Raw genomic sequence first — 46480 nt, 5'->3', positions numbered from 1 at the left:
GGAAATACTCGGTAAAAGCATAGACGATGATCTGAGGGAAGGTTTTTGATATTTTATAAGAATAAAAATGGAGGATGCAATGCCGGAGATGAAATTTCACCTGCCGACTGTCGTAGATGTAGACAGTGAGAAGTGCGTTCAATGTCACGTTTGCATTCAGGTGTGCCCGGTCAAGTATTGCAACGACGCTTCCGACCTGGAGAAAGGCATCACCGTAAATCACGATCTCTGCATTGGCTGTGGGAACTGTGTCAGAGCATGTACTCACGATGCGAGAATCATAGTTGATGACACGGAAAGATTCATAGAAGACCTGAAAAAAGGCGAGAACATTGCCGCTCTCGTAGCGCCAGCTGTAGACGTAAATTTCCCGGGACAGCTCAAGAATCTTTTGGGCTGGCTCAAATCGATTGGTGTCAAGATGAACTTCGACGTCTCTTTCGGCGCCGAAATAACAACGTATCAGTATTTGAAAGCCATACAGGCGGGAGCTAAAACACCTGTCATAGCTCAACCCTGCCCTGCCGTGGTGAGTTTTATAGAGATATACAAACCGGAACTTTTACCCTATTTAGCCCCGACAGGCAGTCCTGTTATGGACATTTCAGCATGGGTCCACAAAAAACACCCTGGAATGAAACATGCCTTCATAAGCCCCTGCATAGCAAAAAGCCGCGAATTTCAGGACCCGAACACGAAGGGCCAGATAACATACAATGTCACAATAACCAATCTTAAAAAATATCTGGAGAAAAACGGAATCGATCTTTCAAAATTTCCCGCGACGGATTTTGACGGACCGATGGAAGCGGAGAGAGGTATTCTGTATTCACAGCCCGGAGGCCTTTTTGAGACATTCAAAAGATATAACGTGCCGCTTAAAATGCATCAGGTGAGAAGGACGGAAGGCAAGGAAATTTACGAGGAATTTTTCGAGGAGCTCGAAAAAGAAATAAAAGATAAAAAATGCGACGTAATTCTCGTCGACATACTGAACTGTCTTCACGGCTGCAACAGAGGCACGGGGACGAATTACGACGAAAGGACGACAGACGAGATACTGAAACTGCAGAGTGAAAGGCTCGAAAAACAGCAAAAAGAGAATTATCCTGACCCGGACGCTCTTTCAAAACTCCAGAAAATACTCGAAGACATGAATGACGTAGATTTTTCGAGAAAATACACGGACAAATCCGAGAATTACAAAACACTAGAAGACCCGGACGAAGACGGGATAAAGGCTCTGTACGAGGAAATGGAAAAATTCACCGAAGAAGACATAAAAAACTGCGCCGCGTGCGGTTACATGTCGTGCGAACACATGGCAAAGGCAATTATGAACGGGCTTTACAGGCCTCAGCAATGCCATCATTTTCTCGAGGTTTTCTACAGAAAGCATTCAAAGGACACACAATAGGCGAGACTGAAGAATAAGAGTATAAAAATCTGCCGACATTTAATTATCTGAGAATCGTGGTCTTGTGAAGCCGGTCAATTAATTGCTTGACTGTGGATTTGTTTTAAAATATTCTAATTTTATATGTCGAAAACAATAGGCGTTTTATTGCTGTTCCTTTTTTTGTTGTCGTCGGCAGTTTCATTTTTTGTTTCAAAAATAATCGTTCCAGCTCAACGGGAAACTGCTGTTTCAGCTTCTCAGGAGGCGCGGGAAGAAGAGGAAACTGACGGGATCACTGAAATCCCTTTTTATGACGACACACTTTGTTTGAGGAATTTTCCTTCAGTAATCAAGATAGAAACCGCGAAGTTTTCTTCGGAACAAAGCGGCACTTTCAGGTTTGAGATATCATACGGGATATTCGGTTTGGACAGCACGGGAATTTACACAGAACTTCCCCCAGTGAAAGACGGCAGAAGAGAATGGATCTATCCCGACAGTGTCATGCTTTTTAAAGTGTGCGGAAATGACACGGTTTCTTTAAAGATGGATTCGTCTCTTTACGCAGACGAAGACATTCTCGAAGGAAAAAAATACAGTTATTTTGCTATTGCTTGTTTTGACGGACACCATAACCTGACTTCTGCCGAATCTGAAAAAATGAGCTATTACAAACCGTGGTTTTCCAAGTCGAGCATTTCGATGTTTGCTGGAAGCCTTATATTTACTTTTTTTCTCATTTTTTTCATAAGAAGCGCCGGCAGAGGAAAGAAGTATTTCATAAGAAAACTGAGCGGAATTGATGCCGTCGACGAAGCCATCGGCAGAGCCACCGAGATGGGTAAGGATGTGTTGTTCATCCCAGGTATAATGGACATGGATGATGTTCAAACCATTGCGGGAATGATAATTCTCGGCAGAGTCGCAAGAAGAGTGGCTAATTATGAGAGCAAATTGTCTGTTCCTTCCATCGCCCCTGTAGCTTACAACACGGCAAAAGAAATAGTCAGACAGGCATACATTCAGGAAGGTAGACCGGACTCCTACGATGAAAATTCGGTTTTCTATCTTACCGGTGATCAATTCGGATACGCGGCCGCGGTTGACGGAATAATGGTCAGAGAGAAACCGGCCACTGTTTTTCTTATGGGTCATTTTTATGCCGAATCCCTGATATTGGCTGAAACCGGACATTCAATTGGAGCCATACAGATATCGGGGACCGCCGACCCTTCACAACTGCCCTTTTTTGTTGCGGCTTGCGACTACACTTTAATCGGCGAAGAATTTTTCGCCGCCAGCGCCTACATGTCGAACGATCCTCACTTGATCGGAAGTCTGAAGGCGCAGGATTTCGGAAAAGCCGCCGCAATAGCGGCTATCGTCGCAGGCAGTATTCTCGCTTCGTTCGGGGTAAATATTATTAAAAATATTTTTTTTACGGGATAACAAAGGCGGTTTTTTAACATGAAAAGATACGTACCGCTCGCAATAACATTCGTCAGCGGGATGATTATAATCGCGTCGTTTTTCGTTCCTCGTTACCCGGTTGGAGAGGCGGCCAACACTCTCAAGAATTGGTACATGGTCGTCGCGGTCTTTGCAATGATATTGGGGATTTTGAACCTTCTGAAAGTGAATTTCCTGAAGATGATGAAAAAGAGGAGGGGTTGGTTTTATTCCGCCGTCATTATTTTCACGCTTCTAGTCACCGTATTTGCAGGATGGGGAGGAGGTATGGAGGAAGGCTCGGCGTTTGATTTTATTTTCAGGCATTTTTACACTCCGTTGAATGCGACGATGTTCTCTCTTCTTGCTTTTTTTGTCGCATCGGCGTCTTTTCGCGCATTCAGAGCGAGGAATCTCGAAGCAGGCCTCCTGCTGACAGCAGCGATAATAGTTATGCTCGGAAGGGTACCCATAGGAAAAATAATTTTTTCGTATCTTCCGGCGGCGCAGGCCTGGATAATGGAAATTCCAAACACTGCTGGGCAGAGAGCAATAATGATCGGCGCCGCTCTGGGCGTTATAGCTACGTCACTGAGGATAATATTCGGCATTGAAAGGTCATACCTGAATTGAAGAAAATATTCGAACTTGACAGAAGGATAATATTTCTTTTCATAGCGCTCGCTGTAGTTGTTCCGCTTCTCTTTCCTCTCCGGATACCGATAATTGTCGACAAGGAGGATTCCAAGGCGGTTTATTCTTCCTTCGCTTTCATAGACAGCCTGCCCGAAAATTCTATCATACTTGTTTCCTTCGATTTTGATCCTGCCGCAGCGCCTGAATTATATCCTATGGGTAAATCGATTATTGAGCATGCATTTTCAAAAAACGTTAACGTCATAACGGTCGCCCTGTGGCCCCAGGGAGTGAGATTCGCGGAAAACGCGCTCAATGAAGCGGCGCTAAAATACGACAAGGAACGGTGGATAAATTTCGTCAACCTGGGATATAAGTCGGGGGGAGTTGTCGCGATTGACAATATTGCTGGAGACATAAAAAAAACGTGTCCCAGAGATTTGACGGGCAGAAGCACAAAAGACATTGAGGTCCTTAAAGAAGTCAATTTCAATCTCGACAAAATCGCCGTGATAGTTACATTGTCGGCCGGAGATCCCGGTGTGATTGGTTGGGTTCAGATAGGCAAGGATAAATACGGAAAAAATATTATAGCCGGTTGCACAGCGGTCAGCGCGCCGGCGTATTCTCCGTATTTCAATTCGGGTCAACTTATCGGTCTAATCGGAGGGATGGCAGGAGCGGCGGATTACGAACAGCTTCTCGATAGTCCCGGCATGGCGTCGAGCGGAATGGACGCGCAGTCGATAGCGCATATATGCATAATAGCTTTTATTTTATTCGGCAACGTAATTTATTTCATACAGAAGAGAGGGAAAAAAATTGACTGAGACGGTTGGGATCTGGATCGCGGGTTTTCTGACTCTCGCGATATTCAGTTTTTTGTACAAAGACAACGTTTTTTACAAAATTGCCGAATCGATCTACGTCGGAGTATCAGCGGGCTACTTGCTGGTTCAGGGCTGGCACGACGTCGTGGTTCCAAATCTGATAATGCCTCTCAGGGGAGGAAATCTTCTTTACGTATTTCCCGCAGCCCTTTCTCTGTTCATTATCCTTCAGCTTTTTGATAAAACAAGGTGGTTTTCTCACATCTCAATTGCTTTTGTTGTCGGAATAGGAGCCGGCTACGGCTTCGTTACGTTTCTGAAATCGAATCTTTACGAACAGGTTTATTCAGCCATTGTCCCGCTGTGGAACGGAAACTTATTTTCTTCCGCAGGCGAGATACTTCTTCTCGTCGGTACGGCCACAGGTCTTTTCTATTTCTTTTTCTCCATAGAGCATAAATGGCTTTTCAGAGCGGGAGCGAGAACAGGTATGATTTTTCTTATGATCACATTCGGTGCGTCATTCGGATACACTGTGATGGCAAGAATATCCCTGTTGATAGGAAGGTTTTATTTTTTGATGCACGACTGGCTCCGCATTTTGAAATAAAGTCATGGACGATCGAGACGGATTGCCTCGTTCCAGGCATGGATTTAAAGCCAAAATCAGGAATATTTTTATTACGGGAGTGGTGACTCTTCTTCCGATAGGTCTGACTGTTTTCGTGTTCAAGTTCATCATCGAGATTGGCGGGACTGTATTGGAACCTTTCGCAAGGTATCTTCCTTTTCCCAGATTGGTCGAGGACCTGATGGGTTTTATATTACTGGTCGCATTTATATTTATAACCGGAGTCGTCGCGAGAACATTCATAGGCAAGATTTTAATCAGATGGACTAATGCCCTCATGACAAAACTGCCGCTCATAAAGATTATTTACAACGGAGTGAAAGAGCTTACCGAAACATTTTTTCTCGACAAAAGAGCTTTTCAGAAAGTTGTCATGATAGAATATCCCAGAACGGGATGCTGGTCGTTAGGATTTTTGACCAACACTAAATCGTGGGTTGAAAAATGTTCCGAAGACGGAAAAAAAACAAATCTCGGGTCGGTGTTTGTGCCCACGACGCCGAATCCGACTTCAGGTTTTTATCTCCTGCTTCCCGAGGAGGAAATAAAGATGACAGAACTGACTATTGAGGAGGGGATCAGAGTGGTTGTTTCAGGGGGCATAATCACGCCCAGAAAAAACATAAAAATAAGAGAGGATGAAAAAGGGACCGAGACATGAACGGAGAATCAAATAAACGAAAAAAAATAATTGAATTTATTAGAGAACTGATAAAGAACAGAAAAGAAAACAAGGAAAAAGAAGCCGAAACCGTAATAAACAAAGGGAAAGAATCAGGTATCATATCGGAAGCCGAGGCCGACATTCTGAAGGGCGTAATGTATCTGACGAGCACAAGAGTCGAGGAAATCATGGTGCCGAGAGTTGAAACTGTTTTTCTGCCTGCGACGGCAGGAATAGACGAAATAATAGAAGCGTACACACTTCACCGTTTCGGCAAAATACCCCTTTACGGGGACACCATTGACGACGTAGTGGGCATATTGAAAATAAAAGATGTCATACCTTTTCTGCACGAAATTCTTGAAACTCCTTACAAAGCGATAGATTTTGCATGTCTGCCTCATTTTATTCCGGAAAGTAAAACGGTTCTGGAAACAATAAAAGACCTTCAGGAAAGGCATCTTTCAATTGCCATGGTGGTCGATGAATACGGCGGGGTCTGCGGAATTGTGACCCTTGAAGACCTTGTTGAAGAGATAATTGGGGAGATAGAAGACACGAGGGAACAGGAAGAGGAAGATTTCTCTGTGGAGGAGGACGGTTCTTATCTTGTGAACGCGCGGATGGAATTCTCCGATTTCAATGATCTGCTGAACTTAAATCTCGAATCAGAAGATTACAACACAGTAGGGGGATTCGTTCTCGACAAACAGGAAAAAATACCCAAAAAAGGTGAAAAATTTTCCGACGGCAATCTCGAATTCGAAGTTATTGATGCTACAAGACAAAAGATAATCAAATTGAGAGTGAAAAAGAAAGAACAATAAATGGCAAAAGACTTTGTTCATCTTCATGTTCATTCAGATTACAGTTTTCTCGACGGAGCTATTTCAATAAAAAAACTGGTGAAGAAGGCGTCTGCTTTGAAAATGAAAGCGATAGCCATAACGGATCACGGCAACATGTCCGGAGCCGTGGAATTCTACAAGACGTGCAAGAAGGAAGGAATAAAGCCCATAATTGGAATGGAATCCTACGTTGACCCCGGAGGCGTGTCCGCTAAGAGCAGAATTTCCGAATTCAGACACCTGACTCTTTTGTGCAGAAACGAACAGGGATACAGAAACCTCGTCAAACTTTCTTCCATAGGCTTCCTCGACGGATATTACTGGGGCAGAGCGAGAATTGATACTGAAATTCTCGAAAAGTATTCGGAAGGTCTGATAGCTCTCGGAGGATGCATGAGCGGAGAAATTCCGAGAAGAATTCTGGCCGGCGACGAGACCGGGGCGATGAAATTCGCTGGAATCTATTCTGAGATTTTCAAAGGTGATTTTTTTCTTGAATTAATGGACATAGGGATTTCTGAAAACGAATTCCTGAACAGATCGCAAGTCGAACTGGCTAAAAAAACCGGTGTCGGTATAGTGGCGACGAACGATATACACTTCCTGGATAAGGAAGATCATCTTGCTCACGAAGCTCTTCTTTGCGTTAACACAAAAAAGACATTTGAGGACAAAGACAGACTGACGAGTCCCAAGGGCATATATTTCAGGACACAGGAAGAAATGTACGAATTGTTCAAAGAGTATCCTGAAGCGCTTGAAAACACGGTAAAAATAGCGGAAAAATGTCACTTTGAGATGAAACTGTATCCTGACTCACCGAGACTGCCTGACTTTAAAATTCCCGAAGGGTTTGACACCCCGATGGAATTTCTGAAACACCTGACTTGGGAAGGCGCTAAAAAAAGATTTCTATCCGGAGTTCCCGATGAAGCAGGAAAAAGAATAACAGCTGAGCTCGATGTGATTTCACAAACAGGGTATGCAGGATATTTCCTCATAATTGCCGATATTGTAAGAGAAGCTAAAAAAATGAAAATCAGCGTCGGCCCCGGAAGGGGATCAGCCGTCGGAAGCATGGTCCTTTACTGCCTCGATATAGTGACGATAAATCCGATGAATTACGGTCTTCTGTTCGAAAGGTTTTTAAACCCGGAAAGGATAACGGCCCCCGACATAGATCTGGATTTTGCCGACGACAAACGTAACATGGTTATAGAATATATGGTCAGGAGATTCGGGGAGGACGCTGTCTGTTACATTGGCACTGCCGCGAGCCTTGGCGCGAGACAGGTGGTAAGAGACGTTGCGAAAGTCCTGGGTTTGACTCCCAAGGAGATTGATGAGCTTTCATCGAAAATGCCGGAGACGTATTTCATAGACAAACCTTCGGATGATCCTCGTTCCGATGTCGAGTGGATTTATTCAGGCAATCAGAGCGGCTTCAAGGACAAAGTGGATTCAGACAAAAGGCTTGAAAGACTCATTCAGATTGCCTCTAAACTTGAAGGGTTGAAAAGACAACCTGGAATTCACGCGGCCGGTTTTATAATAGCTCCAGGCAACCTTACAGATTTTGTTCCTCTCAGGAAAGACAAGTTCGGACAGATCGTCTGCCAGTTCGACATGGATTCGATAACCGATGTCGGCCTTATTAAAGTCGACATACTCGGCTTGACCGCTCTCACTGCCATTGAGAGAACGGTTGAGCTCGTCAGCGAAACGAGGGGAGAAACCGTCGACGTCGAAACACTCCCTCTCGACGATAAAAGAACGTTTCAACTTCTTTCTTCGGGTGAGACAAAAGGCATTTTCCAGCTTGAATCAAGGGGAATGAAAAATCTGTGCGTTCAGCTGAAGCCGAAATCACTTCAGGAAATAATAGCAATTATATCTCTATACAGGCCGGGTCCGATGGATCACATAGACAAATTCATTGCAAGGAAAAACAAAAAGGAAAAATCGGACTATTTACACGAATCCCTCAAAGACATTCTGGAAGAAACTTACGGAATACCTATCTACCAGGAACAGGTCATGCAGATCACAAGTGCTGTGGCCGGTTACAATCTTGGAAAAGCAGACATCCTCCGAAGAGCCATGGGTAAAAAAAAGAGAGAAGTGATGGAAAGCGAAAAAGAGAACTTTTTGAAAGGAGCGCAGGAAAGATCTATCAACGCTAAGACAGCTCAGGGTATATGGGAAATGATAGAACCATTCGCCGGTTATGGTTTCAACAAATCGCACGGAGCCGGTTACGCTTTTCTCGCGTATTATACTGCTTATATGAAAACGCATTTTCCAGTTGAATTTCTTGCGGCTACACTGACCACTGAAATTTCAAACACCGATAAAATAGCCGAATTCATTGATGAAGCGAGGCGATTAAAGATAAAAATATTTCCTCCTTCCGTAAATCATTCGGGGGTAAATTTTCTGGTCGAGAAAAAAGGAGTGCGATACGCTCTCGGAGCGATAAAAAACGTCGGTGAAAAAGCTGCTCACGAAATTGTCTCTGAAAGGGAAAAAAGCGGATCGTTTAAAAGCTTCGATGATTTCCTCGGCAGAATAAGTTTCAACTCGGCGACAAAAAGAACCGTCGAGTTTCTCGTGAAAGCAGGAGCTTTCGACGAGATAAATCTTGACAGAAAGAAACTGCTCGACTCAATAGAGGAGGGTTTTGAAAGAGCTTCTTCGAAAAAAAAACAGATCCTCATGGGTCAGATGGCGCTTTTCAGCGAAAATGAGCTCATTGACATTGACAAAGACAAAATGACAGGAAGCGCCTGGACTTATAAAGAAAAACTTGAGGCGGAGAACGAAGCATTCGGTTTCAGTTTCGATGTTCATCCCTTGGACGAATACAAAAAATTCATAAGTTTCCGGGGATTATACGGATTGGGGGATTTCATCAGAAACGGCAACAACGGGTGTTTCGTTGCCGGATTGTTGATGAAAGCCGAAAATGTAAAGGAAGGTGTCAATCTGACTCTCGAAGAAAAAAACACTAAACTCGATGTATTCTTAAGCGATAAAATGAGCAAAGAACCTAAAAACTGGATTAACAAACATGTAGGTAAACTTTTGGCCGTCAAAGGCGAATTGAAGAACGTCGATGGAAACAGAATTCTTTACGCCGACGAAATAAGGGTTGTCGACGAGGCTTTGTCGGAATGTATAAAAAGCCTGGAAATAGAACTGAAGGAAGGCGAAGTAAGAGACCAGGTGCTGAAAGACATAAAAGATGCGATAGATCTTCATTCGGGAGAATACAAAGTGTTTTTTCTGATTAAAGAAAGGAACAGGAGAATCAAACTAAAAAGCGACTTGGGCGTCTGTTTCGACAAATCTCTTGTTAGCGAGATAGAGAGTATTATCGAATACGGAGGCAAAGTCAAATATGTGGCTGAAATCAGCTATTAGGGGGTTGCTATGAAGAAAACACTGACCGCGGTTATATTGTTGACTGTTTCAAAGATATTTTATGCCGATTTCCAGCCTTTGAAAGTAATAGAAATCCCGACGGCCGGCGTGCCGCCGCACGGAGGATATGTATTCGATCTCAGGCAAGATCCGGGAGGAAGGCTGACAGGATACACCGGTGTATCTTTTATCAACAGATTTTATGTGCTTCTCGGCTACGGCGGAGGTAATATAATAGGAGAAGGAGATCCCGATTGGAACCCTTACCCCTTCATAGAAGCACGTTTCAGAATGATAGAGGAGAACATATTTTTTCCTGCGATAGCAATAGGTTACAGCTCTTACGGATACGGTTCCTATGACAGGTCTTACAGCAGATTTTACAGAAAGCCGCTCGAATTTTATCTGGTAGGAAGCAAGGCTTTTGACGTTTTTGACTACGCCGGACTTCACGCCGGATTCTCTTTTGAACCAGATGCCGACAGCACAGAGAACCCTGTCGATGTCTTCCTTGGCGGACAGGTATGTTTTGAAAACATTGTTGAAGTGCTGGCAGATTACAGATTCGCGCTGAACGACATGGAAAAAGACGGAATATTCGGGGAAGGAAGGGGATACCTGAATGCCGGTGCCAAAGTCTGGGCGTCAATGGATTTAAGCGTGGCTTTTTACTTTATAAACATTACCGAAAATGGTGCGTCCGGAACCAGATGGTCGGAAATATCCCGATGCATGGAAATAACCTACGAAGGACTTTTTTGATTATTTGACGGCAACATACATTCGAGGAGAGAAAAGATGTACAGAGTGTTGGTAATAAATCCGGGATCCACCAGCGACGAACTCAGTTATTTTGAGGGTGATAAAGAAACATTTCACGCGGTGACAAGGTATTCAGCGGAACATATGAAACCTTACGAATCCAAAACCGTAATATCACAATTCGAGATGAGGATGGATCTGATACTCAAAACTCTCGATGAAAAGAAAATCGACTTAAGCACAATTGACGCTGTCATCGGAAGGGGAGGTCTTTTGAGACCGATACAGGGAGGGACATATCTTGTCAACGATAAGATGATAGAAGACCTTAAAAACGGCCTCAACGGAGAGCACCCGTCAAATCTAGGTGGTATCCTCTCCAAAGCTTTGGCAGATAAGGTTTTTGAAACTTCTAAAAAAAAAATTGACGCTTTCATAGCCGATCCGGTCGTTGTCGACGAGATGTGGAAATGGGCGAGGTATTCCGGAATGCCCGAGAATCCACGCCTTTCTATTTTTCACGCACTGAATCAGAGGAGAGTGGGGAGGATTGTTGCCGATAAAATCGGAAAACCCTACGAAGAACTCGATTTGATAATAGTTCATGGCGGTGGCGGTCTGTCCATAGGACTTCACAGAAAAGGAAAAGTCGTGGACGTAAACAACGCACTGGACGGAGACGGACCATTCACTCCTCAGAGGAGCGGAGGAGTTCCTTCCGGGGGACTTGCTAAAATGTGCTTTTCTGGAAAATACAGCCATCAGGAAATCAAACTGAAAATCAAGGGAAGAGGCGGACTTGTAGCCTATCTCGGAACTTCGGATCTTATTATTCTCGAAAAATTTGTTGATGGAAAAACATTGACTGCTTCGGAAAGAGCTCAGATAAACTATGACATAACAGAAGAAAAAGCAAGGGAAGTCATAGAAGCCATGGCTTATCAGATATGCAAAGAGGTCGGCTCTCTTTGCGGGGTTCTCTGTAAAAAGCCGGACGCGATTATTTTTACCGGAGGAATTGCCTACTGCGGGTTCATAGTCGATTTTATAAGAGAAAGGATAGAATGGATGGCTCCGTTCTATTGCATTCCTGGGGGAGACGAGATGAAAGCCTTGAAGGACGCTGCAAATCTTGCGTTGAATGGAATTTCTCCTGCGCAAACCTACTAAATTAAAGTAAAGCTTTAATGTATTTTTCTAAAAATCGCAACAGCGGGCTTTATAGCCTAAGAAAAAAAATAGAAATATTTTATACAATCCCTTGACAAAATCTATTTGATACCACAAAATATAGCTTCTGGATCAATTCACAGGAGGCAATATGAGGTGTCCGTTTTGTGGTAGTGAAGACAATAAAGTTGTCGATTCGAGGCCCAGCAAAGAAGGACACTCCGTGCGGAGAAGACGGGAATGCACGATTTGTTCTAAAAGATTTACCACCTATGAATACGTTGAGAAAGTTCCACTCATGATAGTAAAAAAAGACGACAGAAGGGAACCGTTCAGCAGAGAAAAGCTCCTTGAAGGGATTGAACTGGCTTGTAAAAAGAGACCGATATCGAGAGAGCAGATAGAAAAAATTGTCGACGACATTGAGACTGACGTGTACACACTTTCCAAAGTCGAGGTACCCTCGAAAGAAATCGGAGAAAAAGTCATCAGAGCTCTGAAAAACCTCGATGAAGTTTCCTACGTCAGATTTGCATCAGTGTACAGACAATTCAAAGATAAAGAAGAGTTCCTGAAAGAGCTCAAAAAGATGTTCGACGACGGAGGTAAGAAGTAGATGAGAGAAATGAGCTGTATGAAAAAAAGAGACGGCAGAATAGTACCGTTCGACATCCAGAGAATCGAAGATGCGGTTAGAAAAGCTCTCGATGCGGTTGGAACCCAAAACGAAGAAAAAGTCCGGAAAATCGCCTTCGAGACATTTGAAATCCTGCGAACATCTGAAAACCTGTACTATCCTGAAGTCGAAGAAACTCAAGACATAGTAGAAAGAAAGCTTTTCGAGCACAATGAATACGATGCGGCAAAAGCATACATTCTGTACAGAGAACAGCATAAAAGTATAAGAGACGTGAGAAAATCCCTTCTGGACGTGGTTGAAACTTTGGACAGTTATGTTTTGCAAAGCGACTGGAGAGTCAAGGAAAATTCAAACTCTGATTATTCTTTCTCCGGCCTTCTTTTGCACGCAGCCGGAAGTGTCGTTGCCAATTATTCATTGAACAAAATCTATCCCCCTGAGATAGCTTACGCCCACCGACACGGCGACTTACACATTCATGATCTTTCTATGGGTATAGCCGGCTACTGTGCCGGATGGTCTATAAGGAGCCTTTTGACAAACGGATTCGGAGGAGTTCCCGCCAAAGTTTCTGCAGAACCTCCTAAGCATCTGCTCTCTGCGCTTGGCCAGATAGTCAATTTTTTGGGTACGGCTCAAAATGAATGGGCGGGAGCGCAGGCTTTTAATTCTTTCGACACCTATCTCGCCCCCTATGTGCGTATAGACAATCTCGATTACAGACAGGTCAAACAGGCAATTCAGTCTTTTGTCTTCAACCTCAATGTCGCTTCAAGATGGGGAGGACAGACTCCTTTCACTAATCTGACTTTTGACTGGGTGGTTCCTCCCGATCTGAAAAATCAACCGGTTCAAATAGGGACTGAATTTACAGATTTCGTCTACGGCGATTTTCAGAAAGAAATGGACATGATAAACAAAGCCTTCATTGAAGTCATGATGGAAGGAGACTCGACGGGAAGAATTTTTACATTTCCAATACCTACTTACAACATAACAAAAGATTTCAACTGGGAAGGCGAAAACGTGGAGCTTCTTTTTGAACTGACCGCGAAGTACGGCATTCCTTATTTTCAGAATTTTGTTAACAGTTCTCTGAAACCCTCCGACGTCAGATCGATGTGCTGCCGTCTTCAGCTCGACATCAGAGAACTGAAAAATAAAACAGGAGGTCTTTTCGGAAGCGGTGAGCAGACTGGATCCATAGGAGTCGTCACCATAAACATGCCGAGAATCGGATATCTCTCTTCAGACGAAAACGAATTTTTCAGAAGGCTTTCGGCAGTAATGGACATTGCAAGAGACAGCTTGGAAATTAAGAGGAAAATTGTTCAGAAAAACATGGATATGGGATTGTTTCCTTACAGTAAGATATATCTTGGATCTCTGGCAAATCATTTCTCAACAATCGGCCTGGTCGGAGTAAACGAATCCGTAATAAACTTTTTCGGTCCTGACGAAGATATTTCGACACCTAAAGGAAAAGCGTTTGCCAAGAAGACGCTTGATTTCATGAGAGAAAAACTAATAAAATATCAGCAGGAAACCGGACACCTTTACAACCTGGAAGCCACTCCAGCGGAAGGCGCTTCGTACAGGCTCTCAAAAATGGACAAAAAGCTGTTCAGAAACATAATAGCCTGCGGAGAAAACAATCCGTATTACACAAACTCCAGCCTTCTTCCCGTCGGTTACTCGGACGACGTATTCAAAGTCCTCGAGCATCAGGAAGAGTTACAGGCAAAGTACACGGGAGGAACCGTACTTCACATATTCCTAGGCGAAAGCGCAGAGAGCACTTGCATAAAAAATGTTGTCAAAAGAGTCGCGTACGGATACACCCTTCCGTATTTCACGATTTCCCCGACTTTTTCGGTGTGTCCCGACGATGGATATATCAAAGGAAGCGTTGCAACCTGTCCTAAATGCGGCAGAGAGACTGAAATATACAGCAGAGTGGTGGGATATTACAGGCCTGTCAAAAACTGGAACAAAGGCAAGAAAGAAGAATTTGCTCAGAGAAAAACCTACATTATTCAAAAAGATACTCATCGCCAAAACGATCAGATTTTCCAGAGAGAAGCAGTGAAGTTTGCGGCCGCAGTCGTCTGATTAAATTGAAGCTCGCAGATGATAATAGGAGGTTTTCTTCCGTTTTCTTCCATTGATTATCCCGGCAGGATAAGTTCGGTCTTATTCACGCAGGGCTGCAACTGCAGGTGCCCTTTTTGTCACAATTCTGAGCTTGTCGCTATAAAAAAAGAAGGCGTCGAGACGGTCGATGAAATCATAGAGACACTCAAAAAAAGAAAAAAACTAATAGATTCGGTTGTCGTCTCCGGCGGTGAACCGACAATTCATGATGATTTAATTGATTTCATGGTGCTTCTCAAACGAAATCATTTCGCTGTCAAACTGGACACCAATGGTTCAAATCCAGGTATGATTGCCGGAATAGCTGAGATGAAGTGCGTTGATTTTGTGTCTATTGACGTAAAAAGCTCGCCCGAAAAATATTTTAAGGCAGTTAATGCCGGCTTCAATTTCGACGGCATATTAGAAATAGTTAAGACTCTCGACGCCGCCGGTATCTGTTATGAATTGAGAACAACTGTAGTGCCGGGTCTGGTCGAGGAAGAAGACATGAACAAAATCAGTTCAATCCTCGGCGGCGACAGGGATTTGGTTTTGCAGCAATTTGTCCCTGACAAGACACTCGATCCCGAATTTAAAAACTTGAAACCCCACGATTATGAAATCGTCGAAAAAATGATAAAAATTGCAAGGTCGCGGTTTGCGCGAGTCAATTCGAGAGGATTTATATGAAAGTAAAAAAAAGATCCGGACAAATAGTCGATTTCGATAAATCTAAAATTGAAAAAGCGGTTTCCAAAGCCTTTTCAGCCAAGGGATTGGATCCTGTTCCGGTCAAAATTGTCACGGATAATGTCATTAAGGAAATCGAAAAAAGAGAAGAAACAGAAATTGACATAGAAAAAGTTCAGGACATTGTCGAAAACGAACTGATGAAACAGGATTATTTCGAAGTCGCTAAAGCGTACATTCTCTACAGACAGGAGCACGCTGCACTGAGAACGGCTAAAAAGGTGATTTTCGGTGTAGAAAAAGACGAGGCCAAACTTCCTCTAAATGCGTTGGAAGTTCTCAGATCGCGTTATTTGCTGAAGGATATAGAGGGGAACGTCATTGAATCTCCAAAAGAGATGTTCGAAAGAGTTTCGGAATGTGTCTCTTCTGCCGAAAAATTTTTTTCTGATAAAAAGGCTGATTACTGGAAAGAAGAATTTTTTAGAAATATGAACGAAGGCTTTTTTCTTCCGAATTCGCCGACATTGATGAATGCCGGAACAGATTTCCCTCAGCTTGCGGCTTGTTTCGTCATACCGGTAGAAGATTCCATAGAAGGTATTTTTGATGCAGTAAAATATGCCGCCTTGATACACAAGACAGGCGGCGGAACCGGTTTTTCGTTTTCGAGGCTCAGACCCGCAAACGATGAAGTCAGGTCTACTGGCGGTATAGCTTCCGGTCCCGTTTCCTTCATGAGGGTTTTCGACATCGCTACTGAAGTTATAAAACAGGGAGGAAAAAGAAGGGGAGCGAACATGGGTGTTCTCAAAGTTGACCATCCAGATATAGCTTCGTTCATCACATCAAAAGTAAGCGAAGGTCAATTTACAAACTTCAACATTTCAGTTGCGTTGACAGACAATTTCCTCAAAGCAGTGCGCCAGAAAAAAAGTTATTCTCAGATAAATCCCAAAAATGGCAGAGAGACGGCTAAAGCGGATGCCAATGAGATTTTTCAGCTTATCGTTTCAAAAGCCTGGGAAAGCGGAGATCCCGGAGTCATTTTCATAGACAGGATTAATTCACTTCATACAATGAAAAATCTTGGTTTGATCGAAGCGACAAATCCATGCGGAGAACAACCGCTTCTTCCCAACGAGGCATGCAATCTCGGTTCCATTAACCTTTCTAAATTCGTAAAAAACAATCAGGTGGACTGGGATTCATTAAAAGAAACTGTCGCAACGTCCGTGAGGTTTCTTGACAACGTTATAGACGTGTCCCGATATCCTCTGCCTCTGATAGAAGAAACTGTCAAAAAAAACAGAAAAATCGGTCTTGGTGTGATGGGTTTTGCCGATTTTCTGATTTTGCTCGGAGTACCGTACGACTCTTTGGCCGCAGAGAAAAAAGCGGAAGAAGTCATGAAATTCATCCAAACTGAAGCGGACCTGGCTTCTAAGGATATTGCAGCAGAAAAAGGAACTTTTCCCAATTACAGCCTAAGTGTAATGGCTGAAAGAAATGAAAAACCGAGACGAAACGCCACATTGACGACGATAGCCCCCACAGGATCAATAAGCATAATTGCCGCAACTGCGAGCGGCATCGAACCGTGTTTTGATCTCGTTTTTATAAGAAACGTTTTGGACGGAACGCATTTTTTGGAAGTAAATGGATTGCTCAACGACGCGCTTGACAGAGAAGGAATTGACAAAAGGGCTGTCATATCAGCTATTGGAGAAGGGATAAAGCTTAAAGAAATGAAAAATATCCCCGAAAAATTAAAAAATGTTTTTAAAACGGCGCATGATATTGAACCCATTTGGCACGTCAGAATACAGGCAGCATTTCAGAAATATACGGACAATGCCGTCAGTAAAACGGTTAATTTTCCGAGCACCGCGACACATAAACAAGTGGAGGAAGTTTACCTGAACGCTTACGAATTTGGTTGCAAAGGAATAACAATATACAGAGACGGCAGTAAAAACAATCAGGTTCTCATGAAGCCTAAAGACAAATCATGCAGACTCAAAACAGTCGATTCGGAATACGCCGGCGGATGCGAGGAGTGCGGAGGATAAATGAAAGGTTCAAGACAAAAAGAATACAGGAGTGTCATCAGCGTTCTGGCCGCTTCGTCACTTTTAGCCGCGACTCTGCTATTATCCGCTTCCCTGTTTTTCGGATATTTCCGGCTTGGATCGTTATATGTTTACGCGGCTTCTGTTTTTCTGTCTTTTCTGATTCTATTTTCAAATTTTAAGAAAATCAATTTGCCTAAACACTCTTTTCTCGTTTGTTTTTTGGGCATTGTCTTCTCTTTCCTGTTCGCAGGCATGATATCCGGAACTGTTGTTTTGGAAGGGGCTGCTCTGTCTTTGATCCCGACCCTGGTAATCCATCTCGCTTTCGTCTTTCCGGAAGAAAAGCCTTTTTACAGAAAATCGGGTTATATATTGCTGAGACTGCTGTATTTATTTCCTCCCCTCTCTTTTTTGTCTTTTTTGCTGACAGTCTGGATTGCTGAAAATACAACCGTTTCATCTCTCAAGACGGCATTAATATTCCTTTCTTCGGTTTCAGTGATTTTTCTTGTTTTTTCGGCGGCAGATTCCGTTCGAAAAAGCGAAAGTGTCGGGATCAGAAGAAAGGGCGAGCATTTTCTTGTCGGAGCGTTTTTATCCTTAATCGGGCTGTTTCTTTCAGTGCTGCTTTTTCCCGAAGCGACCTTTTTAGCCGCGACTGCACCAATGGCTCTTTTTTTGTATGAGGATTTTTTTCCTGTTTTGAAAGAAACCCCTTCAAGAAAGATAGCTGTTATACTTCTGTCTTTATTGTCGTCTTCTGCAGTTTTTTGTTTTTTTGCCGTTCTACCCGTTTGTTTTACTTTTACGGGCAAGGCAAGGTTTTTCATATTCGGTATGCTTGGCGCTCTGATCTTTTCATGGAGTTTCAGGTATTTTTACGCACTTTTTTTCTCTGCGCTATACAAAAATCCTAAAAAGAGACTGAAACATTTACTGGATTTTGAAAGAAGCATAAACGGCAGTGAAAGTACAAATGAATTTGCTGAAAAATTGTCAGAAAACCTGAAGAAAGCATTGAACTGTTCAGAATGCAGCGTATACGTTCGAAAAGACAAATCATTCTTCGTGAATGCATCCGATAGTGGTGAACGAGTTTATCCGGACGGCTTTGATGGAAACAGAAAAGACGGATTAGTGAATTTCATCGAAAGCTCAGGAAAATTGATAGTCTTTGATGAGGAAACAAGCTTCGGATTCAAGAACGTGTGCGTTGAAGACATGCTCAATATATCAAGAAAAAAAGGTTTTTGGATGCTGCCGTTTTTCTCGGGCTGGGACCTCGCTGCAATGGCGATAGGCAATAAACCGGCAGGGCCTCTGGAAAAAAGTTTTACAGAAGAACTTGTCGGATTTTCAAAAAGGATTTCAGGACTCATTGCTTCTTTTGTCAGAATTGAAGGAATTGAAAAATCAGTCAGGTCTGAAGAGTACAAAAATTCAAAAAGAGAAGTTATCGCCAGTTTGAAAAAATGCAGTGACAAGAACATCAGGATTAAAAGTATTACTGGAGACAACACAGGAAACAACACGGTTTTTTGCCTCAACAGAAATGGGCGGATATTTGCCGGTTTCGCCGATTGGAAAAACGACGCAAGAGACTGGCTGAAACTTGTCAATCTTCTGACTTTTCACTTCGTTTATGAAAAACAAAACGGATCGGACCTGAATGTCGCTGTTTCTGGGATGACAGGTTTGAACGTAACCGAGTCATTTGTCGTGATGTTTGATTCCGAAAAAACCGAAATATACGCAGGTAATTGCAGAGCAGTTTATTTAATTGACAAAAAGGGAGTGGAAAAATATTCGGAAGAAAAGCGGACAGAGGGCAAATTGCTTTTTGCATGCACTTCTGAAATCATGGAATTGAGAAACATAAGGTACGAAAAACTCGGCGAAGCCAGATTGGTTGAAATACTTGGCGGGGCTTCGTCTTTTTCGCTCGAAGTTTTCAGCGAAGATGTTTTCTCGGCTCTGAATTCTTGGTCTAAGGATTCGGCAGGTCTTTCGGACATAGAAATGCTGTTTGTAGATTTGACACGATGAAGAGAATTGTCGCTTATTATATTTCGGCTCACGGTTTCGGACACATGACCCGAAGTTTTGAAATAATCAGAAATTTTAGCGGATTTGAAACTCATATAGTCAGTGGTCATTCACCGGAAACAGCGGAATTTCTGGGGTTTGGCGGAATAAAAGCCGCATCTTACAGAACCTGTATAATTGACTCCGGAGTGGCGCAGAAAAATGCACTCGAGATTGATATTGGAAAGACTTTAGATGAAAACGCTGATTTTATAGAAAAATACTCCGATCTTGTTGAAAGAGAGGCTGAATTCCTTTCTGAAAAAAAAGTTTCTGCAGTTTTTTCTGATGTTTCTCCCCTTCCCGTGACGACGGCGAGGAGATTGAATATACCCGTCTGGGTAGTGGGAAATTTCACTTGGGATTGGATAATGGAAGGTTTTGAGAATTACGACACTCGTTTTGAAAAATTGAATTATTTTTTTAAAAATCAGTACATTCTGGCTGACGGAGCTTATCTTTTGCCATTCTCGGGCGGTTTTGAAATGTTTGGAAAAATTTATAAAACCGGCCTTGTCTGCAGAAAACCGTCTTTCTCCAGCGAGAGGGAAGCGAGAGCTGTTCTCGGTTTAAATGAGGGGCAAAAAGCAGTCGTTTTCACTTTTGGCGGATTTGACGCCATCAAAAGCTTGGATTTTTTTAGAAAGACGTTTCGGTTTTTGTACCAGGCTTTGAAGACAGGAGAATTTCTGAAAATGTTTATATTGTATCCACGGCGAGAATTCCTTTTCCCGATATTCTTCTTTCAGCTGACTGCGTTATTACAAAGCCGGGCTACGGAATAGTCTCGGAGTTGTATTATCTGAAGAAAATGGGATTTTCTAAAAAAATTATATATTGCGACAGAGGACCCTTCAGAGAATACGGTATACTGAAAAAATTCATAGACAGTAATTTTCCCGAATCGTTGTTCATTGATTCCGAAAAAATCAGAACGGGAGAATGGATAAAATCTGTTTAATCAGGTCAAGAAAAGGCGGGATGGAATCCCGCCTTTTCAATCAGCCGTTTTCAGAAAGAAGATAAAATATCTTCCAGTATGTTTTCGCCGGATCCGTTGACTATAAAAATTCCGGTCGAAGTAGTCTCCTCGACTTTACTCGCCGAAGCAATTGTTCCCACGAATGAAAATTTCTGTCCTATCTCAGGCGAAAACATTCTGAGCATGGGGAGAATTTTTTGCGCGTCAACGTATATAATGACCGGATACTGATCGGGATTCTCTATTCCCGACTCTTCAAGTTTTTCCCTGAGCGAGACGCCCGTTCCGGAGAAAGACTGCATGTTCATGAGAGCGACGACTTCAGACTCGCTGATGTTAATGTCTATTTTGTTCTCGCCCTGAGTGTAAGTGTAGGAATCGTTCTGGCCTTTTAAAGCACCGCCGGCTCCGGCAACAGCTATTGTCATGACTTTTATAAGTGCTTCTTTATTGTTGAGGCCTACGATCGCTCCCGCTTCGGGTGCGGTCATGTTAAGATTGCCGATCATTAACTGAATGTCGCCTCTCAGCATTCCCCAGAATTCGTCTTCAGTCATTCCGATCTGGGAGAAATCAATCTCGTCTCCCATGTAGGGAGAAATAAACTGCTTGAGAGACATAAAGTTCATGACGAGCCTCATGTAAAGAGTTATTTCTCCGTTGATATCGTTCAGGGAGCTGACTCCCTGAGGCAGATCTGAAAGATACAACGAGACCATGGGATGGTTCGTAATGTCTTCTCCGTATTTTGCGTAAGATTTAAGAACTATTCTTTTCTGCTCAATGTCGCCGCCTACTACCGCGTATTCAATTTCGGGCATGTCGAACAGAGCTCTTGTGTTTTCATCAAGAGTGTCCATGCTTTCTTTGATGCTCTTCTCAAGTACTTCGTAAAAGCTTCCGCCTATGTAAGCGTACAAAGCGGGGGAGGACATTCCGATTGAAGTGTATGATTCCAGGAAATTTGGGCTCGTGGCGAGAGAATTTTCGGGTTTAGTCTCTTTGACCTGTTTCATGAGGTCTTTTATTTTTTCACCCATGCCTATGACTACGAAGCTCTGGTAAACGGAAAAATAAACTTCGTCGTCTTCGTCTTTAACAATAGTGAAATCGCCGTCTTCCGTAATTGTCGGTTCGCCGTCCTTTTTCGCCATGTCAATTATATATTTGAGAAGACCTTCCGGATTTGAGGAAGGGACAAATACGGCAAACGTGGGAACCGAACCGTTTTCCTGAGGAGTGATGGAAACATCGAGCATTATCATACCGATTTTTCCGTTCGGATCGAAGCCGTTTTGCTTGAATTCCTCGTAATCGAAATCTTCCGTTTTGTCTTTGAATACTTTTGTAAAAATTGCGTCCGCGTTTATTTTTTGCAGATCGGCGTAAATAAACATCGGAATGTCTGAAGGGACAAGAGTCGCAAGTTCAATCTGTCCCATCTGAGGTTTTTTTGTGCATCCCGTGTGAAGGATTAAAACACCCGCCAGCAATACTGCGATTAGCAAAACCTTTCTCATCTTTCCTCCTGAGTGAAATTATCTTCTTATCTGATATCGCAAAGAAGCGCCTATCTGAAGGTATCTTCCTCCCGCATCGTTGGGATTCCAGCGCTTGAGGTCTTCAACGGCGACTCCTAATCTTCTGGCTATTCTCGAAAGAGTGTCACCCGATCTGACCGTGTATGATCTCCAGACAACCGTCGGGGTGACAGGTGCGGTTTGAACCGTTATCTGAGTGTTTGAAAGATATTTGAGAGAATCAGGAAGCACATCGAAACTAGTCCTGAAAACTTCTCTCGTGCCTGAAGGAATTTTGAGGACGAACGGATATTCTCCGGGCGGCGTGAAGGATTGAAGAATGTGAGGGTTGAGTTCCTTTATTTTTTCCTTTGTTGAAGCAGTCGAGTTGGCTATGACCGAAAGATCGACAGGGCCGTTGAGATGAACGGTGTCATATTCCATCGGGTCTTCGTAATTGATGGACATGCCGTATAACTCGGGTTCTCGTGCAACGAGCATGACGGCGAGAGCCCAGGGAACGTATGTCATTGTCTCGTTGGGGAGGGACAGTTTCCAGAAATCGTTTGTTCCCGCGTTGTTGATGGCTCTTTCGACTGTTCCTTCTCCGCAGTTGTAAGCGGCGAAAGCGAGTTTCCAGTCTCCGAATCTCTCGTACAGAGATGAAAGGTATCTCGCTGCGGCTATCGATGATTTGTAAGGGTCCCTTCTTTCGTCCACGTAATTGTTTATAGAAAGGCCGAAATTGCGGGCTGTTCCCGGGATGAACTGCCAAATACCGACAGCAGAAGCCGGAGAAACAGCTCCCGGGCTGTATCCGCTTTCGATAATCGGGAGAAAAGCGATGTCGTGCGGGAGATTGTAGTCTTCAAGAACCTCTTCTATCAGAGGAAGATATTTCCCGCTTTTTCTCAGACATGCTATCAAAGTGTTTCTGCCTGCGCTTGTGTTAGTCCAGTAGTTTAGAGCCTGTTTGAGTCTGTCGGACGCGTCTATGTCAATGGGAATCAACAAGTGGTCTGTTGTCTCAATTACCGGGTAACCCCAAAGTGAGTTTGCCGCCCTGATCTGAGCGGAAGAAAGCCTTCGGAGGTTGATGTTATATCTGCTCACAAGAAACGGGTCCTGAACGTCTTCTATTGGTATGTCGAGAAGGTATCTCATACCGTCGTTTGCTATCTGGTGTGCGAGTATGTAGTTCGAGCTTTTGAGAGCCTCGTTAGCCTGCGTGAACTGCTCTTCGGCTATAGTCAGCATTATTGAAGCGAGAGTGTCAGCTGAAACCGATTCTACGTATAGGACGTTATCCTCGGTAGCAGTGTATTGGCTGGTATCAGATGTCTGTCGGTAAGTAGTACAGCATGTCGCCGTTAAAACAGCGCACAACAATGCTCTCGAAAATATTTTGCGCATTGAAGCCCCTTTTGCGTTATTTAAAAGCTTTATCAACAATGTTTATTTAATCACGAAGAAAGAAATTTGTAAACGTTTTCAAAGTATTTGTTCAGTTTTATAATATTTCTAAATCGCGGTTTTCGGCAATCCGGAAAATATGGAAGTTAAATCTTAGATTGACAAACATCTGACTGTCGTTATAGATACATGCATGGTCAAGGATAAAATCAGAAATTTTTGCATCATTGCGCACATAGATCACGGTAAATCAACACTGGCAGACAGGCTTCTGGAGCAAACGGAAACCATCCCGAAGAGAATAAAATTGGAACAGTATCTGGATAAAATGGACCTCGAAAAAGAAAGAGGGATAACAATAAAATCTCACAACGTCAGAATGAAATATAAAGCTTTGGACGGGCACGAGTATCAGCTGAATCTCATAGACACTCCCGGGCACGTAGATTTTTCTTACGAAGTCTCAAGATCCATATCCGCCTGCGAGGGAGCCCTTCTCGTCGTCGACGCGACCCAGGGAGTTCAGGCTCAGACCGTGAGCAACGCGTATCTTGCACTTGATCAGGGTCTGGAAATAATTCCGGTTATAAACAAGATTGACCTGCCGTCGGCTGATACAGAAAAAGCCAGGTTTGAAATAGAAGAATATCTCGGGCTTGACACAGAAAATGCTGTCGCAGTAAGCGCTAAGACGGGTCTTGGAATACCTGAACTCATTGAATCCATAATAAAACTCGTCCCGCCTCCAAAGAAAAATATTAAATCACTATTGACTTCTCTCGTTTACGACAGTTATTACGACGAATTCTGGGGAGCGGTGCTTTTCGTCAAAATCGTTTCCGGAGAATTGAAGGCGGGTGACAGGATAAAACTCGTCGGCGCAGGTAAGGAATACGACGTTCAGCATTTGGGGTATTTTTCCCCCGGAATCCACGAAACAAAAAAACTCGCGTGCGGTGAAGTAGGTTTCGTTTCCGCTGGAATACGCTCTCTTCAGGACGTCAACATAGGCGACACAATGACATTATCGGGATGCGAGGTTGGACTTCTTCCGGGTTTCAGGAAATCGAAACCAATGGTCTATGCGGGACTTTACCCTTCGACCAACGACAAATACAGAGAGCTCAAAGAAAGCCTGGAAAGGCTTTCGATAAACGATTCGGCAATAGTCTTTTCTCCGGAAAAATCGTTCGCGCTTGGCATGGGCTTCAGAGCTGGTTTTCTCGGTCTCCTGCACATGGATATAGTGCAGGAAAGACTGGAAAGGGAATTCGATATGGAATTGGTCGTGACGGCTCCTACAGTTCCCTACAGAGTGACTCTGAAAAACGGTGAAGTTTCGGAAGTGAATTCTCCTTCAGATCTTCCGCCTCCTTCAGAAATTGAATTGATTGAAGAGCCCATTGCCAAAGTGTCTGTTCATGCGCCATCACAGTACCTCGGCAACATCATTAAGATCTGTCACGAGAAAAGAGGGACTCAGCGCAAAATTGAATATCTCACGCAGAACCACGTCAGAATAGATTATGAAATGCCATTGTCAAGCGTGATAGTCGATTTTCATGATCTTTTGAAATCTTCAACGAAGGGATACGCCTCTCTCGATTACGAATGGACCGGATTTTCAACGGCGAAAATGACGAAGTTGGATTTTTTGATAAACAATGATCCGATAGACGCGCTTTCGGTCATCGTTCAAAGCGACGAAGCATATCAGACAGCGAGAAGGATTTGCATCAGGCTTAAGAAGGCCATTCCGAGACAACTTTACGAAATAGCCATACAGGGAGCAGTGAACGGAAAAGTGATTGCTCGTGAGACTTTAAAACCAATGAGAAAAGATGTAACTGCTAAATGCTACGGAGGTGATATAACCAGAAAACGAAAACTGCTCGAAAAGCAAAAAGAGGGAAAACGAAGAATGAAAAAATTCGGAAAAATCGAAATACCTCAGGAAGCCTTCATGAGCGTTCTTTCTCTGGAAAGCGAGGACTGATATGACAGGGAGAAAAGTCGCCATAATAGGCAAAGGCGCAAGAGAACACGCCATCGCCGAAGCTCTCAAAGCTGATCGAGACGTATCGGCGGTTTTTTGCCTGCCGGGCAATCCCGGTACGGAGAAGAGTTGCGTCAATGTCGCGTCCGACATAAAAGACTTCAAAAGTATTCTTTCCGCCGCTGCTCTGGTTAATCCGGATCTGATAGTCGTAGGCCCGGAAGACCCGCTTGCAGAAGGAGTTTCAGATTTTCTTAGGAATTCAGGTTATTGCGTTTTCGGCCCCGGTAAAAATGGCGCCGGTATTGAATCGGACAAATCTTTCGCGAAAAGAATCATGAAAGAAACCGGAATACCAACGGCAAAATGGTATGAAGTCACTTCTGAATACGAGCTGGAAAAGCGGCTAAACGAGATGAAACCTCCTTACGTTGTAAAAGCGAGTGGACTTGCTCAGGGTAAAGGGGTGTTTATTTGCAGGGAATATTCCGAAGCTCTTTCGGCAGGCAAAGAAATGATCTCCGGAAAATTACTCGGCGACGCCGGAAAGAAACTTGTGATCGAAGAGTTTATTCAGGGATTTGAAGTTTCGTATTTTTTTGCAACGGACGGGGAAAAATCAGTATGCCTGCCTCCTGCGCATGATTATAAAAAAGCATTTGACGGCAACTTCGGACCAAATACCGGCGGAATGGGTTCGGTTTCACCTGTTGGTTCATTTTATGAAGAAAAAGCCAAACAGACCATTGCCGAGCCGCTTCTTGATTATTTGAGAAACTCGGGAATAGAATACAGAGGTTTGATTTTTGCCGGTGCTATCATATCGCAGGAAAAGATTTATGTGCTCGAGTTTAACTGCAGATTCGGAGACCCCGAAACTCAGTCGTCTCTGGGAACAGTCGAGGAAGGACTTTTTGAAATGCTATACTCGTGCGCAAGAGGAAGCGCCGAAAATTCTTTGAGTGTATCCGGAAAAAAAGCGGTCTCAGTTGTTTTGGCTTCGCGGGGTTATCCTGAAAATCCGGAAACAGGAAAGAAAATCGGAGGACTCGAGGATGTATTACACCGTGATTCTTCAGTATTTTTCGCCGGAGTTCAAAAAAGAGAAAACGGTCTTTTCACGTCAGGCGGGCGTGTATTCACGGTTCGAGGGAAAGGCGAAACAGTTGACGAAGCTAAAAACATAGCGTATGACCAAGCCGGGAAGATCGAATTCGATGGGAAGTGGATGAGAAATGATATTGGAGAGGACGTATCAGAATACCTGATCTGAGGAATCCTGAAAGTTTGTTTCAGGTATAACAGAATCCCTGAATTTCTTCAAATTGTTAAAATGCCAAAGTGTGTTGTCCAGGCTGTCTTCAAGAACGGTTATTCTTACGAGCAGAGAGTGCAAGGTGTCACCGTATTGCTCGGGTGTTTTATTTTTCGAATAAAATATTTTTCCTGAAAAAAAACCGAAAATTAAAGCCGCCGCGCAGATTATAAAAAGAATTGTAATTGACACGCATGGTTGTTTCGGGCTTCGATAGATCATAAATATATGGTATATTGAATGCCGGAAAATGTAAACGCGCTGTTCAATAAACATTTGACGATTCAAAATTTGCGGAAGAAGGAAGCACTTGACAATTAAGAAAAATATCTCAGCTTTTCCTTTGTATGTCCTGCTTCTCATTATTCTTGTGCCCGTGTCATTTTTGATGTTCTGGTTTTCCATGATGCTTATGGAAAACGGCGAAAAAGCCATTCTTTCGATGACAGAGAAGGAACTGCTTGCTCTTTCAGAAGCATACAATCAAAGCATTCAACAGTTGTATTCTTCGGGCCAGCTTCAGGAGAAGCTTTTGAAACTGTCCGCTCTATCTTCGGCTCACATGATCGCTCGATATCCGGAAATTACAGGAGGTCAGTTGAAAAGCCTGGCTCTCGAAAACCACTTTGCAAGGATAGATGTTCTAGACAGCTCCGGCAGGGTAATAGCATCATCTTCAGAGAATTTGGAAATACCTTATTATCCCGGATTGAAATTCCTGACGAGTGCCAGAAGAAATGAAATAATAATCTGGTCGACCGAAAGATCCGATTCAATCATCGGAATTCCTTTCAGAAGCTATAAGCTGGCGGCAGTGAGAACAGAAAACAACGGAGCCGTAGTTGTTTATCTTGATGAATCTTTCGTGGCTTCGGTTATGACATACGCTTCGGTGTCAAAGCTGGTAAAGGACGTCGGGACTTCTCCCGGATTTGCATACGTCGCAGTGCAGGGTTTCGAAGGAATAATTTCAGCGTCGGGGAGAATATCGCAATTGTCGAAAATCGAAGATGACTCTACTTTGCTTTCCGTCGTTCGAATACAAAGAGCAAAAGTCCGCGAGATGGATTTCAGAGGAAAAAACATTTATGAAGTCGTTTCCCCGCTGAGTTACGAGGGAGTTCCTAAAGGCGTTATCAGAATAGGGATTTATCTTGACGACTACAAAAAAATAATATCGGAATACCGACAGCGGATTTTGCTCATGTTTGTGTTTTTATGGCTCACGGTGTTTTTTTCGATAATTGCTTCTGTTTTCGGCTTAAGATATTTTTCCGTTAGAAAGGAGCTTCATTCAGCCGAAAGTGTCACAAGCAAACTTGTGGATTCGGCCAACTACGGTATATTCATCGTTAATAGAGACCGAAAATTCATCAGGGTCAATGAATACGGACGGAATTTATTCGGGTTCGGCAATAAAGACGTAAGAAAAATCAAATACGGGGATTACTTCAAGGAAGACGAGCTTTTTATTGGCAGAACTTCAGAAACAGAGAGAGAAATAAAAGACCTTCTCGTCAACATAACTCTGCCTTCCGGAAAAAGAGATGAATTTTTACTTGACACAGTTATATTGAGAAATCGGGACGAAATAATAGGAACCGTGTCCCTGCTCAAAGATTTCAGATATTTTAAAATTGAAAAAGAACTGGAAACAGAAAAGGAAAAATTAAAAGACATTTCTCAAATGACCTCGACGATAGCACACGAGCTCAGGAATCCTCTCAACGCTGTATCAATTGCTGCCCAAAGGCTTGAAATGGAACTCGAACTCGGCGAGGATGACGAAAGAAAATCAGTTCTGTCCATGCTTTCATCTGCAGTCGGCACACTCGAAAGAAAACTGGGAAATCTCCTGATGTTCGCAAAAACCGCGAAATCTTCTGGTATGCCTGTCGATGTCCTGCAAGTATTGTCAGATTTGAAAAAAATACACGGTCTTGTATCGATAGAAGTATCGAGCGATTCGGATGAAATAATTATTTACGGTGATAAAACCGACTTTTACAGACTGTTCGACAACATGATAGATAATTCGGTAAAAGCCGGAGCGAGAAATATTTTTGTGTCTTTACAAGACAGAGGAAAATTCCTCGATGTAGAATTTAAAGACGACGGACAGGGGATAAAGGAGATACATTCGGGAAGTGTATTCGAACCCTATTTTACAACTTCTCCATCCGGTACCGGCCTCGGTCTTTACATAGTTAAAAAGATAGTCGAAGAATACGAAGGAAATATCTGTTTGGAATCTTTTGCGGATAATGGAGCCGTGTTCAAGTTCACTCTGTCTAAAAATGAGAAGAGCACCGGTGAAAAAAACATTTAAACTGCTCGTCGTTGACGATGAAAAAGATCAAAGAGATCTTCTCGCAGGTGCTCTCACCAAGGAAGGATACGAAGCTCTGGCCGCTGCTGGATTCGACGAAGCGAAAGCGCTTTTCGATGGCTCTCTCGTAGACATGGTAATTACGGATCAAAAACTCGGGGGCGGCAAAGATGGTCTTTCCATTCTCGAACACTGCCGTAGGACAAACCCTGAAATACCTGTAGTTCTTATAACTGCTTACGGGAACATAGACAGTGCTGTCACGGCGATGAAATACGGCGCGTATTATTATATGACAAAACCTATAAAACTTGGAGAATTAACCGAACTGGTTAAGAAAGCACTGAAAGAGCTTGAGATTATAAGGGAAAGCAGAATTCTACAGGACATGTATGTGGAAGAATTTTCCGAACACCCTATAGTTGCGCAAAGCAGAGAGATGAAGGAAGTACTTTCCCTGGTATCGCGTGTGGCTAACTATAACATATCAGTCCTCCTGACCGGCGAAAGCGGCGTGGGAAAAGAGGTCGTAGCGAGAGCCATACACAAAACTTCTTCGAGAAAGGAGAATCCTTTCATTGCGGTTAATTGTTCGGCAATTCCGGAAACGCTTCTCGAGGCGGAATTGTTCGGAGCAGAGAAAGGAGCATACACCGGTGCCGTAACTTCGAGAAAAGGCAGATTGGAACTTGCCGAAGGAGGATCTCTTTTTTTGGATGAAATCGGGGACATCACGCCCACGATACAGGTCAAGCTGCTGAGGTTCTTGTCGGAAAAGACATACGAAAAACTGGGAGGGGAGAAGACCATTGAAGCTGATGTAAGAATAATAGCCGCGACGAATAAAGATCTGATTTCAGAAATGAAAAACGGCAGGTTCAGAGAAGATTTGTTTTACAGGCTCAACGTAGTCAACATAGAAATACCTCCGCTCAGAGACAGGAGAGAAGACATTATTCCTCTTGCAAAGAGAATTATGAAAAATCTCTCGGAAAAAATTCCCGAAAAAAAAGGATTGCAACTTTCGTGGGAAGCTGAAAAAAAACTGATAACCTGTCAATGGCAGGGAAACATCAGAGAGCTGGAAAACACCATTCAAAGAGCTTTTGTTTTAGCGAGAGAAAACGTCATAAATGTTTCGGATTTTTCGTTTGCAAAAGAAACGGAAGATTTATCGCTCGAGGCTGTTGAAAAAAAACACATAGAGAGAATTCTCGCTGTCACATCCGGAAACTTTCAGAAAGCAGCAGACATCTTAAAAATTCACAGGAACACACTCAGAGAGAAAATGAAGGGACACGGATTGAAGTGATCGCGGTTATTCTGCTGTTTTTCGGGCTTTCAGGCCAAGCAACAATCGTCAACTATTCCTGCGGAAAAATGCTGTACGACTGGCTTTCGAAAAAAGTCATTCTTTGTGATTCAGCTTACGTGGAATACGGAGACATAAAGCTTTACGGAGACACAATTATTTTTTACCCGGAAGAGAAAATCGTTGAAGTCATTGGCAGCATGAGGATTATACAAAAAGATCAGGAACTATCCGGAGAACACATGATTTTCAACATAGATACCAAATACGGTATAGTAGACGCTGGAAGAACAGCCATAACGGAAGGTTTTTTCACGGGGGACACTGTTTGGCAGGTAAAAGGGGACCTGTGGTTCGTTTCAAGGGGGACATTCACCACATGCGACGAAGAAGAACCGCATTATCACTTTTGGGGAAGAGCGATGGTCGTGGAGCAAAACGGAATGCTCATCGCTGAACCCGTCGTTCTTTTCATAGGCGACGTTCCCGTTTTTGCACTGCCCTGGTGGTTTTTCCCCATAAAAAGAGGAAGGTACAGCGGATTCCTTTTTCCAAACGTCGGGAACAGTTCCACGGAAGGACGGTACGTAAAAAACATTGCGTACTTCTGGGCAATCAACGACTATTCTGACGCTACTTTTTCAGTAGACATAATGGAAAAAAAAGGTGCGAGATTCAATGTCTCCGGAATATATCTTGTCAATCCTTATCTCTCCGGAAATTTTGGTTTTGCATACATCAGGGAAACGGACACAGGAATCGAAAGGTGGAGAATTGAAGGAAATCATTTTCATAAATGGAATTCAACCACCCAGATACTTGCCAGAGCTGACTGGCAAAGCGACAAGAGGTATAGAATCGATTACGGCACGGATGTTCTGGTAGATCTCAACAAACAAACTTCGTCTTATCTGTCCGTTTCAAAAAACTGGAAATTGCTGACAGGTCAGATGTTGTTGCTCAGAACAGAGGATTTGCTTGCGGACAAGGTGTTTTACAGAATGCCTGAAATGACATACACCGTTTTTTCAAAAAGAATATTTTCAGGTATAGACCCTGTGAATCTGTATTTTTCGAATTCCGGAAGATACTTGAGAACCGTGGAAAGCGACACCGCGGGTTCATTCAGGACTGATGAAGTAAGCATGAGCGCCGGTTTGCAGAATCCCGTGAAAATTTTCGGCTTTTTCAACTTAAATCCGAGTGTAAACGGAAACGCCTGGGTCCGAAAATCAGACACCAGCAGTTCATATTTGTACACAAGAGCCTGGTCTTCTACCGTGTCCGTTTCGACTTTTATTTACGGTTTGACTGACTGGAGCGCTGGATCGCTCAAAAGGATAAGACATGTATTGAATCCAGCCGTCTCATACACATATTCTCCGCCAGCCGTTTCGGGAACCTTCGGAGATACAACGTATCAGTTTTCCGTAGGGAATACAGTGTCGAGAATGAATTTTTCTCTTCAGCAGTCTTTTCAGATGAAATGGCAGAGCGGAGAAGTGCCCAGAAAATACGAATTATTTTCGCTGGGAACTTCCATAAACTACGATTTTGAAAAAGACGAAAAGCAATTTTCCGATCTTTCGCTTTCTCTCAACAGCAGATTTTCAGAAAAATTTACTATATCTTGTAGGTGGTTATATGATCCTTACACATTCGAAAGGTTGTTTTCGTCTTACTATCTGACGGCGTATTTTTCGGGAGATATCGCGAGCAGTTATTATTTTGACGACAAAAGCCATCCGTGGAACTTTATCGCTTCGTATTCATACTCGAAGGACAGATTTTCGAAAAACCAGCAGGTCTGGTTCACAGCCGGTTTCGATCCTACTGACAACTGGAAGGTTACTTACAGCGCGAGATGGGATATAGAAAAAAACAGCATGGTCAATCAATCACTTAGTGTTTACAGGGATCTCCATTGCTGGGAAGCCTTTTTTACCTGGCAGAAGTTTGGTGATGCATGGAATTATTCGTTCACTGTCAGAATAAAATCGATTCAGGACGTCAAAATTATGAGAAGCATGGTCAGCTTTTTTGTACCCCGTATATAGTATTAATTCCAAAAATTTATTAAATAGTGTATAAAAAACATTGACAAATACAATGTTTTGTGGTTCTGTGATTATTGATAAACAGTCAACAAACCTTAAAGGGAGGTTGGTAGAATGAACAAAGGCGAATTGATAGATAGAATTGCTGCCGAAACAAAATTGACAAAAACGCAGTCTCAGAAAGCTCTTGAAAGTTTTATCGGCGCCGTTCAAGACTCTCTGAAAAAAGGCAAGAAAGTGACATTGGTGGGATTCGGCACTTTTGGAGTGAAAAACAGAAAAGCGCGTAAAGGAAGAAATCCCCAGACTCAGCAAGTAATTAAAATCAAAGCGAAAAAAGTTCCTCATTTCTCTCCTTCTTCATCACTGAAGACAATGGTTGACAAGACGAAAAAATAAAAGGATCGGTGCGGGAGAAAATATGTTTAGCCTCCGCCTCAAGCAGGCGGAGTTTTTTTCTTAAAGCTATAAATGCTGATTTTTCTGAATTAATCCCCAATGTAGACGAGACTCCGTTTAAAAACGAAAATCCGGAAAGATACGCGCGCCGGATATCTGAAACAAAGTTTAATGATGCCGTTAATAAATGCGGGAAAGATGTGTTTATTGTCAGCGCAGATACTGTCGTTTCTCTGAATGATGAAATCCTGGTAAAACCTGAAAACCGGACCCTGGCGAAAAGCCATCTCGAAAGACTTTCCGGAATCTTTCACACCGTAACAACAGCTGTAACTTGCGGATACGAAAACGATTACACAACTGAAGTGTCGGTTACCTGGGTTCATTTCAAACAGTTGACTGAAAAAGACATTAGATTGTATCTTGATAGCGGAGAATGGTACGGAAAAGCAGGAGGTTACGCGATACAGGGGCTTGGCAGTTTCATGATTGACTGTGTAAAAGGATTTGTCGATAACGTAGTAGGATTTCCGCTTGCTTTGTTTATTTCTATGGCTGAAAAGTATGGAATCACTGTCTAAGGATGAACTGGCTCTACTTTGCTGCCTTTTGATCGTTTTTTCAATAGGGATATTCGGCTTGATGATAAGGGAAAAAAGAAAAAGCCGGCTAGAATTCATAAGCGAACACGAAAATGGGAGTTCTGCTTTTATTTTTCTGCAGGAGAAAACAGCTTTTTTACAGGAGATCTGTTTTAGAGACACGATTGTCGATTCATCTTGTTTGCCTGTAGACACTGTTTTAACGTCTGTCATGTCCGGAGAACAAGAGAGCATTCCGGAAGCTCGTGAAAATCAGAGCGCTCCTCTTGCAACAGTGAACATAAACTCCTCTGACGCCAGAATGCTCGAAACACTTCCCGGAATAGGTCCGGTTATTGCACAAAGAATAATTGATTACAGAAACGAGCACGGTCCGTTCTCGAGAAAACAGGACATACAGAACGTCAGGGGTATTGGACCCGCGAAGTATTCAAAAATTGAAAGTTTAATAACTCTTTGAACTTTTTAAAGCCAATGTGTAAAAGACAAAAAATGTCTGATCACGATCAATTTAATTGACAAAACAAGAACAGCATTTAATAATTTTTTATCGGTAAAAGATATTTATGAAAATTGGCGAAATTCTTGTAACTGAAAAGCTGATTACAAAAGATCAGCTTGATAAGGCCCTCGTGGAACAGCAGCGAAGGGGCACTGGCAGATTGGGTAGTATTCTTATACACCTCGGTTATATTAAAGAAGCACAACTTGTGCAGACTCTCGGAAAAAAACTTCACGTACCGGGTATCGAGATAGGCATTCTCAATCTGGACAGGAACATTATTAAACTGGTCCCCGCGAACATGGCTTTGAAACATCAGATGATACCAATTTCCAGGGTGGGGAAAACACTGAGGATAGCAATGGTCAATCCGTTCGATCAAGGTGCTATTGAAGCCGTCAGGTTTGGACTCGGATATGAGATAGAACCTGTCGTCGCGGCTGAAATAGCCGTTTTGAATGCGTTGAGCAAATATTATAAGGTTCAGGGAGCCCTCGACGTGGTTACTTCGACAGTAGAAGTTGTCGACGACGCGGACATACTTCAAGGTGCAGATTCGGTGGAAATCGGCAAAGGCATAATGGATCTCGACAGGCTCGAAAGCGAATCAAAAGCGCCCGCCCAGCAGTTTGTTTCAAAAATGCTGAAAATGGCTGTTGACAAAAAATGTTCAGACTTTCACATAGAACCGTATGAAAAAGAACTGCGTGTCCGTTTCAGAATTGACGGACTTCTTCACGAGATTGCATCCCCCAACTTTGCCCTGGGGCAGAGCATAACAACGTACATAAAACTTTTAGGAGGCATGAAACCGGACGAGAGAAGAAGACCACAGGACGGAAGATTGACAATGAAATCAGGGAGCAGGCTGGTCGATTTCAGGATGGCGGTGATCCCGACAATTTTCGGAGAGAAAATCGCAGTCAGAGTGCTGGATAAATCAAACGTCAGCTTCAAGATAGACGAACTCGGAATGGACATGAGGGGATTTGAGTATTTCAAAAAAGCCATACATAATCCTTATGGAATAATCATCGTAAGCGGACCAAGCGGATGCGGGAAGACCACGACATTGTATGCCGGGATGACAGAAATAAACAGCGTCGAAATAAACATAACAACAGCAGAAGACCCCGTCGAGTATATACTTCAGGGAATAAATCAGGTTCAGATGAGCCAGTCGGCGGGACTGACTTTCGCTTTGGCTCTCAGGGCTTATTTGAGACAGGACCCGAACGTGATAATGGTGGGAGAAATAAGGGACAGAGAAACCGCCGAAATAGCTGTCAGAGCGTCTCTGACAGGTCATCTTGTCATGTCTTCAGTCCACAGCAATACTGCGGCGGCGACAGTGACGAGACTTATAGATATGGGAGTCGAACCGTTTCTAATCGCTTCAACGCTCACTCTCGTGGTCGCTCAAAGACTTATAAAAAAGACCTGTCCTCACTGCCGCAGGCAAATAAGAATTTCCGAGCAGGTGCTCAAGGAGGTTGGAGTCGATCCGACAAGATTCAGCCAAGTCGCGCTTTTCAAGGGAGTAGGCTGTGAAATGTGCCAAAAAACAGGCTACGCGGGAAGAAAAGCCATTTTTGAGGTGATGTATATGTCTCCCAGGCTGAAAGAACTGGTTCTCAGCAGGGCTACGACTGACGAACTGAACAAAACGGCAGTTGAAGAAGGGATGCTGACTTTGAGAGAACACGGTTTCATGTCGGTCATGGGGCAGGAAACAGACATCGAAGAAGTCATAAAAGAAACGGCGGAGCTCTGATGGCCAAGGAACTTTTGAACGCACTGTTGAACGCGAGACTGATAACGAAAAGCCAGATTAACGCGGTCGAAGAAAAAAGGAACGAAACCGGTGATTCGGATATAGCGGTTTTAATTAAAAGCGGCCACATCTCCGAACAGAGATTGATGTCTTTTTTCGCAAAAGACTACAATTTTAAAGCTATAGATCTCACCGAACAGAATCCTGATCCCGTTGTACTCGAGCTTATCAAACCTGAAATAGCGAATAAGTACAGGATATTCCCTGTTCAAAGAAAGGGAAAATCGCTTGTTCTAGGAATGGTCAATCCTCTCGACGAAGAAGCTTTCGCCGAAGTCAGTTTCCTTACGGGACTGAATCCGGAAAGATGTTACGTACGCGACAGCCAGATGCAAAAATATCTGGAAAAGTATTATCCTCTGCACGGAGGAGGATTGGTTGCGATGGAAAGCCAGGCGACAACCGAAAAAGACAGAGGAGATCTGCAGGTAGAGGAAGAATACGAAGAAGAAGTGTCTTTCGGTACGTCTTCTCAGGCCGCCGATTTCGTCAAATACATAATTGACGACGCGGTTGCGAGAAAGGCCAGTGATATACACATTGAATTCATTGGTAAAAGACAGAGAGTGAGGATGAGAATTGACGGCGTTTTGCAGGAAGTCGTCGACGCCCCCGGAAAATTCAGTCTCGCCATAATTCAAAGAGTGAAGATACTTTCAAAAATGGACATTTCCGAACATTTCAAACCCCAGGACGGCAGGATACAATGGCGTTTCAGAGGAAGAGACATAGACCTCAGGGTAAGTGTCATTCCAACGGTTATAGGCGAAAAGATAGTGATGAGAATACTTGACAAAAGCAGCCTTATGGTGGATTTGAAAGACCTCGGTTTTTCTGAAAAATCCAGAAAATATTTCGAAGACTCCCTCGAAAGACCCTACGGAATTATTCTGATTACGGGGCCTACGGGAAGCGGAAAATCAACGACTCTTTATTCAGCTCTGAGCAGGCTTAACAGACCAAACATTCAGATACTAACGGTAGAAGATCCCGTTGAGTATAACCTCAGAGGAATAAACCAGGTCCCAATTAACGCCGATATAGGTTTTGATTTCCCGAGCGCTTTAAGATCGATCCTCAGGCACGCTCCTGACATCGTAATGGTAGGAGAAATAAGGGACACCGAAACAGGGGAAATCGCCATCAGGGCCGCTCTTGCAGGACAGCTGGTCCTTTCGACCATTCACACTAACGACGCTCCGTCTACGGTGAACAGGCTTGTCGACATGGGGGTGAAACCTTTTCTGGTCGCGGCGTCTTTGAATCTGATTCAAGCCCAGAGGCTCGTGAGAAAGATATGTTCGAACTGCAAGGCGCCTTTTGTTTATCCGGAAAAATTTTTGGTGGAAGTAGGCCTGTCCGAGGAAGAGATAAAAAATTCCGTGTTCTACAAAGGAAGAGGGTGCGGGACTTGCAACAACACAGGATATAAAGGGAGGGTCGCCATAACAGAGGTTATGCCGATTTCAAAGAAACTCAGGCAAATGGTCGTCGACAACGAATCTTCGACGGCGTTGAAGAGAGCTGCGGAAGAAGAAGGCATGGTGTCCATGAGAAACGACGCGCTCGACAAGGTAAAAAAAGGGCTGACGACCCTTGAAGAAATGATTCGCGAAACATCTTCGCTGTAACAGGAGGAAACATGGCGACTATAAGCATAGAAAATCTGCTCAGGGAAATGGTGGAAAGAAAAGCATCGGACCTTCATTTGACCGTGGGCTCTCCTCCTGTATTCAGGATAGACGGCGACATACTGCCTTCACAATATCCTAAACTGTCTCCTGACAGCGCTCAAGCCCTTGTTTATTCCATTCTCAACGACGAACAGAAGAAGAAATTCGAAAACGAACACGAACTGGATCTGAGTTTCGGAATACCCGGAGTAAGCAGATTCAGAGCCAACGCATTCCTTCAGAGAGGCAACGTATCAATGGCCATAAGGACAATCCCTTTCGAAATACTGTCTTTCGACAAACTCGGCCTGCCGAGGATAGTTGCGGAATGGGCAAATTATGCAAAAGGTCTCGTCCTTGTTACCGGTCCGACGGGTAGCGGCAAGTCTACAACTCTAGCGGCTCTCATAAATAAAATAAACATGGAAAAGAAAAAACACATAGTGACCGTCGAAGATCCTATCGAATACACTTTTCAGCACAGAACGTGCATAGTCAATCAAAGGCAGGTCGGGTCGGACACCAAATCCTTTACTTCGGCTTTGAAATACGTCCTCAGACAGGACCCCGATGTAGTCATGGTCGGCGAGATGAGAGACCTCGAAACAACTGAAGCGGCACTCACTATAGCAGAAACAGGACACTTGACCTTCGGTACGCTTCACACGAATTCGGCGGTAGAAAGCATTAACAGAATTATAGATATTTTTCCGACAAACAGACAGTCTCAGGTCAGGTCCCAGCTCGCTTTTGTTCTCAGAGCGGTGCTTACACAAGCTTTGATCCCGAAAATCAAAGGAGGCAGAGCGCTGACCATGGAAATACTAGTAATCACGCCGGCGGTCTCGGCTTTGATAAGAGAGGATAAAATCCATCAGATTTACAATTTCATGCAGGCCGGAAAGAAATTCGGAATGATGACAATGAACGAATGCCTTCTCGACCGCTGGTCGAAAAAGGATATTAATCTTGATCAGGCTTTTGCCAACTCGAGGAATCCGGAGGAACTCGAGAGAATGATGGAAGATTTCAGAAAAACAAAGAAATAAAATAGTCAGGAGGTTTCCATGGCTGTCTTCGTGTTTAAAGGTGTTAGAAGCGACGGTAGTGAGGAGTCTGGAGAACTCACTGCCTCCTCGATACAGGACGCCAAAATTCAGCTCAGATCGAAAAAAATAACTCCGATCACCATAAAGAGAAAAGACACTCTCTACAACAGGATGAAAGAAGTCCAGCTTACGACTGGTATCGGAACCAAAGAAATGGCGGCTTTCACGAGACAATTTGCGACCATGATAAATGCGGGTCTTCCTTTGATGAGATGTCTTGAGATATTAAACGAACAGGAAGAGAACGCGGGTTTCAAAAAGGTGCTAAAAGAACTTTCCGGGGACGTCGAAGGAGGAACGACTCTCGCCGAGGCTATGAGAAAGCACAAAAGATTTTTTTCCGATCTTTACGTGAACATGGTCGAAGCCGGCGAAAAGGGCGGTGCTCTCGACACCATCCTCTTAAGGCTTGCCACTTACCTGGAAAAATCCGCGGCATTGATGGCAAAAATCAGAGGCGCCATGATCTATCCGACAATGATAACAATAGTGACCATTTTAGCTGTTGCGACGATTCTCGTGTTCGTTCTTCCGACATTCAAGTCTATGTTCGAGGGTCTTGGAGCGGATCTTCCTTTACCGACGCAGATAGTAATGATGATTTCAAACGTACTGAGAGGAAATTTTGTACTGTTTTTGATCGTAATAGCCGGTATTATAGTCGGATACAAACTTGGTGTTAGAACCAAGAAAGGATTGTTGATTAAAGACAAAGTAATGCTGCTTGTCCCTGTGTTCGGACCGCTTATCAGAAAATCTTCCATAGCGAGATTTTCGAGAACTCTTTCGACTCTTCTGTCAAGCGGTGTCGCTATTCTCGATTCGCTCGAAATAACTGCCAAGACAGCGGGGAATTCTCTTGTAGAAAATGCTATTTACGCCGCAAGAACATCCATCAGCGAAGGAGAAGACATTTCAGGACCACTCGCGAGAGAGAAAATATTCCCTCCGATGGTTATTCAGATGGTGAGAATAGGAGAACAGAGCGGACAGTTGGATGTTATGCTGTCAAAAGTCGCCGATTTCTACGACCAGGAAGTTGATCAGGCAGTGGAAAACCTCACGGCCGCTCTTGAGCCAATAATCATGATTGTTCTCGGTGTCGTAATAGGAGGTCTCGTCGTCGCTATGTATCTGCCCATTTTCACGATGGCGTCGACTTTCATGGAGCACGCGGGCTAATAAATTTCTTGAAAAACTCAGGAATTCCCAGATTTCGCTTGCGGGAAGAGGCGGTAGCTTTCTATCGCCCTTTCTTTTTTTTCCTGATATCTCTGATTGTGTCTCTGCCTTTTGACGGCTCCGCTCCGTTAAATATTTCTTTCATAACATTTATATCATCTTTCAACAGTCTCGCGGAGCTGTACGCTTCAAAAAAGCTCCGTCAGGTATGGTTATTCAATATTGTCCTTGACGCCATCACTGCTTCTGCCGTCATTGTCATGTCCGGAGGCACGGACAGCAGTCTCTACATGCTTTATTTTCTTATTATACTCGTGTTCACAATGAAAAAGGGCGCGAAGGCAGCTTGGACGTCCCTGGCTGTAACGATGGCTTTTTATGTCGTTATTTTGGTGCTTCAGAGTCGGGGTGTTTATTACTTTATTGATGGAAAACTAAGCTTTCTGCAGAAAACATCGACCAAAGACACTGAATCGAATGTGTATGTCATGCAACTATTATACGCATTGCTTTCTTCGGCAATAATAACAGCAATGTCCGTGTGGATGGAAGAAAAATCGGCGGCCAAGACCAGGCAACTCGAATACGTCAGGCACACTACGGACGACATACTGAGGTCAATGAGGGAAGGATTGCTTACTGTCAACAGTTCTTTTGAAACCGTTTTCGTGAATCCTTCATTTATTATGTTCTCGGGTATAGGAATGCTCGCTCCCGGCGACACAATTCCCGAAAAGGCGAAACGATGGTTCGAAGATAAAACGGTTTCAATTGATTTAATAGGTCTCGACGGGAAAAAAAGAAATTTGAAATGCGATCTGAACGAAGTAAAAGATCAAAAAGAGAAAGTAATTGGAAGAATAATGGTCTTGCATGACATTACTGACATCCTGGAAAAAGACAAAAAGCTTAACGAGATAAATCAAATGGCGCTAATAGGGGAAATGAGTGCGAACATAGCCCACGAATTGAGAAATCCTCTCGCTTCAATAAGGGTTTCTATAGATTTACTCTCCAAGAACATCGAAAACAGCGGAAAAGATGTCGCACGAATAGCGAAAAACGAAATTGACAGAATCAACAATTTGATAGAAGACTTTCTTTCATTTTCAAGGCTTCCTGATCCCAAAAAGAAAACTGTATGCCTCAGGGATGTGGTCAATGACGCTGTCAAGGCTTTTTCGATGGCGAAAGAAGATTTGGAAATAGAGACGATGCTATGCCCCCCTGACGTCAGAGTCTTCGCGGATAAAAACCAGCTTAAACAGGTTCTTTTCAATTTGATGAGCAATGCGTATAAAGCTGTCAAGGACAGTGGGAAAAAAAGCATTGAAGTTAGGGTAAAAAAAGCAGGAGAAAAACTCGTTCTTTCAGTTAAGGACAGGGGTACCGGGATAAGACCGCAGGTGTTGTCAAAAATTTTTAATCCTTTCTTCACTGAATCGGACGAAGGAAACGGGCTCGGACTCTCGATAGTAAAAAAGATAGCTGCTATGCACGGATGGGAAGTCAGAGTAGAATCGGAAGAAGGAAAAGGTTCTGAATTTTTTCTGATGTTCGACAGTTATGAGGAGAGGCAGGGACATTGAACAAGAAAATTCTCATTGTAGACGACGAAAAAGGTCTTCTTAAAGTAATTTCAATGGCCTTGTCACAGGAAGGTTTTCAGACTGTCGAGTGCGATTCCGGCTCGTCGGCAATTTCAATGATCGAAAACGAGAATTTTGATATAGTGATAAGCGATATAAAAATGCCTCAAAAAAGCGGAATAGACGTTCTTGAGACGGTTAAAAAGAATTCTCCGAACACCGGATTTATTCTGCTTACGGCTTACGCCTCTATCGAATCGGCAGTCCAGGCGCTAAGATTCGGAGCGGACGATTATCTTATGAAACCTTTTGACGTCAGTGAACTCATAGCCAGAGTGAGAAAAACCATTGAAAAATACTCCATTCAGAGAGAAGCGCAGTATTTCAGAAATCTCTTTTTCGACGGCAATAAAAAAATAATCGGGCTTGATTCCGGACTATTTTCAATAATCGAAAAACTAAAAAAGGTCGCCCCCACCGACGTAACAATAACACTCAGCGGTGAAACAGGAACGGGCAAGGAAATGATAGCGAAACTAATACATCAATGGAGCGTCCGAAGAAATAAACCCATGGTTACCGTCAATTGCGCCGCCATACCGGAAACTCTTCTTGAAAGCGAGCTTTTTGGGCACAAAAAAGGATCTTTTACAAGTGCTCACGCCGATAAGGACGGTTTATTCAAAATAGCCGACGGAGGAACGCTGTTTCTGGATGAAATAGGAGAAATTCCTGTTTCAACGCAAGTCAAGGTACTCAGAGCCATTCAGGAGAAAGAAATAAATCCGATAGGATCCACATCATCTCTGAAAATAGATGTCAGAATTATTGCGGCGACAAACAGAGACTTGAAAAAGCTTCTGGACGCCAAGAAATTCAGAGAAGATCTCTACTACAGGATCAACGTCGTCAGTGTTGAAATCCCGCCGCTCAGGTCGAGAAGAGAAGATATAATTCCGATTGCCGAATATTTTGTCGGTTACTTCTCGAGAAAGCACGGATTGAAAAGAAAACTTTCTTCGGAATCCGAGAGATTCCTTCTTTCCAGACCATGGAAAGGCAATATCAGGGAACTTGAGAACTTCATTGAAAAAGCAGTCATTCTATCGGACGGAGAGACGATAAACCTTGGTGATTTCAGCGAGGAAGCTGGAAAGGAAAATTACGGTTTCGGTTCTCTCGATGATATTGAGAGAGAAGCCATTCAAAAAACGCTGAAATTGTGCAAAGATAATAAGAACAGAGCTGCAAGCGTTCTCGGAATTGACGTTTCCACGCTTTACAGAAAGATGAAAAAATATGGCTTTGATTGAAAAAAAAGAAAAGAAATTTGAAATACTTCTGAACTCTGTCGTTTTCTTTTTTTTAATAATTCTCTCGGTTTTCAACGGAAGCGTTCATGCGTTCGGTCCGTTGACTCTTGAAATAACTTCCGTGGCGCTTTTCGGATTCTACGTTTACTACTACGTAAACAAAAATTTCGTTCTGTACAGATCAAAGTATATGCTGATTTTAGGCGTTCTCGCTTTGTGGTCTCTGATATCGGCGTGGCTTTCAGACACGCCTTACGGAAGCGCCGAGAGATGGAGAGAATGGTTGGCTTTTTTCGGGTTGATATTTTTGGCCAACCAATTCCTTAAAGATAAACTGAAAACCGGCGCGTTTCAGATATTTTTGACCGTCTTCGGATCAGCGCAGGCAGCCTTGGGAATTATTCAGTTCGCAACGGGTATGACTTCGAGGGCGGCGGGAACTTTCGGTACTTATTCAAATTTCTATTCTCACTTTCTTGGAGCGTGCCTTATAGCTTCTGTACATCTTTTCTTCAAAAACAGAAATCTTCGAACGAAAAATGAATTGTTTGTTCTCTTTTTGCCTGTTTTTATGATATCGACGGCACTTGTACTTTCCGGATCAAGGGTCGTGGTTTTTTTATTGTTTCCTCTGGCTTTTATGAGTAGAAGCTGGTTAAAAAGGACGGGAATTATAATGGCCGGGATTGGCCTTGTGATTGCCGTTCTTATTGTTTTAAAAAAATTCGGAGGAAGAGATATTCTCGGGGGAGATCCTTATCATATGACACGACTTCTGATATGGAAACAGAGCATTCAGCTTATAGCGATGAAACCTTTTTTTGGGTTTGGACCGGGATCTTTTCAATTTGCAGCACTTCTGAAAAATTTTCCGCAAAACTTCCAGATTTTCAGATACGGCAAATGCGCAGAATACGCTCACAACAACTTCCTCGAAACAGCTGTCGAAGCAGGAATACCAGCGGCAATATTTCTGACGCTCATTATCATCAGAGCCGCAAAAAGCTCTTTCAGAACGCCTTTGAAAGAAAATAAAACCGAATATTCAACTTACATAGTTTTTTGGTTTCTTCTCGTATGTGCCTTCGACACAGTGTTCTATCCGCCTTTGGGAGAATATCTTGGGGCAATTATGATAGGTATTTCCCTGCCGAGAAAAGAAATCAAACTGGCAGGAAAATCCGGATTGAAAATAAAAAGATGGACAGTGGCAATTTTGACTTTATATGTATTGTGGGTTCTCGGAGCCTTTGTATCGGAACTAGTATACACAAAAATAGTCCGTGACATAGAATCAGGGAACACGGACAGGGTAATTTCAGCCCAAGTTGCCCTGTCAGCCGTGTCTTACATAGATCCTTTGAATCCCGACATTGATTATCTGAAAAGCTATATTTACGAATATTACTGGATCAGATCAAAAAACACTCTTTGGCTTCAAAAAGCGTTCAAACATTCTCTCAGGTCCTCGATGCTCGAAAGGGATTACAGGAGGTGGAAAAGAACTCTTGTCATTTCTGAAAAGGCGGGAGATTTTGATCAATCATATTTTGTTTCCGGAGAACTCGCGAAACTCGAACCGAACAATGCATTTAATTTGCTGAATCTCGCGCGATATGAAAAAGACGGATTCAAAAAGGTCGAATTGATAAAAAAAGCATTTGAGTTGGAACCGCGATCCATTGCTGTTTTCGAGATGGCATACAGACTGAATATAGTTGGAGATGATGCTGCTGTTTTATGGAATTTAGACAGTTTACTTTCACATAGTTCCAACATTCAGGACACATATTTTGTCAGTGATTTCAGATACGCCGTACCGGTGGCTCAAAGGCTTTTCGACAGGGGATACAAGGAGAGTGCTGAATCGTTTGTAAAAAGGATTATTCCTTTGTATTTTGAAAGCGAGGACTTCATCCTGGCGTACGCTTCTTTTTTAGCAGGTAACAAATTGGGAGAAAGCCTGACGGAATATTTCCGGCAGATTGAAGCAATAGAATTATCTCCCGGCGCGGAAGATTCATTGAGGAGACTCAGGCTTGTTGTTCAATGAGAAAATTACTTTAGCCGCAAGCTTTTTGGTTTCAGTTTTTCTATGCCTGTATACGACGCCTGTAGCCCGGCGTGCAGCTTTGTATTTCGGAATTGTCGACAAACCAGACGAAAAATTGAAAAAACACGGAATACCGACACCGTATCTCGGTGGAATATCGATTTTTGCTTCAATTCTGATATCTGCCTCGGCGTTTCTCTTTTTTGACAACATGGTTCTCGGATTATTGCTCGCCGCAAGCATAATTGTAATCGTCGGCATCCTCGACGATCTGCAGGCGCTAAAGCCTTCGGTAAAACTTGCCGGACAGATATTCGCCGCTTTGACCGTCGTCAAATCCGGAATAATGATTGAAGTTGTCAGTTTGCCCTGGTGGATAAACTTTCCTTTGACAGTATTCTGGCTTCTCACTTGCATGAACGCCTATAATATAATAGATATACTCGACGGAATGTGCTCTCTCACCGCTTTTTTTGCAGCTTTGCTCATAGCCTTTTTTGCGTTTGCAGAATCGGATTATCAGGTGGCATCTTTGGCTCTCATATTATGCGGAGCTCTTTTGGGATTTTTAAGATACAACAAACCAAAAGCTGTCATTTTCCTCGGTGACGCGGGAAGTATGCTCATTGGTTTGATTATTGGAGCTCTTTCGATGAGAGTAAGCTACAGTTATAATTACAGCGCCGGTATTTTTACACCATTGTTCATTCTGTTCGTTCCGCTTTTCGACCTCGCTTACGTAGTCCTTATAAGGATTGCGAAAAAAAAACCGTTCTATCTTGGATCTCCCGATCATTTCGCGCTCAGAATGAGAAAGAAAGGTTTTTCTGACACTAAAATCCTCGTATTTGTTTCTTTTGCAGCAATTCTCACGGCGGCAGTTTCCCTGTGCCTTGTTTTTGTCAGTCCTCCTGTTTCGATCACAGCGGCGCTGATTTTCATTTTATTGAGCGTCGTGTTCGGTATTTATCTTCTGAAAACGGAGGTCTGAATTGACTGAAAAAACAAACGTCGCAATAGCCGGAGGAGGACTTTCGGGTTTGACGGCGGCGTTTTTTTTACAGAAAAAAAACATCCCTTACATACTCGTCGAAAAAGAAATGAATTTCGGAGGGCTGTGCAGATCCGAGAGATATAAAGATTACATATTCGACTACACGGGTCACCTACTGCATTTTTCGAGAAAAGATGTCCGAAAATTTGTTGAAGGTCTGAATTTAAAGCTTTTAAAACATGACAGAAAAGCATTTATTTTGCATTCTTCAAGAATGATCCCTTATCCTTTTCAAGCCAATCTTGCTCATCTCGAACCGAAGGAAGCCTATCAGGCATTGACGTCATTTCTCAAAAGAGTGAAAAAAAAGAAATACAGGACTACAGATGAATTATTCAGAAGTCTTTTCGGGGACGTGATCTGCGAGTATTTTTTCAATCCTTACAATCACAAGCTATGGACGACTGATTTGTCGATGCTGGCTCCGGACTGGACCGGAAGATTTGTCCCAAAAGTCGAAGAAGACCAGGTTCTGAGGCCTTTCATCTTCAAAAATGAAAAAAACGGAATCGGCTACAACAGCGAATTTTTCTACCCTGAAGGCGGTATTGGATTACTTCCCGCAACTTTGTCTGAAAAACTCTTTTCTGCCTGTTCAGGCGAAAAAATAGTCAAGATATTTTACAAAGATAAAACAATTAAAACTGAAAAACGCGAAATTTCCTACGAAAAACTTGTTTACACCATCCCTCTCAATGTCTTTGCTTCGCTTGCGCATCCTCCATTGAGAGGAGATATGCTGACTGCTTTTAAAAAACTGAAGCACGTAAGCGTTCTCGACATAGAATACGCCCTGAAAGGGAAAAGT

At 43.2% G+C, this 46480-nt stretch carries 37 protein-coding genes; 34 read left to right on the top strand and 3 right to left on the bottom strand.

Annotated features, from left to right (window positions below):
* The first annotated feature begins 79 nt into the window (after positions 1-79).
* The 17 genes from JXL83_06640 to JXL83_06560 all read left to right on the top strand — a co-directional run bounded on the left by JXL83_06640 (position 80) and on the right by JXL83_06560 (position 20399).
* Entirely contained in the window at positions 80-1417 is a 1338-nt protein-coding gene (locus JXL83_06640) for a 4Fe-4S binding protein (protein MBN2363790.1), read from the top strand.
* A 123-nt stretch (positions 1418-1540) separates the two neighbouring features.
* Positions 1541-2848 (top strand): hypothetical protein, encoded by a 1308-nt coding sequence (locus JXL83_06635; protein MBN2363789.1) that lies wholly within the window; start codon positions 1541-1543, stop codon positions 2846-2848.
* Between the two features lie 18 nt (positions 2849-2866).
* Positions 2867-3481, top strand: a complete 615-nt coding sequence (locus JXL83_06630) for a hypothetical protein (GenBank protein MBN2363788.1) — start codon at positions 2867-2869, stop codon at positions 3479-3481.
* On the top strand, positions 3478-4314 hold the full coding sequence (locus JXL83_06625; GenBank protein MBN2363787.1) for a hypothetical protein: 837 nt from the start codon (positions 3478-3480) through the stop codon (positions 4312-4314). Before JXL83_06630 ends, JXL83_06625 begins: the two co-directional genes overlap by 4 nt.
* Entirely contained in the window at positions 4307-4924 is a 618-nt protein-coding gene (locus JXL83_06620; GenBank protein MBN2363786.1) for a hypothetical protein, read from the top strand. Before JXL83_06625 ends, JXL83_06620 begins: the two co-directional genes overlap by 8 nt.
* 4 nt (positions 4925-4928) lie before the next feature.
* Positions 4929-5606 carry a DUF502 domain-containing protein gene (locus JXL83_06615; GenBank protein MBN2363785.1) on the top strand — a complete coding sequence of 226 codons (678 nt, stop codon included), beginning with the start codon at positions 4929-4931 and terminating at the stop codon, positions 5604-5606.
* A complete protein-coding gene (locus tag JXL83_06610) occupies positions 5603-6436 on the top strand; it encodes an HlyC/CorC family transporter (protein MBN2363784.1) in 834 nt (277 codons plus the stop codon). Before JXL83_06615 ends, JXL83_06610 begins: the two co-directional genes overlap by 4 nt.
* Positions 6437-9880, top strand: a complete 3444-nt coding sequence (dnaE, locus tag JXL83_06605; protein MBN2363783.1) for a DNA polymerase III subunit alpha — start codon at positions 6437-6439, stop codon at positions 9878-9880. It abuts the gene before it with no gap.
* A gap of 9 nt (positions 9881-9889) precedes the next feature.
* Positions 9890-10642, top strand: coding sequence for a hypothetical protein (locus tag JXL83_06600; GenBank protein ID MBN2363782.1), 753 nt, complete (start codon positions 9890-9892; stop codon positions 10640-10642).
* Positions 10643-10678: 36 nt separating this feature from the next.
* Positions 10679-11812: a butyrate kinase gene (gene buk, locus JXL83_06595; GenBank protein MBN2363781.1), complete on the top strand. Its 1134-nt coding sequence runs from the start codon at positions 10679-10681 to the stop codon at positions 11810-11812.
* A gap of 151 nt (positions 11813-11963) precedes the next feature.
* Positions 11964-12428, top strand: coding sequence for a transcriptional repressor NrdR (nrdR, locus tag JXL83_06590; protein ID MBN2363780.1), 465 nt, complete (start codon positions 11964-11966; stop codon positions 12426-12428).
* A 9-nt stretch (positions 12429-12437) separates the two neighbouring features.
* Positions 12438-14564, top strand: coding sequence for a ribonucleoside triphosphate reductase (locus tag JXL83_06585; GenBank protein MBN2363779.1), 2127 nt, complete (start codon positions 12438-12440; stop codon positions 14562-14564).
* A gap of 18 nt (positions 14565-14582) precedes the next feature.
* A complete protein-coding gene (locus JXL83_06580) occupies positions 14583-15278 on the top strand; it encodes an anaerobic ribonucleoside-triphosphate reductase activating protein (GenBank protein MBN2363778.1) in 696 nt (231 codons plus the stop codon).
* Positions 15275-17350, top strand: a complete 2076-nt coding sequence (locus JXL83_06575) for an adenosylcobalamin-dependent ribonucleoside-diphosphate reductase (GenBank protein MBN2363777.1) — start codon at positions 15275-15277, stop codon at positions 17348-17350. The genes JXL83_06580 and JXL83_06575 overlap by 4 nt, the downstream gene beginning before the upstream one ends.
* Positions 17351-19399 (top strand): hypothetical protein, encoded by a 2049-nt coding sequence (locus JXL83_06570; GenBank protein MBN2363776.1) that lies wholly within the window; start codon positions 17351-17353, stop codon positions 19397-19399.
* The gene (locus JXL83_06565) at positions 19396-20223 is read left to right on the top strand and encodes a hypothetical protein (protein MBN2363775.1); all 828 of its coding nucleotides are present in this window, start codon (positions 19396-19398) and stop codon (positions 20221-20223) included. Before JXL83_06570 ends, JXL83_06565 begins: the two co-directional genes overlap by 4 nt.
* Positions 20224-20249: 26 nt before the next feature.
* Entirely contained in the window at positions 20250-20399 is a 150-nt protein-coding gene (locus JXL83_06560; GenBank protein ID MBN2363774.1) for a hypothetical protein, read from the top strand.
* A gap of 50 nt (positions 20400-20449) precedes the next feature.
* On the opposite strand, the gene JXL83_06555 is transcribed toward JXL83_06560, so the two are convergent.
* Together JXL83_06555 and JXL83_06550 are read right to left on the bottom strand one after the other, a co-directional pair.
* Entirely contained in the window at positions 20450-21940 is a 1491-nt protein-coding gene (locus JXL83_06555; GenBank protein ID MBN2363773.1) for a hypothetical protein, read from the bottom strand.
* An 18-nt stretch (positions 21941-21958) separates the two neighbouring features.
* Positions 21959-23353, bottom strand: a complete 1395-nt coding sequence (locus JXL83_06550; GenBank protein ID MBN2363772.1) for a transglycosylase SLT domain-containing protein — start codon at positions 23351-23353, stop codon at positions 21959-21961.
* Positions 23354-23546: 193 nt separating this feature from the next.
* Between JXL83_06550 and lepA the strand changes: the two genes are divergently transcribed.
* Positions 23547-25349: an elongation factor 4 gene (gene lepA, locus JXL83_06545; protein ID MBN2363771.1), complete on the top strand. Its 1803-nt coding sequence runs from the start codon at positions 23547-23549 to the stop codon at positions 25347-25349.
* 1 nt (position 25350) lies between these two features.
* Entirely contained in the window at positions 25351-26622 is a 1272-nt protein-coding gene (gene purD, locus JXL83_06540; GenBank protein MBN2363770.1) for a phosphoribosylamine--glycine ligase, read from the top strand.
* Here the strand turns inward: purD and JXL83_06535 are convergent.
* A complete protein-coding gene (locus JXL83_06535) occupies positions 26605-26856 on the bottom strand; it encodes a hypothetical protein (protein ID MBN2363769.1) in 252 nt (83 codons plus the stop codon). The two genes, purD and JXL83_06535, sit on opposite strands and share 18 nt — an antisense overlap.
* A gap of 118 nt (positions 26857-26974) precedes the next feature.
* Here JXL83_06535 and JXL83_06530 point away from each other — a divergent pair, with 118 nt between their 5' ends.
* The 15 genes from JXL83_06530 to JXL83_06460 all read left to right on the top strand — a co-directional run.
* Positions 26975-28993 (top strand): hypothetical protein, encoded by a 2019-nt coding sequence (locus tag JXL83_06530; GenBank protein MBN2363768.1) that lies wholly within the window; start codon positions 26975-26977, stop codon positions 28991-28993.
* The gene (locus JXL83_06525; protein ID MBN2363767.1) at positions 28977-30305 is read left to right on the top strand and encodes a sigma-54-dependent Fis family transcriptional regulator; all 1329 of its coding nucleotides are present in this window, start codon (positions 28977-28979) and stop codon (positions 30303-30305) included. Before JXL83_06530 ends, JXL83_06525 begins: the two co-directional genes overlap by 17 nt.
* Positions 30302-32362 (top strand): LPS-assembly protein LptD, encoded by a 2061-nt coding sequence (locus JXL83_06520; protein ID MBN2363766.1) that lies wholly within the window; start codon positions 30302-30304, stop codon positions 32360-32362. The genes JXL83_06525 and JXL83_06520 overlap by 4 nt, the downstream gene beginning before the upstream one ends.
* A 114-nt stretch (positions 32363-32476) precedes the next feature.
* Positions 32477-32761 (top strand): HU family DNA-binding protein, encoded by a 285-nt coding sequence (locus tag JXL83_06515; protein ID MBN2363765.1) that lies wholly within the window; start codon positions 32477-32479, stop codon positions 32759-32761.
* Positions 32762-32769: 8 nt separating this feature from the next.
* Positions 32770-33342, top strand: a complete 573-nt coding sequence (maf, locus tag JXL83_06510; protein MBN2363764.1) for a septum formation protein Maf — start codon at positions 32770-32772, stop codon at positions 33340-33342.
* Entirely contained in the window at positions 33326-33823 is a 498-nt protein-coding gene (locus JXL83_06505) for a helix-hairpin-helix domain-containing protein (GenBank protein ID MBN2363763.1), read from the top strand. Before maf ends, JXL83_06505 begins: the two co-directional genes overlap by 17 nt.
* 106 nt (positions 33824-33929) lie before the next feature.
* The gene (gene tadA, locus JXL83_06500) at positions 33930-35639 is read left to right on the top strand and encodes a Flp pilus assembly complex ATPase component TadA (GenBank protein ID MBN2363762.1); all 1710 of its coding nucleotides are present in this window, start codon (positions 33930-33932) and stop codon (positions 35637-35639) included.
* Positions 35639-37330, top strand: coding sequence for a Flp pilus assembly complex ATPase component TadA (tadA, locus tag JXL83_06495; protein ID MBN2363761.1), 1692 nt, complete (start codon positions 35639-35641; stop codon positions 37328-37330). Before tadA (JXL83_06500) ends, tadA (JXL83_06495) begins: the two co-directional genes overlap by 1 nt.
* 11 nt (positions 37331-37341) lie before the next feature.
* Positions 37342-38421 carry a type IV pilus twitching motility protein PilT gene (locus JXL83_06490; GenBank protein ID MBN2363760.1) on the top strand — a complete coding sequence of 360 codons (1080 nt, stop codon included), beginning with the start codon at positions 37342-37344 and terminating at the stop codon, positions 38419-38421.
* An 18-nt stretch (positions 38422-38439) separates the two neighbouring features.
* The gene (locus JXL83_06485) at positions 38440-39663 is read left to right on the top strand and encodes a type II secretion system F family protein (protein MBN2363759.1); all 1224 of its coding nucleotides are present in this window, start codon (positions 38440-38442) and stop codon (positions 39661-39663) included.
* A 38-nt stretch (positions 39664-39701) separates the two neighbouring features.
* Positions 39702-41252 carry a PAS domain-containing sensor histidine kinase gene (locus tag JXL83_06480; GenBank protein ID MBN2363758.1) on the top strand — a complete coding sequence of 517 codons (1551 nt, stop codon included), beginning with the start codon at positions 39702-39704 and terminating at the stop codon, positions 41250-41252.
* The gene (locus JXL83_06475; protein MBN2363757.1) at positions 41249-42565 is read left to right on the top strand and encodes a sigma-54-dependent Fis family transcriptional regulator; all 1317 of its coding nucleotides are present in this window, start codon (positions 41249-41251) and stop codon (positions 42563-42565) included. Before JXL83_06480 ends, JXL83_06475 begins: the two co-directional genes overlap by 4 nt.
* A complete protein-coding gene (locus JXL83_06470; GenBank protein ID MBN2363756.1) occupies positions 42552-44618 on the top strand; it encodes an O-antigen ligase family protein in 2067 nt (688 codons plus the stop codon). Before JXL83_06475 ends, JXL83_06470 begins: the two co-directional genes overlap by 14 nt.
* A complete protein-coding gene (locus JXL83_06465) occupies positions 44605-45609 on the top strand; it encodes an undecaprenyl/decaprenyl-phosphate alpha-N-acetylglucosaminyl 1-phosphate transferase (GenBank protein MBN2363755.1) in 1005 nt (334 codons plus the stop codon). Before JXL83_06470 ends, JXL83_06465 begins: the two co-directional genes overlap by 14 nt.
* Position 45610: 1 nt before the next feature.
* Positions 45611-46480 (top strand): NAD(P)-binding protein (locus JXL83_06460; GenBank protein ID MBN2363754.1); only part of this gene is annotated, 870 nt, incomplete at its 3' end.

It is taken from the genome of candidate division WOR-3 bacterium (assembly GCA_016934535.1).
Taxonomy (GTDB): Bacteria; SDB-A; SDB-A; order SDB-A; family SDB-A; genus JAFGIG01.
Note: the sequence above shows the minus strand (reverse complement) of the source record. Positions and strands in the feature narration are given on the sequence as shown.

Bases quoted from the DNA above. Each gene is read 5' to 3' on its own strand.
- tadA (MBN2363761.1), top strand. From the start codon at position 35,639: ATGGCCAAGGAACTTTTGAACGCACTGTTGAACGCGAGACTGATAACG.
- JXL83_06515 (MBN2363765.1), top strand. From the start codon at position 32,477: ATGAACAAAGGCGAATTGATAGATAGAATTGCTGCCGAAACAAAATTG.
- JXL83_06550 (MBN2363772.1), bottom strand. From the start codon at position 23,353: ATGCGCAAAATATTTTCGAGAGCATTGTTGTGCGCTGTTTTAACGGCG.
- JXL83_06580 (MBN2363778.1), top strand. From the start codon at position 14,583: ATGATAATAGGAGGTTTTCTTCCGTTTTCTTCCATTGATTATCCCGGC.
- JXL83_06560 (MBN2363774.1), top strand. From the start codon at position 20,250: ATGGGATTTTCTAAAAAAATTATATATTGCGACAGAGGACCCTTCAGA.
- JXL83_06555 (MBN2363773.1), bottom strand. From the start codon at position 21,940: ATGAGAAAGGTTTTGCTAATCGCAGTATTGCTGGCGGGTGTTTTAATC.
- JXL83_06565 (MBN2363775.1), top strand. From the start codon at position 19,396: ATGAAGAGAATTGTCGCTTATTATATTTCGGCTCACGGTTTCGGACAC.
- JXL83_06470 (MBN2363756.1), top strand. From the start codon at position 42,552: ATGGCTTTGATTGAAAAAAAAGAAAAGAAATTTGAAATACTTCTGAAC.
- JXL83_06585 (MBN2363779.1), top strand. From the start codon at position 12,438: ATGAGCTGTATGAAAAAAAGAGACGGCAGAATAGTACCGTTCGACATC.
- buk (MBN2363781.1), top strand. From the start codon at position 10,679: ATGTACAGAGTGTTGGTAATAAATCCGGGATCCACCAGCGACGAACTC.
- JXL83_06485 (MBN2363759.1), top strand. From the start codon at position 38,440: ATGGCTGTCTTCGTGTTTAAAGGTGTTAGAAGCGACGGTAGTGAGGAG.
- JXL83_06505 (MBN2363763.1), top strand. From the start codon at position 33,326: ATGGAATCACTGTCTAAGGATGAACTGGCTCTACTTTGCTGCCTTTTG.
- lepA (MBN2363771.1), top strand. From the start codon at position 23,547: ATGGTCAAGGATAAAATCAGAAATTTTTGCATCATTGCGCACATAGAT.
- dnaE (MBN2363783.1), top strand. From the start codon at position 6,437: ATGGCAAAAGACTTTGTTCATCTTCATGTTCATTCAGATTACAGTTTT.
- JXL83_06640 (MBN2363790.1), top strand. From the start codon at position 80: ATGCCGGAGATGAAATTTCACCTGCCGACTGTCGTAGATGTAGACAGT.
- JXL83_06610 (MBN2363784.1), top strand. From the start codon at position 5,603: ATGAACGGAGAATCAAATAAACGAAAAAAAATAATTGAATTTATTAGA.
- tadA (MBN2363762.1), top strand. From the start codon at position 33,930: ATGAAAATTGGCGAAATTCTTGTAACTGAAAAGCTGATTACAAAAGAT.
- JXL83_06630 (MBN2363788.1), top strand. From the start codon at position 2,867: ATGAAAAGATACGTACCGCTCGCAATAACATTCGTCAGCGGGATGATT.
- JXL83_06575 (MBN2363777.1), top strand. From the start codon at position 15,275: ATGAAAGTAAAAAAAAGATCCGGACAAATAGTCGATTTCGATAAATCT.
- JXL83_06615 (MBN2363785.1), top strand. From the start codon at position 4,929: ATGGACGATCGAGACGGATTGCCTCGTTCCAGGCATGGATTTAAAGCC.
- JXL83_06600 (MBN2363782.1), top strand. From the start codon at position 9,890: ATGAAGAAAACACTGACCGCGGTTATATTGTTGACTGTTTCAAAGATA.
- JXL83_06635 (MBN2363789.1), top strand. From the start codon at position 1,541: ATGTCGAAAACAATAGGCGTTTTATTGCTGTTCCTTTTTTTGTTGTCG.
- nrdR (MBN2363780.1), top strand. From the start codon at position 11,964: ATGAGGTGTCCGTTTTGTGGTAGTGAAGACAATAAAGTTGTCGATTCG.
- JXL83_06570 (MBN2363776.1), top strand. From the start codon at position 17,351: ATGAAAGGTTCAAGACAAAAAGAATACAGGAGTGTCATCAGCGTTCTG.
- purD (MBN2363770.1), top strand. From the start codon at position 25,351: ATGACAGGGAGAAAAGTCGCCATAATAGGCAAAGGCGCAAGAGAACAC.
- JXL83_06490 (MBN2363760.1), top strand. From the start codon at position 37,342: ATGGCGACTATAAGCATAGAAAATCTGCTCAGGGAAATGGTGGAAAGA.